The organism is Chryseobacterium jejuense (genome assembly GCF_017877355.1).
Classification (GTDB): domain Bacteria; phylum Bacteroidota; class Bacteroidia; order Flavobacteriales; family Weeksellaceae; genus Chryseobacterium; species Chryseobacterium jejuense_A.
On record NZ_JAGIPR010000013.1, the window covers coordinates 1 to 57,671 of the forward strand.

Below are 57,671 nucleotides of genomic sequence, written 5' to 3' on the forward strand. Positions count from 1 at the left end.
TCCACAACTCAAGAATACCCAAACAATGAGTAATGAGCAATCAGTAATGAGTAATCGGAAATGGTTCTCAAAGTAATATTCATTACAATCCTTTCCATGTGATACTCTTTACTTTATTCTTTAGCTGTTTAATTTTTCCATTCTATACTCTCCTTTAATCTTTTCCTTTTTCACGGATAAATTCTTAGTATCATTACTTCTGATAGTCTTACCGTTTGTGTTATTGACTACGTCGAAATAATATTTACCGACTGAAAGCAGATAATCATCGATGTCTGTATGGATCTTTAGCCGTTATAAGGCTATACGGTAAGCGATCCATGAGCAGCAGAATAAAATTACGAATCCCATTGTCTGGGTCCCTACGGGATGACAAAAAGGAGTGTTTATGTTTGGTCATAAACTTATATATAAATATTTTACACCTAAATGCTGTATTATTGTAAGTAAAGTACATTTTATCCTAGGATTTTAATGCAACAATCAGTTTGGTTGAACTTACAATAAATAGTATAATTTAGTGGGAGAGATGAAACCTAAAGTTTTAATAACTTTTTCGGAATAGTATAAATTAAGACGGCTATCTCAATAACTGAGATAGCCGTCTTAATTTATACGTTTATTAATCAGACCTGAATTACTCCTAAATTGAATTTCTCTGTAATAGGAGAGTGGTTAGCAGCTTCTATTCCCATAGAAATCCATTTTCTAGTATCTGTTGGATTGATGATGGCATCAGTCCATAATCTTGCAGCAGCGTAGGTAGTTTCGGTTTGTTTTTGATATTTCTTTGAAATAGTATCCAATATCTGGTTGTGCTCTTCTTCAGAAATTTCTTTACCTTGTTTTTTCAGTGTAGATTCCTGAATTTGTGCTAATACTTTAGCAGCTTGTGCTCCACCCATTACGGCAAGATCTGCCCAAGGCCATGCTACAATCAGTCTAGGATCATAAGCTTTTCCACACATAGCATAATTTCCAGCACCGTAAGAATTACCTGTAATGATCGTAAACTTAGGAACTACAGAATTGGAAACAGCATTTACCATTTTAGCTCCATCTTTAATAATTCCACCGTGTTCTGATTTTGAACCTACCATAAAGCCGGTAACATCCTGTAAGAAGATTAAAGGGATCTTTCTTTGATTACAGTTGGCTATGAATCGAGTTGCTTTATCCGCAGAATCAGAATAGATTACTCCTCCAAACTGCATTTCTCCTTTACCACTTTTAACTAATTTTCTCTGATTGGCTACAATTCCTACAGACCAGCCATCTACTCTTGCCGTAGCACAAATGATACTTTTGCCGTAGTCTGGCTTATACTCTTCATATTCGGAGTTATCTACAATACATTTGATGATTTCGTAAGTATCATACTGCTCTGCTCTGGAAACAGGCATAATTCCGAAGATATTATCAGGGCTTTCTTTGGGTGGAAAACTTTCTATTCTATCGAAACCTGCTTTTTCAGTACTTCCGATAGATTTCATTATGTTTTTGATTCTGTCTAGGGCATCTTTGTCATCCTTAGCTTTATAATCAGTAACCCCTGAAATTGAACAATGAGTAGTAGCTCCTCCCAATGTTTCGTTATCGATGCTTTCACCAATGGCAGCCTTTACAAGATAGCTTCCTGCAAGGAAAATAGAACCTGTTTTATCTACAATCATAGCTTCATCACTCATGATAGGTAGATAAGCTCCTCCAGCTACACAACTTCCCATAACAGCAGAAATTTGGATGATCCCCATAGAGCTCATTTTAGCATTATTTCTGAAAATTCTTCCAAAATGTTCTTTATCCGGGAAAATTTCATCCTGCATTGGAAGATAAACTCCTGCAGAGTCCACCAAATAGATGATTGGAAGTTTGTTTTCCATGGAGATTTCCTGTGCTCTCAGATTTTTCTTTCCTGTGATTGGAAACCAGGCTCCTGCTTTTACAGAGGCGTCATTGGCAACAACGATACATTGTCTTCCAGAAACATACCCCATCATTACTACTACACCTCCACTAGGACAGCCTCCATGTTCCTCATACATTTCATAGCCTGCAAATGCACCTATTTCTATGGAATCAGAATCTTTATCAAGAAGATAATCTATCCTTTCTCTTGCTGTCATTTTTCCTTCCTCACGAAGCTTTTGAAGCCTCTTTTCACCGCCTCCTTTTTTGATGTCGGTAAGCAAGCGATTTATCTCTGATAATTTTAATCTGTTCTGATCTTCTCGTTTGTTGAATTCGATGTCCATAGAATTTTCAATTTTTTACGCTTAAAGATACTATTTTTATGAGGAATATGAAGTAGAAGTAAAACAGATGTTTAATAGTTTGGTTATTAGTAAATTGTGAAATTTTTAACTAAAAAATATTTTTAAATAATTTATATTTTTTCTAACTTTACATAAGAGTAACAGAGGGTGAAATCCTCTGATAAATACTCTATTCCTAGTTTATTTTTTTAATAGTTTATTATTTGAAGGCCCTGAAAGTTTAAACAATTTTCAGGGTTTTTTCTGTATAATCAATGAGTGATGAATGATGAATATTTGAGATGATATTCATTATTGTCTATTTTTTGAAGTTAAAGAATTCTTTCATATTTACTGAACCATTATTTTTTCAGATTAATTTTATCTTTTTATCAATATTTGGGATGGGTATTTGTAAATTTGCCTGTTAAAATTTTAAAGAGGATAGGTTATGCATAAATTAGCACTTTTCAGATTGCATTTAATAATATTTTTATGGGGATTCACTGCAATTTTAGGAAAACTGATTCATGCCAATGCCCAGATCCTTGTATTTTACAGAATGCTCTTTGCTGCAATTTTTCTTTTTGTATTCATAAGGATATTTAAAAAAGAAAGTATAAAGGTTTCTAAAAAAATATTTTTTCAGCTGGCAGCAATAGGTTTGGCTATGGCACTTCATTGGTATTGTTTTTTTTATTCGATTAAAGTTTCCAATGTATCCATTGCGTTAAGCTGTTTATCGTTATCCACACTCTTTGCCTCAATTTTGGAGCCGCTTATCTTTAAAAGAAAAATCGATATTTCAGAAGTAGTAATGGGAGTAGTGATCGTAGCCTGTATTTTATTGATCTTCAAAACAGAATTTCAATATAAGGAAGGCATCATGTATGGTGTTCTTTGTGCTATTTTTGGGACAATATTTTCTGTTTTTAATGGTAAGATGTTTGGTAAAACGAGTTCCGGGAACATTATATTTTATGAAATATTCTGTGGTTGGTTTATTTTAATGTTATTTTATTTGTTTTCAGGTCAAATTTTTCAAATGAATGAAATAAACTACCGTGATATAGCGTTAATATGCTTGTTAGCCAGTGTTTTTACTGCCTTTCCGATGTTGGAATCAGTGAATTTAATGAAGTATATATCGCCTTTTACTCTAATTTTAACAGTTAATTTGGAACCTGTTTACGGAATTATACTAGCTTTTTTTATCTTTGGGGAATCAGAACACATGAGTCCTATATTTTATATTGCCTCCGGAGTTATGATACTGGCAATCATTGCGAATGGATTAATTAAGGCCAGGAAAACTAAAAACTTTAACTAGCATCAATTTTGTATGATGAAAAAATATTTTTTACTTGCATTTTCACTGCTCTATGGGCTGTCTCAATCTCAGATTATCAGGAAGTATTCCAACGAATTCTTAAATATAGGAGCAGGAGCCCGAGGATTAGCAATGGGAGGTGCTGTAATATCTAATCAGGATGATGTGTATTCTCCTATGTGGAATCCGGCAGGTTTAATGGCTATTGAAAAAGACTGGCAGGGAGCAGCAATGCACGCCGAATATTTTGAATCCATAGCAAAATATGATTATCTAGCCTATGCAAGAGTAATGGAAGAAGGGGTTTTTGGAGTTTCAGTAGTAAGACTTGGGGTAGATAATATTTTGAACACCACCCAGATGATTGATGCTGAAGGGAATATTGATTACGATAAAATCACAAAATTCTCTCAGTCTGATTATGCCGCTATCCTTTCATATGCATTCCGTCCGGGAGGAAACCCGAATCTTGATGTTGGGGTAAATGCTAAAATTGTCTATAGAAATGTAGGTAAATTTGCCAATGGTTATGGATTTGGTTTTGATGTGGGGGCCATTTATAAAGGTGAAAACGGATGGAAATTCGGGGGAATGGTTAGAGATATTACCACTACTGTTAACTTTTGGAGTATTAACCAGAAAGAGTTGTCAACAGTGGTAAACGGTGAAGAATTCAACCCGGCACCAAAAGATAAAATGGAGCTTACAATGCCTAAGCTGAATGTAGGGGCAAGTAAGTTATTTGAAATTAACAGCAGTGTTTATGTATTGCCAGAAGCAGGAATCAATGTGGATTTTGCAAAGACAGCATCTTTGATTTCTACTGATTTTGCAAGTATCAGCCCTTATGCAGGTGCTGAGTTAGGCTATCAGAAAATGATTTTTGTGAGATTAGGGATCAACAGATTCCAGTCTATTACAGATATAGAAGATTTAAAAAGAAAAGTTTCTTTCCAGCCAAGTGCAGGGATTGGGATCAGATATAGAGGACTTACGCTGGATTATGCTATTACGAATTCAGGTATTGGAGGTTCTAATTTCTATTCTAATTTCTTCTCGCTTAAACTGGATATGGGAGCATTCAGAAATGATTAAAATGAAGGATATGAAAAAATTATCAATATTAATGTTGGCAATTTGCTCAACAGCTATTTTTGGGCAAAAAGTTTCAGATTATAAGTATGTGTCAATTCCGGAGAAGTTTCAGAGCTTCAAAGGAAATAGTTATGGACTGGAAGAAGCCTTAGCAAAAGCATTAAAAGGTAAGAAGTATGTGGTTTTACCTGTAAATAAGGAACAGTGGTCTGGAGAGGCTAAGGAAAATCCTTGTAATATATTGAATGCTGAAGTTCTGAATGTAAAAAGTATGTTTACAAATAAACTAATGTTAGTGATAAAGGATTGTAGCAATAAGGTTATTCTTGAATCTAAAGGCCAATCAGATATAAAGGAATTTGAAGAAGGCCTTGCAGAAGCTCTGAATATGGCCTTGGTAAATGTAGGTGTATCTAATCCTGTTGCCCTACAACCTGCAAAGACTCAAGCTTCAACTACTTCTGCCAATACTGTTCAGAGTTCTGCTCCGGAAACAGCTGTGATTGCTCCTGCTACAGGATCCTCTACAGGGACTTATTCCAATGGGAAAGTGGTTGTACAGAAGATTCAGATTGATGCTAATCAGTTTATTCTGGCAAAATCAGGGAGTTCTGTACCGTTTGCGATCTTTAAAACAACTTCAAAAAATGATATATTTATTGTGAAGCTTGCTGATAATAATGTTACCATTGGCTATTTTGAAAATGGAAATATTATCATTGATATTCCACAGGCTGATGGAAGATACACCAAAGAGATCTTCACTGGAAAATAATGTAGTTTACTTCATATAAAACTAAAATAAGCTCTTTAAAAGAGCTTATTTTTTTGGAAGTATGCTGATGTGTTTTTTCTTTTTTAGGGTAACTAAGACTCTACCAAGCTATTATTTGTAAAAAATTATAAGGAAGGAAAAGGTAAAAATAAGGTAGAATCCTAATAGGAGTAAATGATAATGCATTATCATTTGCAGAATGAGTGTTTTTTCATGGTGTTATTGTTTTTGATTAATAGTGCTAATTTATGAAAAAAACATATATAATAATATTATTTGTGTAATATTTTAAATATATTTAATTTTTATTGAGTTTAATAGGTGTTTAGTGTGTGTTCTTGTAGTATTTGTCTCTTATTGAGAAAATGGATTTTAAATTGGAATTTTATAAAAAAAAGTTCATTTATTTGTGAAAAATAAATTGATATGCTAAGTGAGACTACCCATTGTTATTGAAAAACTCCCAAATCACTTTCGCTTTACTTTTCCCTAAGATCTCTTCCAGGGTTTCCCGATTGGCTTCTTTAATTCTTTTTACAGACTTAAGTTTAGACAGCAGTAATTCAATGGTTTTTTCTCCTACACCAGGAATTTCTTCCAATTCAGATTTTATAGTGGAATTTTTTCTTCTTGTTCTGTGATGTTTTACCCCAAATCGGTGAGCTTCGTCCCGTACTCTTTGCAGAATTTTTAAAGTTTCAGATTTTTTATCAAGATATAAAGGAATAGAATCTTCCGGGAAGAAAATTTCCTCCAGTCTTTTAGCAATCCCTACAATGGTAATTTTCCCATACAATCCCAATAATCTCAGACTTTTGACAGCAGAAGACAACTGTCCCTTTCCACCATCAATAAGAATCAGCTGTGGAAGACTTTCGCCTTCATCAACCATTCTTTTATACCGGCGATAAATCACTTCCTCCATTGTTGCAAAGTCGTTGGGACCTTCCACTGTTTTAGGATGAAAAATTCTATAGTCAGCCTTGCTGGGTTTTCCATCTTTAAAAACTACACAGGCAGAAACCGGATTGGTTCCCTGGATGTTTGAGTTATCAAATCCTTCAATATGTCGTGGCTCTACAGGCATTCTGAGAAGCTTCTGCATTTCAGCCATGATCCTGTTGGTATGTCTTTCCGGGTCAATAATCTGAACCTGCTTTAATTTTTCCAGACGATATTCTTTTGCATTTTTTTCCGAAAGTTCCACGATTCTTTTCTTATCCCCAACTTTAGGAACAATAAGCTTTACATTTGGAATTTCCACAGACAAATGGAAAGGAAGTAACACCTCTTTCGAATCAGAGCTAAATTTCTGTCTGATCTCAATTAAAGCCTCTTCCAGAATATCTTCATCACTTTCTTCAAGAATTTTTTTGATTTCTGTAGTGAAACTCTGGATAATATTTCCGTTTCTTATTTTAAAGAAATTGACATAAGCTGCCGTTTCATCACTAGTCATGCCGAAAACATCCACATCATCAATATTTGGATTTACTACGGTGTTTTTAGCCTGATAATCTTCCAGAATATCCAGTCTTTCCTTAATGATCTGTGCTTCTTCAAACTGAAGATTGGAGGCAAGCTTCATCATCTGATTCACCAGATATTCCTTTGCTTTTCGGAAATCTCCTTTAATGATTCCACGGATGGCATCTATCTTATCATCATAATCTTCTTTGCTTTCAAGGTCTTCACAAGGTCCCTCACAGTTTTTAATATGATATTCCAGACATACCTTATACTTTCCGTCTGCAATTTTAGAAGGCGAAAGATTCAGATTACAGGTTCTGAGCTTATAAATATGTTTGATCGTATCAAGCAAGATCTTTGCAGGACGTACCTTAGCATAAGGACCATAGTATTCCGAACCATCTTTAATAACATTTCTGGTCAGGAAAATTCTTGGAAAATCTTCATTTTTAATACAGATCCATGGATAGGTTTTGTCATCTTTCAGCATGACATTATAAAACGGCTGATGTTCTTTAATAAGATTGTTTTCCAGCAAAAGAGCATCATATTCGCTGTTTACGATGGTCGTTTCCAGACGCTGGATTTTACCGACCATAATCTTGATTCTGTATCCGGAAAGATTTTTATTGAAATAGGAGAGAACCCTTTTCTTTAAATTTTTAGCTTTTCCCACATACAAGAGTTGCTCGTTTTTATCATAATAACGATAAACACCAGGTTCGGAAGGTAAAGTTTTGAGCTGTAGTTCTAAAGAAGGATTCATATAACAAAATTAAGGATTCTTTCTCTTTAAAAGAAGAAAACCTGCAGAATGCTCTACAGGTTTTAAAATTTTATATTGAATACGCTTATCCGTTACTCATTTCGGTATAAGTGTTGACAAGAAAACTGAAGTAATCCCATTCAACAGAATTCTTAGGATAAAGTTTCATGAATTCCTGATTATCACCAAAAAGAAAATCATAATTATCTTCAAAATCATCTTTGTGAAGCCACATTACTTTATCACCTTTCTTTACATAATAGGATTTGATAACACCACCACCCAACTGTGGACCACCCATTACTGCAAATCCACCTGTTTCTTTGGCTCTTGGATCATGATACACGGAAATGATATCATCAAAACCGGGATTAATCACTTGCATCAAGAACTCTTTGTCGTCCTTTTTATTTTTTAGAGAAACAGTTTGGTTTACAAAATAGATCCTGTCATTGTTGGTTCTTTTCGTGAGCTTCTTGGTACTGTAATTTCGGATATTTCCCATGTATCTTGAAACTTTCATGAATTTTTCCGCATTACTTGGATATACATACATCTCACTGATCTGATCTGCATTGAAATTGGCTGACTTCTTAGTAATACTGTCTTTAATGGCTACTTCATAGATCTGTCCTTTTTTAGTTTCAATTTTATTACAGAATCCTTTGTAGGAAGTACCGTCTTTGAGAATAATGGTGGAAGTTTTTTTAGGAGAAGGCGTATTAAAACCCTCATTGAAAAGGTAAGCCTCCATTTTTTTGATGTCTTCTTTAGAATATTTTATTTTCTGGGCGAAGGAAGTGGTCCCTGCAACGCATAATGCAAGCAGTAAAGTTTTCAGTCTCATGTAGTATAGTTTTTAATTTCTGCGGTAAAAATAACAAATTAATTTACTTCCTCAGATAAAAAGATAGAACAGTGAAATTAAGTTTCTCTAATTATTGTTAAATGCGTAATTTTAAGAAAATTTTTTAGAAATGATATACGGAGTAGATGTTTTTACTTTCCATGATGTTCTGGAAATATGTAAAAAACCTAATAAAGCCAAGCTGAACAAAGCAGCCAAAGACCAAATTTTAAAATCTCAGAAAAACGTACAGCAAATTGTAGAATCCGACAGATGTGTATATGGGATCAATACAGGGTTCGGGCCACTGTGCGATACTAAAATATCAGCAGATGAAACCGCTCAGTTACAGTATAACCTGATTATTTCCCATGCAGTAGGGGTAGGAAAGCCAATTGAAAAAGAACTTTCTAAAATCATGATGATTGCTAAAGTTCACGCTTTATCAAAAGGATTTTCAGGAGTTTCTCTTGATGTGATTGAGAGAATGATCCTGATGCTTGAAAAAGATATTATTCCTGTAGTTCCTGAGCAAGGATCAGTGGGTGCATCCGGAGATTTAGCTCCTTTAGCACATCTGGTATTACCTTTATTAGGTCTTGGACAGGTTTGGGAAGGAGATAACGTTTCGGATACCATGGAAGTATTGGAAAAACATAATCTTGAACCATTAGTTCTTGGTCCAAAAGAAGGATTAGGGTTGATTAATGGGACACAGTTTATCTTGGCACATGCAATCAAAGGCTTAGAGAAATTTGAATATCTGTTGGATCTTGCTGATATAACTGCTGCAATGAGTATTGAAGCGTACAGAGGTTCTGCAAGTCCGTTCAAAAAAGAACTTCATGATATCAGACCATTTGAAGGAAGTAAAAAAGTAGCAGCAAGAATGCTTAAGTTCCTGAAAGGATCAGAAAATATGAAAGCTCATGAAGATTGTGAAAGAGTTCAGGATCCCTACTCAATGAGATGTGTGCCACAGGTTCACGGAGCCAGCAGAAATGCGTTTGAACATCTTAAACATATGGCAGAAACAGAATTGAATTCTGTAACAGATAACCCAATTGTATTAAGTGCAGAAGAATCTATCTCTGGAGGAAACTTCCACGGGCAGCTGATGGCTTTACCATTAGATTATGCAACCCTTGCAGCTGCTGAACTAGGAAATATTTCAGACAGAAGAAGTTATTTACTATTGGAAGGAAAATACGGACTTCCGAGATTATTAACAGAAAGCTCAGGATTGAATTCAGGATTTATGATCCCTCAGTATACATCTGCAGCATTGGTAACAGAGAATAAGACATTGTGTTTCCCGGCATCTGCAGATTCTATTCCTACAAGTTTAGGACAGGAAGATCACGTTTCCATGGGAAGTATCTCAGGAAGAAAATTCAATCAGGTTCTTGGAAATCTGGTTAATATTTTATCTGTTGAATTAATGTTTGCAGCTCAGGGATTGGAATTCAGAAGACCTTCGAAATGTTCTAAGATCATTGAAGAAAACTTCACGGTTCTTCGTTCTAAAGTTGCTAAGCTTGAAGATGACAGATTGATTGGTCAGGATATGCTTGCAATTGCGGAGCTCATCAGAGAAAGAAAGTTTATTGTAAACTGATCTAATAAAAATGAATAGCTTCCGAAAGGGAGCTTTTTTATTTTACTCTTGTAGATATTACTGATTTCGCAGATTGAATAATAAGATAGTATAATCAATATTATCTATGTAAAATACAAGATGTAGATTTTAAATTTTAATGAAAAAATAATGATAATACAAAGAACCGATTCCAATTCTTCAGATTTTAAAATTCTTGTGAAATCTCTTGATGCCAACCTTGCCGAACATAACGGAGATGATGATGCATTTTTTGCCCAATTTAATAAAATAGATAAGATTAAAAACTGTATTGTTGTTTACATTGATGAAGTTCCGGCAGCGTGTGGTGCTTTCAAGGAACTTTCAGAAGATACTGTTGAAATCAAAAGAATGTTCACCAATCCTGAGTTTAGAAAAAGAGGCTTAGGTTCTTCCATTGTAAAAGAATTGGAAAATTGGGCTAAGGAATTAGGCTATCAAAAAGCAGTTCTTGAGACTTCTAAGGAACTTACCAATGCCATTTCTGTTTATGAAAAAAGTGGATTTCAAAGGATTCCTAATTATGGGCAGTACATTGATGTGGATGGCAGTGTTTGTTTTGAAAAAGAATTGAAATAGGAAAAAAAATGAAATTAGAGGAGTGGTAAGTCGAAGTTTTGACGGGGATGTTCCGGCCTCCACTAAGATTCTTACCCATATTTATTAAAATGCACTCTTTTAAATATTTAGATTTAGCAGCCAATTAATATTCATATAATGCTAAATTCACTTTTTTAAAACTTTTAATTCTCATGAAAGTGTTATATTGTGACTCCAATCAAAATTATAACATATGAAAAAAAGTGTATTTTTCCTGGCATTATTTTTTGCCTTAAACTCCTGTACACAGGAAGAACTTCGCAATGAGAGTTCAAACACTGAAATGTCTCAAAAAAATCCGTTAACAGAAAAACAGATCAATGAAAGGATTAATGAGGCCATAAAAAAGGATGGAACTTTCAATTGGAAGAATGAATCCGATCATTTTCTTTGGAGTGCTATTTTCCGCGGTAACAGAATGGTGTCTATTGGATTTGGTTCGTCCAAAGATGATTTTGACAGAAGTAAATCTCCGGATAACAAGAATATGGAAGAAGAGATTTTAAATGTCATTGCAAAATCTGAAGGAAAAGGATCTGCAAGATTTCTTTTGAATTCCGACCAATATCTTAACCAGATGGATGTTACCATCGAAAAAGAGGAAACAATAACAGCTCTTCGCCAGATGAAAACCATCCGATATGTAGAACCTGCAGACTATCATTATTTCGAAAACGAAGCTAAATACAATACCACCTCAAAATCTTCAGGTAGCGGTTCTTCAGGCTGTGGGTTTTCTACAGCCACTTTAAGTGCAGTAGATTATACTTCCACCACACCAAGTGCAAAAATTCCATGGGCATTTGCCAAGCATAATATTCCTGATGCCTGGAGTTACAGTACCGGAGCTGGAGTAACTATCGGTCTTATTGATACTGGAGTTTCTCCGGATCAGTCTTTATTAGGATCTAGCTTTAATAATGGAGCCTCTTCAGGAAGAACGATCAGTAAATTTGGGGTGTATAATTCCGATGGTTCAGCGGATCAGTGTGGGCATGGAACTAAAATGGCTTCCGTAATGACTGCTCCTAGAAATAATGCAGGACTTCCGGTAGGAGTAGCTTATAATGCAAATCTTATTGCTTATCGTGCTGCTGAAAATGTTGTATTGGAAACTTCCAGTGAGCAAAACGGAGTGAAAACGGCATTTACAGAATTAGGAAACAATACCAATGTAAAAATCATCTCTATGTCTATGGGGCATATTTTTTCAGTAGGAAAAATTGAGGATGGAGTGAAATATGCTTATGCCAGAGGAAAACTGATTTTCTGTGCAGGAGGAACATCTACCAGCTTTACAACTTTTGTAGGCGTTATTTTCCCAGCTTCAATGTCTGAAACGCAAGCGATAACAGGGGTAAAAGAAGGTACTTCAAACCAAAAATGTGATGTTTGTCACTCTGGAAGCCAGATTGATTTTACCTTCCAGATGGAAAGATCGTCAGGAAATACAGTTCCGGTTTTAAGTTATTACAACGGGGAGGCTGATTATGTGGGTGGATCTTCTGTGGCAACGGCGGCCACTGCGGGAATTGCAGCGCTGGTTTGGGCTAAAAATCCATCATGGACCAGAGATCAGGTACTGAATAAAATGAGACAGTCGGCAACGTATTATCCCACTGTTAATTCAAGCTATGGCTATGGAAACATCAATGTTTTAAAGGCTGTACAATAATTTTTTAGAGAGGAAGCTGGAGGCTGAAAGAAAGGAAATATTGGAGTCTGATGTACTGATTGACTCATCTCAATCAAATCGTAGATAACAATTTATTTTTCTTTTTAATGACTTCCGGCTTCTTTTTTATACTAATCTTTAATCTCCCGGCTGATAATCCAAAGGAAGCATTTTTTCAATTTTATTTTTCGAAAATTCTCCCTGGGTAGTAAGCCGATCGGGTGTGGTAATATTTCCGTCTTTTGAAACTTCAAAAGATTCTCCTTCCTCCGAATATAGAAAAGTAGATAAGTTTCTACTGGATTTACCCCTGATAAACTGATTGTTCTTAATATTTTCATAAGGTACCTTGACATAATTAACCTGAAGAATATCTTTAAAACCAAAGAAAACCTGCCCGTTTGTTCTTTTCACATAATCATAATCGGGGATCAGTGTTTTGGTGATCGCAAGCGTATAAGGTTTTTGACTGCTCTTTTTTTGAGAAATAGCTTTGATGTTTTCAGGAATATTAATTACCTGTGAAGATCTTGTCATTAGCATGAAATCCTTTAAAGTATTCAGTTCCTCTTCAGTAGGGTAATTTGAGTTGGGAATTTTTACAACCTGATTTACAATAAATCCGTTTTCAGAGATTGTATTATTGTAAATGTTTCTGAAAAAATGAAGTGAACTTCCCTCATAGGCATTCATTCTGTTAATTCTAACCTTATCTGTATTTTTTGTTTCCTTAAAGAAACTTGTTCCGATATAATTGGTGATATTCGTATTAAAGTCTGTTGAATAATCAATCAGATTATACTCAATTTCATATCCTAGATTTTTATTTTCAATGATTAAAGTTTTAGGTGCTTTTACCTTAAGCAGCTTCTTCTTTTTGTTATAAGAGAATTTTAGTGTCTTTTGATTTTTTATTTTTACATTCTCGAGGTCATCTCCAATAAAATTACGGAGAAAGACATTGATATAATTGGTATAGGCTTCGGAAGTGTAGGGAATTAATACTATCTCTTCAATAACATTCGTTTTAGTTAAAACAACTTTTAGGTTTTTATTGACAACCTCCGAAATTTCTGTGCTGAATATTTCATAATTTTCCTTCTGGAAAACAATATTGCCGTTGGTTTGTGTAGAAAGGGGAAGGATAAAAGTTCCGTCCTCTTTTGAGAGTGTTCCCGTTTTTGTTCCGTCAAGATAGATGCTTACATTGTCCAGCCTATGCTCAGTATCATCTACCACAGTACCTTTGATAACTTGAGCAAAAGAAACGGAATAAGTGAATAAAAAAAATAGTAATATCGTTTTCATGGTCAACAATATTACTAAAGTTTTAGTGATAAAAAAAGAGCTGATTAAGAATTGTTTATCCGATCCTTACACTTGTCATACTCAGTGACCCTCCAATAAGTTCATCATTGAATAATACTAATTCTTCAGTCTGATCCTTCAATCCTAAGGTGTAAATCAAAGGCAAATAATGGTCTGGCGTAGGAACAGCGTACTGTAAAGAAGTTCCCTGTTTATGATAATCAATAATCTGCTGAAAATTGCCATCCAGAAGCCAATTGTTGGTTTTTTCACGGGCTTCTATCGCCCAGTCCCAACCAGCACCAACGGTATTGATGTTCTTCCAATCGATCATACGCAGGTTATGAACAATATTTCCACTTCCTATAATCAGAATTCCTTTCTCACGAAGCTTATTCAGCCTTTTGGCAAGGTCATAATGGTATTGTGGAGGTTTTGTATAATCAATACTGAGTTGGATCACCGGAATGTCGGCATTAGGGTATAAGTGTCTGATAACAGACCATGCCCCATGATCCAGTCCCCAATTGTGATCTTCCTCTACTTCTACAGGAAGCAAAAGTTCAGCTGTTTCCCTGGCCAGTTCCGGACTTCCGGGAGCGGGATATTGTACTTCAAATAATTCCTTCGGGAATCCATAAAAATCATGGATGGTTTTGGGCATTTCCATAGCAGTAACAAAGGTTCCCGACGTATACCAATGTGCCGAAATACATAGGATGGCATTCGGTTTTGGAATCTCAGTGGCTGTTTTGCGGAATCCCTGTACAAATTGGTTTTCTTCAATAGCATTCATAGGAGAGCCATGTCCAAGGAATAAAACCGGCATTCTCTGTGTGTTGTTGAAACTTTCACTTATATTTTGAAGATCGTTGAGGTTCATAAGGATTGAATATTAATAAAAAAAGGTCCAAGGTTTTTTTAGTAAAAATCCCTGAACCCTTTATAATGTATGTTATCAATTACGCTTGTTTTACAAACTGTAATTCACCAACGATTTTTACATCATCACTTACCATTACACCTCCTGCTTCAAGAGCTGCATTCCAGTTCAGTCCGAAATCTTTTCTGCTGATTTTTCCTTCAAAAGAGAAACCTGCTTTTGTGTTTCCCCATGGGTCTACATTAATTCCACCGAAGTCTACATCTAATGTTACAGGTTTTGTAATCCCGTTGATAGTAAGGTTTCCAACTACTTCATTGTTCAGGTTCTGAGAATCAAAAGTGATGGTTGGATGAGCTTCTGCATTGAAGAACTCAGCAGACTTTAAGTGATTATCTCTGTCAGTATTATTAGTGAATACAGAATCCGTTTGGATAGTAGCTGTAGTTTTAGCGTTTGCAAAGAATTCGTCTTCAGATTCAATTTCAGCTGTGAAAGTTCTGAAGCTTCCTTTTACATTAGAAATCATCATGTGTTTTACTTTGAAAGTAATTTCACTATGCGTTGGGTCTAAAATCCATTTTGTTGCCATTGTAATTTTGTATGTTTTTGTTATTATTAATGATGCAAATTTAGAACAGAAAGCATATACGAGTCATTGATATAGGATAAGAAATGAAATAGCCTCATTTGAATGATGAACTTTTCTTTTATTTAACCTTTCAGCTTTCCATTTTAATATTCTCAATCAATGTATCTCAGATAAAATCCTTTCAGCTTAAAAATATACCTTTTTAAACAAACTTTGCGTCTTCGTGTTTCCCCAACTAACACCACAAAATCCAACTATTAAGTTAAGAAATAATTTCTATTGATGGATGAATTCCATTTTATGAATGTTTTATTTTAACGTTTCTTAACGGATGGTTTTTATTTCTTATTTTTGACGGATTCAATTTTATACAATGAAATTACATAAATTTTCTTTATTGATGCTTGTTTTGGGTAGCTCAGCATTTGCCCAGACTCAGAAGTTTACAATGGCGGAGGCTGTAAATGGGATGAGAACGAACCTTGCCGTGAAAAATATTTCACAGTTTTCATGGTCTGCAGACGGGAAATCCTATATTCAGTCCGTAAAAGGCGGATATCTGGCTACAGATTTAAAAACAAACAAACAGGATACTCTGATATCCTTGACACAGCTGAACAGACAGTTTGCGGATAATAAGCTAAAATCTGTTCCACCTATTAAGTTTACAGGAGTATCTAACGGATATTTCAATACCAATGGTAAGATGTTCTGGATTGAAAAGTCAGGAAGCGATTGGAAAATAAAGAATTCAGCTACGGTAGATCAGGACGCAGCTAATGTAAAAATGTTTGGTGACGGGCAGACTTTTGCCTTTACCGCAAAGAATAATTTATTTGTTAATAAAAATGGGAAAACCATAGCGGTAACCAATGAAGCTAATGAGAATATCATCAGCGGTCAAACTGTTCACAGAAATGAATTCGGGATTGATACCGGAATTTTCCCGGCACCGAACTCTGAAAGTATAGCATTCTATAAAATGGATCAGACCATGGTGGCAGACTACCCAATCATTGACTGGTCTGTAACTCCTGCTGTAAACCATAACATCAAATACCCAATGGCTGGGCAAACCTCTCATCAGGTAACATTAGGGGTTTTCAATATCAAAACTCAGAATACAACGTTCCTGAAGATTGAGGGTGAAAAAGACCAATACCTGACAGCGGTTACCTGGAGTCCTGATTCAAAATATATTTTTGTAGCGGTACTAAACAGAGGGCAGAATCACATGAAGATGAACCAATATGATGCTGCTACAGGAACTTTAGTAAAGACTTTATTTGAAGAAACAGATAGCAAATATGTAGAGCCACAGCATCCACTTACTTTCTTCCCGAATTCAAATACGGATTTCATCTGGCAGAGCCAGAGAACAGGATATAATCATCTGTTTCATTACAATCTTGAAAAAGGATTGGTAGCTCAGATCACAAAAGGAGATTGGCTGGTAACTGAGGTTTTGGGATTTAATGAAAAGAAAAAAGAGATTTTCTTTACTTCTACCAAAGAAACTCCTCTGGAAAGACATTTATATAAGATCAACTGGGCAAACTTCAAGATGGAAAGATTGGACGCTGCTGAAGGAATGCATTTTGGAGTCCTAAGTAATGATGGAAACTATATCTATGATGCTTACAGTAATGGAAATACACCCAGAGTAGGAAATATTATTAATACTTCGAATTTAAAAACAACCAATATTCTTACGTCTGAAAATCCATTAAAGAATTATCAGAGACCGGAAATTAAAAATGTAGAATTAAAGGCTGATGACGGAACCCCTTTATATGGAAAGATCATCTTGCCAACAAATTTTGATCCGAACAAAAAATACCCTACCATTGTTTATCTATACAACGGACCGCACTTACAGCTGATTACAAATAGCTTCCCTGCTTCCGGAAATCTTTGGTATGAATATATGGCTCAAAACGGATATATTATCTTCACAATGGACGGAAGAGGTTCTGCCAACCGTGGAATGAAATTCGAACAGGCTGTTTTCAGAAACTTAGGAACAACAGAGATGAATGACCAGATGAAAGGGGTAGATTACCTGAAATCACTTCCTTATGTAGATGGTGATAAAATGGGTATCCACGGATGGAGCTTCGGTGGATTCATGACCACAAGTTTCATGCTCCGTAAACCGGATGTATTTAAAGTAGGAGTAGCTGGTGGACCGGTAATTGAGTGGAATATGTACGAAATCATGTATGGAGAAAGATATATGGATACACCACAGGAAAACCCACAAGGATATGCTTCGGCTAATCTTTTGGATAAAGTTCAGAACCTGAAAGGAAAACTATTGATGATTCACGGAGCACAAGATGATGTAGTGGTATGGCAGCATTCCATTAAATTCATCAAATCAGCAGTGGATAATGGTGTTCAATTAGATTACTTTGCTTATCCGGGACATCCACACAATGTGATCGGAAAAGACAGAGTTCACCTGATGCAGAAAATAACAGATTATTTTGATCAGTATCTGAAGAAATAATAACAAAATCCAGCCATTTGGTTGGGTTTTTTGTTGGAAATCGTAAGGACGCAAAGAATAATGATGCTGTTTTAAGGCCCCAGAATTTTATCTGCGATAAAATTGTATACAGCTTTATAATTGCCACTAATGCACGAATGATTTTTATTAATGCATAAAAAAGCTATGTGTCTATGTGGTTAAATATTTTTTTAAACCACATAGGCACATAGAATATTGTAGTACAAAATAACTTGTGTAGATCTTTCTTGCTGAAAATCTTATATTGAACGAAGTCGAAATGTTCTTGCGTCTTAAAAACAACATGATCTTTTACTTCTGCGCTTACCCGAAACACCTATTTCTGTTAAATAGGGACTATATTATTCGTAGAACTCTTTAATGACATAGTTTCTTTTGTTCAGTTTATTAAGTTCTTTTAAAAGATAATAACGATGCAGGAACCCTGTTAAAACAACAATTTTTTTATGAGGATACTTTTCAGCTATATGATAAATGTTTTTTGCCATAGTTTGATTTCTGAGATCCCAAAACCCGGACATTAATTTAAACCCATCCCTATAACTTATTTTTTCACCATTGGGCTTTGTCACATATCTGTTAGCAAATTCAGGCCTTTGGTCTGTGATCTTTATTAACCCTAAATATTGTGCATTTTGTCTTCTTTCAGAAATTTTATCCGTTGTTTTATTATTGAAATTTTCAGGAGATAATTCTGCGATCTTCATAAGCTCCTTGGTAGTATTGAGAAAATCTTCATATAATTTTGTTTCGGCAGATGACAGTTGTTTAGATTTGTATAAGCTGTCAATCAACTTTACAGACAGGTTGTCTGCAGGAACCATTCCTCTATCTTTCCGGTACTGATTTCTGCCTTCAAAATCAAAAGGAAATCTTAATGTTCCAGGATATTTTTTAAGGTACAAATTAGTTGCAGTGATCTCATTTTCTTTAGAGGTATTATTAGTTTCATATTCTTGCATTCCCTTACTGTCAACTTCATGGAGGGTGATATCCGGTTTTATCTTTTCAAGCATTGCAAATAATATGGCAGGGTGGTAATTCGGTACACTGTCATGTATATTTCCGATCACATATATTTCCGTTTTATTTTGTGAAAAATAAAAGTTAGTCATTAGAAAAAGGAAGAATACCAGTGAATGTCTCATTTTCATAAAGTTATTAGATCCAAATATAGATAAGTTTACATACTTAACAAAAGATATCTCTTTATTTAATCAGTTTGAATCGAATTCCGATCTTATCAAACATCAATGCATTTGCGCTTTCATAGCTGTAAATTTGCTTATATAAAATCAAAATCAACAATATGGAATTAGGAATAGGAATGTTCGGTGATTTGGCTTTTGACCAGTCAACCGGAAAATATAGAGATGCAGGAGTTAAGATTCATGAAATTCTGGAGCAGGTGAAGTTCATGGATGAGGTAGGAATAGATGTTTTTGCAATGGGAGAACATCACCGTCCGGATTATGCTGTTTCTTCACCGGAAATGGTATTGGCAGCAGCGGCAAGCATCACAAAAAATATAAAACTGGCGAGTGGAGTTACGGTTTTAAGCTCATCTGAACCGGTAAAAGTATATGAGGATTTTTCAACATTGGATCTGATCTCCAATGGGAGAGCAGAAATATTCGTAGGACGTGGAAGTTTTATTGAATCATTCCCGCTATATGGTTATTCTTTGAATGATTATGAAGAACTGTTTGATGAAAAGCTGGATTTGTTGTTAAAGATCAATTCTGAAGAAAATGTGACCTGGTCCGGAAAGCTTCGTGCTCCTATGAAAGACCAGACGGTGTATCCAAGAGCAAAAAATGATGGTAAACTTTCCATCTGGAGAGCGGTAGGAGGAACTCCACAGTCTGTTTTAAGTGCAGCTCAATTAGGAATGCCTTTAGTAGTAGCCATCATTGGAGGAATGCCGATTCAGTTTAAAAACCTGATCGAATTCTATAAACAGGAATATCAAAAAGCAGGGCATGATATGTCTAAAATGCAGATTGCTATTCATTCACATACTTTTGTAAGTGACGATCAGAATGTGGTAGACGGATATTTCCATAACTATAAATCTCAGATGGATAGGATAGGTTCCTCCAGAGGTTGGGCTCCTTACACGAAATTGCAGTATGATGGCGGAAGAAGTAAGGATGGAGCATTATTCATCGGAAGTCCGGCTGAAGTAGCGGATAAAATTGCTTATATGAAAGAGCTCTTTGGAATCACAAGATTCATTGGGCACATGGATATTGGTGATCCGGCTCACGACATCATGATGAAGTCTATTGAACTCTTCGGGAAAGAAGTAAAACCATTGGTACAAAACCTGTAATGACAGGTTTTATTTAACCACAAAAGTCGCAAAAGTTTTATTAAAATAAAGCTTTTGTGGTTTTTGTGGTTTAAAAATTAGATAATTTCAATCAGACTTCCTCTTTCCTCATCCTTAATAATATTGAGTGCTGTAGGAATCTTTTCCTTAAGTTCTTCTACGTGAGAAATAATTCCCACAATTCTATTCTCCTTCATCAGGTTAGTAAGCGTTTCAAATACAATATTTACAGATTCCGTATCCTGAGTTCCGAAACCTTCATCAATAAAGAAGAAGTTTTTATCGGCCTGAGCATTAGACTGAACACTTTCTGCCAAGGCTAAAGCAAGACTTAAAGATACCTGAAATGCCTGTCCACCCGAAAGCGTTTTCACACTTCTGCTTCTGCCTTCGTTGAGGTAATCGATGATTTCAAAATCATTATTTTCATTAAGCTGTAGGCTTAATTGATTTCTTGTCATTCTATGGAAGCGGGTATTGGCATGATCACATAGCTGTCTCAGATAGATAGAAGAAACATATTGTACAAAGCCGGCACCTTTAAACAGATTCATCATCAGTTTCAGGTTTTCAGAACGTTTTTGAAGCTTTGTTAATTCCTTTAGAAGCTCTTCTTTTTTCTTGTATTCCTTTTCTAACCTTTCTTTTTCAGCAATCAGGGTCACAACAGAGTCGTTGATCTGCTTCAATTCAGCTTGGGCTTCTGCAAACTGTTTTTCAGTCAATGAAAACTGTTCATCATCAAAGGAAAGGTTTTTCAGTTTCAGCTCCAGTCCTTCAATCACTTTCTTCAGGGTTTCAAAATCAATTTTGAATTGCTGGATTTTGGCTCTTGTCTCCTGAATATTGATTTCCAGTTGCAAAATATTTTCCACCTCATGAAATGCTGTGAAATGATATTCATTTAAAGCCTTATCAATAGTTTGCTGGTTCTCTGAAATTTCTTTTCCAAGTTCTGCAATCTGTTTTTCAGACTGGTTGACAATCGCTTTCTGCTCCGCAAGTTTAGGAGCGAGATCCTTTTCTTGTTGAGTCGCTTTTTGATAGCTTTGTTCTGTTTCCGTATTGGATTGTACTAATTTCTGATGAACTTCTTCAACTTCTGCTACCGTTTGTTGTGCATAATGCTCCCACTCCAGAATTTTAATGTTGTAACGGCTGATATTGATTTCTTTCTGCTTTGTAGCCTCTTCCAGTTTGAACGTTTCCAGAGCATTTTTATATTTTTCCAGAACTTTACTTTCTTTTTCAAGGGTTTCTCGCTCCAGGTTGATCATTTTGTCCGTTTCTTCAATCTTCTTTTCCACAGCGAAAGAATCAGATCTTTTTTTCTCAAAATCATCCTCCTGATCAGGACTGAATTGCTTCCAAGTAAACTGTTGAAAATGGCCTTCCATATCCTTTTGGATCTGCTGAAGAACTTTCTGTTCAGAGATCAGCTGCTCCTCAAAGATTTTCTTTCTGTCCAGAATTTTTTCAACGGCAGTTTCCTGTTGCTGAAGTTGATGGGTTTCCTGTTCAAGCGTCTTAATTTTTCCCTGAATATCCTGTAATTCGGTATTCACATCATGAAATTCCACAATATGAGGATGTTCCTGAGAACCACAAAGCGGGCAAGCTTCTCCATCATGAAGTTCATTCGCAAAACGGGAAAGTTCCTTTTGAATTTTCAGATGATCAAGCTTTTGAGAAAGTTCCTTTTTCTGAGCTTCCAGAGCTTCTTTTTTAGTATTGAAATCAGCTTTAAAGTTTTCCTGAAGAGCAAAAGGTTTTAATTCCTCAGCAATCAGTTCAATTTGCTTCTGATGCTTTTGAGTTTTTTCAATTTGCTCTTGTTGTGATTTTTTGAAGTTTTTCTGTTGAATAAACCAGTTACTTACATTGGAAAGTAAAGAGGTATCAAGCTTCTGCTCCTTTAAAATATCAATGTTTTTAGAGAGTTCAGTAATCTTTTTCTGAATAACATCCCTTTGAGCTTCTACTTCTGCTACCTTTTCTGAGCCTTTTTGAGTTCTTTCATTAAGTGTTTTGATCTCATCATAAAATTTCAGGATCTGTACAATAAGTCTCAAATCATTTTCCTGTATTCTGGACTGTTCCAAAGCCTTGAACTTCGGTTCCAAAACAGTGAGCTGTTCCTTTACAAGATTAAAAGCAATTTCTGTTTCCTGTACAGCTTTGATCTGACTTTCTTTCTCATTCCTTTTTTCAGCAACAGTTTTGGAAAGCCTGTTTTTTTCAGTAATTAATGGATTGAAAGCTCTGAATGTACGATCATAAAGCTCTGTTTGAGCCTCAAGCACATCCATCTGAGGTTTCTGCTCAGAAAGTTTGTTGAAGTTCACCCGGTTTTGTTGTAAGCTTTCAAAATCGGTTTTTAAATTTTTCAGTTGTTGATAAGTCTGGGAAACCTTTTCAAAATTTTCATTGGCCTGGATCAGTTTTTTCTGTTCCTCTCCCAAAAGATCTTTCTGAAGCTGAATTTTTTCTTCACTAATCTCTTCAAAACCCTTGAGCTGGCCTTCAAGCTGATCCAGTTCTGATCGGTTTCTGGTATTCAAAGCAGAAACGTTATTCTGCAGATCATAACGCTGAAGACTGAAAATCTCCTTCATCATATTTGTTCTGTCTGCAGCACCCAATTCAAGAAATTCTTTAAACTGTCCTTGAGGAATAATGATGGTACGTTTAAAATTGGAATAGCTTAAACCAATGATCTCTTCCGCATTGGAATGATCCAAAGGAACCCATTTCCCTTTAATGTTCTCATAGAACGTTACAGAATAAGGTTTTACATCCTCAAACTTTTTAGAATTTCGTCTGAAATCTCTGGTGGCGCGGAAAAGCTTATTTTCATAATTAATAAAATCAAACTCAATATAGGACGATTTTGATTTTAAATTCATCATATTATACGCTCTTTTGTCACGCATATTCAGACGTTCCGTTTCACCATATAAAGCAAACGAAATAGCCTCGAGGACCGAAGATTTTCCGGAACCTACAGCTCCAAAAATACCGAATAATCCAGCTTCCGTAAGATTTTTGAAATCAATGGTCTGACGTTCCTGATAAGAATACAAACCTTCAATCGTTAATTGAACAGGAATCATAGCTTAAGCATTTAAAATTTCGTTAAACAATTTCATCAATTCTTCATTGGCTTCCTGGCCTGCATTTTTTGATTTAAAATAATCCTTGAACAATGTTTCTATATTCTGATTTAAATTAATTTCATGGTTTATTTCTTCACTGGATTCACGGTTTTTAACTTTAGGGATAAGATGAACAATTCCAGTATGAGACTGATAGATCAATCTACGTTCATCAGCGGTTAAAAAAGTTTCACTTTCTAATGTCAGTTCAATAAATGTATTGGGGTTTTCCTCTAGCCATTGAACTGTTTCATCAACGGATGTAAACGTTTTTCTCACTAAAGTTCTTCCGCTTTTCAATATCTTTTTTTCATACGAAACAGGTTTCCCCGGTTCAGCATCGATGATAGAAACATATTTTGTCTGTCCCGCTTCACTAAAGCTATAGCATAGGGGAGAAGAGGAATAAATTACCGGTTTTTCCTTTGTCCCGATATTCTGAAAACCATGTAAGTGGCCTAAAGCCGTATATTGAATCTGTTCAGGAATACTATCGGAATAAATAAGATCTGCATTCCCGATTTTGATCGGTTTTTCTCCTTCAGGCTCTTCTAAAATATCACCGCCTCTTTTATTCATATATAAATGCGCAGTCAGAAGGTTGATCCCATTTTCATCACAGAACTGGTTTGCAAGATCTTTCCAGGTTCTGGAAAGTACATTATTGATCTCCTCCTCTTTATTTTCTCCTAAATATTCTTTCAGACGGATCTCGTTGGCATAAGGAGTATGCAATAGTCTTACAGGAAAATCAATAGTATTGATCTTCATTTCTATAAACCCTTCTTTTGAATGGGTAATTTTAAAATGTTCTGTTCCAAACGGGATAATTTCCGCTTTGGGATGACCTATGAGAATAACTCCGCATTCTCTGGCCAATGGATCCGGAGCATCGATGAGGTTGGGAGAATCGTGATTTCCTGAAATAGCAATTACAGGACGTTTTCCGTTTTGTGATAAACGTTTCAGGGTTTTATAAAAAAGCTCAACGGCTTCTACAGCGGGGTTGAAATTATCAAACAGATCGCCGGCAATAAGGATCATATCAACATGCTCATCATCAGCAATCGTGATGATTTCTTCCATCACTGAAACTTGCTCCTCCAGTCGGGAAAAGCGGTCCAGTCGTTTTCCTAAATGCCAGTCGGCTGTGTGTAGAATTTTCATAAAAAGTTAATCATTATTTAAAGGAAATATAGGCTTCTAAAGGTCATTAGGTTTAATAATAAACGATTTTCATGGTTTGTCATCAGTTTCTTTTGCTTTGAAATCCTGATGAATTTGTTTTAAACGTGCTTTCCTTTCTGTTTCTGCATTTTGTGCTTTCCTTTTTTTCTGGTCAATTTTATTTTTATTTTTTTTCCTGTTTGCTTCGTTGTTTTTGCTCATATTTTGGGTAACGAAAGTTTTATGGGTAAGAAATAGCTTCATCAAAAATACTAAAGATTAAGAGTTGAAACAATTTTAGTCGCTAAGTCTGATAAAATGTTTTAATTTTACTGCGTTATGGAAGAAAAATCAAAAGATCCTTTACACGGAAAGAGGCTTGATGCTATTCTTGAAGAACTGGTAGAATATTATCAGGGGTTTGAGGAATTGGGAAAACAAATCAATATCAAATGTTTTACAGATAACCCGAGTATCAATTCATCATTGAAGTTTTTACGAAAAACAGATTGGGCAAGGGCGAAAGTTGAAAGTTTGTATTTGTATGTTTTAAGACAGAAAAAAAGAGACGAGTCTAGGAATAAGAAGTAACAAGGTGCTGGGAGCTGGAAGTTTCTGCTGGTCTTATAACTTCTGCTAGTTCATGAAAATATTTTTGGGATGAATAAAGAGTAGTAGTTGTTCTTTATGCCTTTCATAGCTTCCTTCTTTCTATCTGTAGGCTTTCAACCTAATGAAATCATTTCAAAAACATTATATTTGTAGTGTTAATCGTGAAGAAAAATCACGACAAAAAAAGAAAATATGACAATTGAAAACAATCACGTTGTAGCTGTAAAGTATATACTTCACACAATCGAAGCAGATGGAGCTAAAGTTCTGGTAGAAGAAACAACAGCAGAAAATCCCCTTACATTTTTGTACGGTGTAGGAATGATGATTCCAAAATTTGAAGAAAATATCCTAGGTTTGAAAGCTGGTGATAAAGCTGCTTTTGTAATTCAGCCTGAAGAAGCTTACGGAGAAAGACAGCCTGATGCTATTGCACAATTACCACTTGAAATGTTCCAAGAATCAGGAACACCTCCAATTGGAGCAATTTTACCTTTATCAGACAACCAAGGAAATAACTTCCAGGCTTTTGTAGTAGAAGTAACTCCGGAAGCTGTAGTAGCAGACCTTAATCACCCAATGGCTGGTAAAGTGTTAGATTTCCAGGTAGAAGTTTTAAACACTCGTCCTGCAACAGAAGAGGAATTATCACACGGTCACGCTCACGGAATTGACGGAACTGAGGCTCACTAAAAAATAATATAATGTCCGATTTTGTCGGACATATTTTTGTTGATTGGGTTTTCGCAAAGATCCAAAGCTTAAATAAAATGAAAATACCCCGCAGAATGTTCTGTGGGGTATTTCTTATAAGTAATAATAGTCAAATAGTGCTTGGCATTCCCCTCCGGCGGAGGGTGTCAAATCGAAGATTTGACGGGGTGGTTTATCCCACATTCTTACTCCGCATCATACTCCGTTACATCAATAAAGGTAAGAAACCACTTCCCTTCAATCTTTGTCATGACAAATCTGAATCCGTTAATAGGCGCATTTTCCTTAGTATTCTCAGCGAGTGTTACAAAAACTACATTTTTAGAATTGAAATTGACTTTAAAAATTTCCTGATCTTTTACAGAATACTGTGATAAGAATTTATTCGCATAAGCATTCACAGCATTAGAATTAAACTGTACTGATAATCCTTCTTTTTTCCACTTTTTGTGGTTTAAATCATATTCAAAAGCAGTATCAAACTGCATCGGAAACTGATTTCTGATATTCCAAGCCTTTTGAATGTAGCCTAATGGCATATTGAAATCAACTTCCTCGTTTAAAACAAATCCAAGATCTCCACCACTTTTAAAAAGGACACCAACACCATAGGTTGGGTTCACATATTTGTTCATAATATCACCATCTTTGGTTTGGAAACCTTTTAAAATATAGGTTACAGCAGTGGAAATCTCCTTTTTATCCTCTGCAGTTTGTGCTTTGAAAATACTAAAGCTGCAAAGCATAAACAGCAAGGTGTACATAAAATTCTTTTTCATATTATTAGTCTAAAAAATCACCTGAAACATAATACCAACGCTCATGCATTTTCTGAAAAACAGAAAGCTCATGATGCACTTGCGGATGGTCATCCTGGTCTGTATAATAAGCCTTAAACTCTACTTGGTTTAAAGCAGGCGTTTGAATGATTTCCAGTTTTGTCCATTCATTGATCTCTCCCCACTCCTGTAAATCCCGTTTGTTATGATACTTTCGTTTTCCCGGAAGGGTAGTTTCCATTAAATATTCCCCATTTGGGATAGCAAATGCGGAAAAGCGAGAACGCATTAATGCTTCTGCGGTAGGAGCATGCTTCTCTCCGGTGTGGTAAGGCTTGCAGCATTCTTCGTAAAGTTTTCCTGAACAGCAGGGACAATTCATCTTTTTTATTTAAAAATTTATGCTGCAAAAATAGAATAAATATCAATAGGAACGGGCTTTAGCCTGTTCTATAATAATGTATTCACTCCATCGGCTTTAGCCGAAACTTATTCTAAAGATTTGGAGATCATCTTTCGGATATATACTTCAGAGCCTTTGTCATTTTGTGGGAATCCAAACTATAATTTTTGAATACCTATGTTGAGATTCTTCCTTCGTCAGAATGACAAATCGGATGTTTAGTTTCTTATTTTAAATTGAATATTTAGACAAATATATTCAATAGAAAAATGTTTATCCCGTTTTAAAATAATGTAATCAGTCCATTGGCTTTAGCCAAAACTTATCATCCAAATTATCTGGTAATTTTCGGTTTTAATCAAAAAAAGAAGCACTCTTAAAAGAATGCTTCCTGTTATATTATTTAATAAACCCTCTGTTTCTTAATAAAGGTTTGATGTCCGGATCATGTCCTGTGAAATCTCTGAATGCCTGGTTAAGGTCTACAGAATTTCCTACAGAAAGAATATATCTTCTGAAACGGTCACCATTTTCTCTTGTTAATCCACCATTGTTACTGATCCATTCCCATGCATCATTATCCAATGTTTCAGACCATAGATAAGCATAATATCCTGCTGAATATCCTCCACCCCAGATGTGTGCAAAATAAGGCGTATGGTATCTTGGCGGAACCGTTGCTAAAGTAAACCCGTGGTTTGTTAAAGATTGTTTTTCGAAATCTAAAACAGGGATCAACTGGCTGTCATTCGTTACAGAATGCCAGTCCATGTCTAAAGCAGCTGCAGAAATCAATTCTGTAGTCATATAACCTTGGTTGAAGGTAGCTGCTTTTTTAATTTTATCTACCAGAGCTTGAGGAATAGGCTGTTTTGTTTCATAATGAACTGCGTAGTTCTTGATGACCATCGGATCCAGTGCCCAGTGCTCGTTGATCTGAGAAGGGAATTCTACAAAGTCTCTTGGTACATTTGTTCCTGAAAGAGATGGATATTTCTGGCTTGCAAACATTCCGTGGATAGAGTGTCCAAACTCATGGAAAATAGTTGAAACATCATCAAAACTAATTAATGAAGGTTTTCCCGGAGCTGGTTTCTGATAATTGTAGCAGTTTACGATTACCGGTTTTGTTCCCATAAGATAAGACTGCTCTACAAAGTTACTCATCCATGCACCACCATTTTTAGAATCTCTTGTGTAGAAATCCAGATAATAGATCGCGATAGATTTTCCATCATGATCGAAAACTTCATAAGTTACTACATCCGGGTGATAAACAGGAAGGTCGGTTCTCTTCTTGAAAGTCAGTCCATAGAACTTTTCAGCAGCAAAGAAAACTCCTTTTTCTAAAACTGTTGTGATTTCGAAGTAAGGTTTAATTTCACTCTCATCAAGATCAAATTTAGCTTTTCTTACCTGCTCAGCATAGAAATTCCAGTCCCAAGGCTCTACTTTAAAACCACCTTTTTGCTGATCGATAAGATCCTGGATATCTTTCGCTTCACGTCTAGCCGTTTCAACAGCTGGTGTAGCCACCTGATTCATTAGTTTAGTAGCCGCTTCTGGGTTTTTCGCCATCTGATCCTGAAGTTTCCATTCTGCGAAATTCTTTTTACCAAGAATCTGAGCTTTCTTCAGTCTGATCTTAGCCAGCTTTTCGATAGTTTCTCTCGTATCGTTAGCATCACCTTTCTCAGCTCTTGTCCATGAAGCCTTGAATAATTTTTCTCTGCTTGTTCTGTTTTTCAGGTTTTGTAAAAGAGGCTGTTGAGTTGTATTTTGTAAGGCAAGAAGATACTTACCCGGTTGTCCTGCTGTTTTAGCATCAGCTGCAGCCGCTGCAATTTCATCAGCAGAAAGCCCATCCAGTTCCTTGGCATCAGAAAAGAATACACCTCCTTGCTTTCTAGCTTCCAATAATTTATTAGCATATTGAGTAGAAAGAGAAGCTAATTCCTGATTGATCTGCTTCAATTTTTCTTTATCTGCAGCAGAAAGATTAGCACCTGCAATTTCAAAGTTTTGTTTATAGTATTGTACCAATCTTTTGCTTTCAGGATCAAGTCCGTCTTCTTTGATAGATTTGATTCTTTTATAAAGATTTTCATTCAGGTACATTTTGTCAGAATGCCCTGCAAAAATAGGAGCATATTCTTCATCCAAAGCCTGTAGAGTAGGGTTCGTATTTGCACTGGTAAGGTTTGAAAAAATAATTTGTGCTCTTTTCAGTACTTCACCGCTTTTTTCTAATGCAACGATAGTATTTTCAAAAGTAGGAGAAGCCGGATTATTGGCAATTTTTTCAATTTCGGCAGCATGTTGCTTTAACCCGAATTCAAAAGCCGGTTTAAAATGTTCATTTTTAATTTTGTCAAACTCCGGAGCTTCATACTGAAGCTTACTCTTCTTCATGAAAGGATTTGAAGATAATGATGGATCAGGGGCAGGAAGTTCCTGTTGAGTATCGGTCTGTTTCATTGTAGTACAAGATTGATTGAACGCCAAGGCAGAAATTAATAATACCGATGAAATATTCTTCATAAATATAGTTGTTATTAAAGCATAAAGATATTAAAAACTTGCCTTACAGTGGATATTTTGAGCTATGTATTTAATAAAACGGTTGTTTTGAACATTTTTATGTAAACAGGAATAAAACCTTCGCTTTCATAAATCTTTTCCAGCTGTTAAATTGTATAGACTAAAAGGATAATGAGAAGAAGATGTAATATTTTTTATATTTTAGTTGTTATTAAATTATAATCAAAAAAATAATCTATAAAAAAAATAAACATGAAAAAAAGAACTCTTTTTATTTTTTCAGCCTTAGTGGTATTAGCCTCATGTAATGAAAGACATGAGAAAAAAAATAAGGAAAATAATGGCTGGGTAGAGAAAGTAATTAATAAAGAATCAGGACCTATTCAGCAGAGAGAATTCAATGGAGATTTTGATGAAATTCAGGTTTCTCAGGCAATAGATGCAGAAATTATAAAATCTGACACAGAAAAAATAGTGATTTCAGCACCTCAAAATATCATTGATGAAATTTTGGTAGAAAATGAAGGGGGAAAAGTACATATTCACTATAAGAAAGGGATCAGAGTGATGAATATTAATAAAGTTACCGCAAAAATTTATACCAGAGACTTTACAAAACTTACAGCAGAATCTGCAGCAAGCATTAATGTAAAAGATAAATTTACCCAGGAAAAAACCAGTATTGAGGCATCAAGTGCGGGAAGTATCTCTGGAAATCTTGAAGCTAATGATTTCAATATTAATACAGGCAGCAGCAGTAATTTCAGTGGAAAAATATGGGCTGTAAATCTTGATATAGAATCCTCATCAGGATCAAGCATCGATATTTCCGGAAAAGCTAAACATGCGGAAATCAGCTCTTCTTCTGGGAGTAGCATTTCAGCTAAAGACGTTATTGCAGATAATGTAGTAGCTGATGCATCCAGTGGAGCCAGTATTCAGATCAGTGCCGTATCTTCAGTTAAGGCAGAAGCCTCTTCAGGGGGAAATGTAGATATTGCTAAAAAAGGAGATCTTAAAAACATCACTAAAGATGAAAGCAGTGGGGGAAGCGTAAACATCCAATAAATCAATCCTGGGACTCTTCCTCATCTTCTTCCTCAGTGGATGAGGACTCTTCCCAGTTTTTAGTATCAAAATTAAGATTATCATAAGCCAATAATTCCTCCTCACGCTGGAGGATTTCTTTTGTACTGAATAAAGCAACATCTTGGTCTTCTGTCATCTTTGCAAGCTTTCTGACGGAAGCCTTATCAATAGCCATGAATCTCTGCCCGAGACGCCTTGCTGCATATTTTCTCATTCCGGTTTCATGAAGTACATCTACAGCCATATCTACGGCTGTTCCCAATGTTTCCCGATAAATATGATTGATTCCATTATTAAGATATTCATAGGCGTCAATTCTGTTTTTTGCTCTTACATAGATTTTTACTTCCGGATAATGTTCACGAACAAGCTCTGCAATAAACATATTGTCATCCGGATCATCAAGACATAATACCAGAATTTCAGCATCCTCAATTCCAGCAGCTCTTAGAATAGGAATCCTTTTAGCATCACCATAATAAACTTTAAAACCATAGCTTCTTAAAAGTTTCACACGGTCAGAATCTCTGTCCAAAACCGTTGCTGATACTTTATTCGCTTTTAAAAGACGTCCTACAGTACTTCCAAAGTGTCCAAAACCTACAATAATAATCTTCTTCTGGCTCACATCACTGTCCAGAATATTGTAATCATGCTCCTCTTCAGGAATTTCACGTATAAATTTCGGAGTAATAAATTTATCATTAATAATAAGTAGAATAGGAGTGATGCACATGGTAATTGCAGTAACAGCCATCAGTTGGGCATTCAGTTCCAGACTTAAGAGATAAAGATCCGAAGCATAATTAATCAGTACAAAGGCAAATTCTCCTACCTGCGAAAGAGCGAAGGCATAAAAAAGACTTTGTGGAGTATCTATTTTATAGAATTTACCAATGGTATACAACACCAAAAACTTTACAGCCAATACTGCGAATACAGTACTGAAAATAAATAAAGGGTCCTTTTGAATGATATTAAAATTGATTGTTGATCCCACGCTGACAAAAAATACGGCCAGCAATAGCCCTTTAAAAGGATTTATTTGCGCTTCAAGCTCATGTCTGAACTCACTGTTGGCCAGCATTACCCCGGCAAGGAAAGCTCCTAATGCAGGAGAAAGCCCAATAACAATCATCAGTTCAGATACCCCAATGACGAGGAATAGGGAAGAAGCTGTTAACAGTTCTGCCATTCCGGATTTGGAAACATAGCGTAAAAAAGGGACAAACACATATCTGCCCAATAAAATCAATAAAGCAACTCCAAGAATTACTGTTCCTGCCTGAAGCCATTGAGGAAGTTTTTGGATGAGGATTTGAATTTCATTATCATGATGCTTGGCCTTATAGTTGGCAATAATCGGAAGAATAGCCAAAATAGGGATGACCGAAATATCCTGAAATAATAAGGTGGAAAATGAAGCCTCTCCGGCTGTTGTTTTAAAATTATTTTTTTCCTGCAGTGTCTGCAATACAATAGCTGTAGAAGACAGTGCAAAACACATGGCGACCGCAATAGCCTTATCTATTCTCCAGCCTACACTAATGAACACAACAATCAATAATGAAATGGTCAGAAGCATTTGGGTGAGCCCCAGCCCCATGATTTTCTTTCGCATTTCCCAGAACTTCCGTGGTTCCAGTTCCAGCCCAACAATGAACAGAAGCATGATAACTCCGAATTCACTGGCATGCATAATATCATTAACATTATTTCCCGTAAGCCGGAGGACATATGGACCAATGATAATTCCTCCTAAAATATAACCGATTACTGAACTCAATCCCAATTTTCTGGCCAGTGGAACCATGATAATGGCTACACCCAGAAAAATTAATGTGTTCATCGCTAAGCTGGACTCCATATATTATTGATTGAGAAGTTCTGTAAACTCTTTTTTATGCAGAATAATTTCTTTTTTTGACAATTTATTGGCTTCATAAACGATCTTGATAAGTTTGATATCCGCCTTGAAAACCTTTAATGAAACAATCAATCCGCTAATCAGTTCATCTACGGTGTATTGATAGGTTCCGGTTTTGCTGAAAGACCTTTCTTTTCCTCCGGTAGTGACTAGAATATAAACTTCTTTATTTTCAAGTGGATTATGTTTTCCGGGCTGAAGCCAGTCACGATCAAAAACTTCATCAATCCATAATCTTAACAAGGGCGGCATGCCAAACCAGATCAACGGAAACTGAAACACAAAGCGATCATAATTGGCTAAACGTTTTCTTTCCCTGAAGGCAGCAATATGGAAATCAGGATATTCTTCATAAAGATCTCTTAAGGTATAATGCTGGTGACGAACGTAGAAATTGATGAGCTCTACATTCGAATTGGAGTGCTCCAGATAAGGGTGTGCAAATACTACCAGCGTCTTCTTCATAATCCTGTTTTTAGTAAAAATACTAAAAAAATATTGAATAAAAGGTAGGTTTTGTGTTGATTTGTTAATTTTTTAATATGAGAATATGGATTTAATGTTAATTAAAATCAAAGAAATGTAGTTATTTTAAGTTTTTAAATAAAAAAATCAGGCCATTAAGACCTGATCTGTTTATAAATAAATATAATTTTTTAAGATTACCATCCTCCGGATGCACCACCGCCACCGAAACTTCCGCCACCGCCGAAACCACCAAAGCCGCCGCCTCCACCTCCGGAACTGCCACCACCGAAGCCTCCGCCTCCAAAACCTCCTGGGAATGGGAAGAACCCACCAGGATAATTTCTGCGTCCTCTTCGGGTGATGATAACATCATCATCATCGTCATAATTACCACGACCACCGCCGCCACCGCCACGGTTTCCGAAGAGAATAGCAATGATGATAAAAATGACAAAGGCAATAATAAGAACTTTAAGGGCACTGCCATCACCGGATGGCGCTGTGGTAGGAGCAGGTTTGAATTTGCCCTGAACAGCTTCCATAATGGCTGAGGTACCCCGATTGATGCCTTCATACCAAAGTCCCTTTTTGAAGTTAGGAGTAACGATGTAATCCAGAATCTGCCCAGCAACGGATGCTGTAAGATATTGTTCTACAGCTCGTCCTTGTTGGATAGACATGGTTCTGTCTTCAGTAGCAATCAGGAAAACCACTCCGTTATCTACTCCTTTTTTTCCGATCTTCCATTGTTCACCAAACATGGTTGCCAGAAAGTTGACATCTTCGCCTTTGGTAGACTTAATGATGACAACTTCAATTTCTGTGGAAGTGGAATCTGCAAATTTGATAAGCTTATTGTTAAGTTCATCTTTCTCCTGTTGGGAAAGAATTCCCGCTTCATCAAAAACAGGGTATAAAACCGCTGGTTTTTGAGGAATGGTATATTGTGCTGATACAAAAGAGTAAAAGCAGATCAGTAAAAATGAAAATACTATTTTAAGAGAATGTAATTTCATTCGGAAGTTGGTTTGGATTTTCTCCTTCAACAGGAAAATATTTTTTAAGTTCAATGCCTGTTTCCAGAATAGCACTTTTCAATGCCTGATAATAATTTCCTTTGGCAAATTCAGAAGTGATATAGTCATGCAGATGATCCCAATAGGATTGCTGTACCTTTTCATGAATTCCTATATCCCCAATAATAGTGAGGTATTTTTGTTCAAAATTAACATGAAAAAGCACAGCGTTCCTGTCGGTAGTTTTATCCATAGACAGCTCTTTGAAAACTTTAAATGCTGTTTTAGCATCACGGTTTTCCGTATTAGAATCAATATGTACCCTAATCTCACCTGTAGAATGGTCTTCTGCTGACTGAATCGCTTCCACCAGGGAAGCGATCTGTTGATTTGTAAGGAAATTACCCATTATTATTTGAATACTTCAGGGGCTTTCTGAGCGCCTGCATCAGCTTTGAAATAAGGTTTTTCTTTAAAGTTGGTGAAATTCGCCAAAATATTATTGGGGAAAGTCTTGATAGAGGTGTTGTAATCCTTTGCAGCATCGTTATAATAAACAGTTTCTGTTCTGATACTGTTTTCAATAGCCGTATACTCTCTCTGGAAGTTGATATACTGCTGATCTGCTTTTAAATTAGGATAAGATTCTACCACAGCCATTAATCTGCTTAACGCACCGGATAATTCTCCTTGTGCAGCCTGGAATTTAGCAATATCTGCTTCTGTCATATTAGTAGGATCAATGTTGATAGAAGTTGCTTTAGAACGTGCTTCTACAACTTGTGTTAATGTTTCCTGCTCAAATTTTGAATACGATTTTACTGTTCTTTCCAGATTAGGAATAAGGTTAGCTCTTTTCTGATATACAGTCTCTACATTAGACCATTTAGCGTTAACAGTCTGTTCTTTGCCTACAAAGCTGTTATATCCGCTTTTTCCCCAAAAGAATAGGACTGCAACAATAATAAGGAGGGCAATACCAATGGTTCCGGCGCCCAAACATCCTTTATTTTTCATAGTTTATTTTTTTTTAATTTTTTGTGCTAATCAAATATACAAATTATGTGCTAATTTTGTAGAAAATTATATTTGAATGACAACAATAGTGGTGGCAATGGGAGAGAAGAACGAGATTGGTTTTGAAAACCAGTTGCTTTGGCATCTTCCGAAAGATTTAAAACATTTTAAAGACCTTACTTCCGGGCATCCGATCATTATGGGAAGAAAAACGTATGAGAGTATTGGGAAACCACTTCCTAACCGTACTAATATTGTTGTTTCAAGAAAGAAAAACTGGTTTGAAGAAGGAATTCTTATCGTGGGAAGCCTTAAAGAAGCGATGAAATTTGCTAAAAAGATTGATGAGGAAGTTTTCATCATCGGAGGTGGAAACATCTATGAACAAACAATGGATATTGTGGATAAACTTGAGGTTACTCTGGTAAAGGCTGACCTTGAAGCGGATACATTCTTCCCGAAAATCGATGAGAAGATCTGGAAAAAGACCCATGAAATCTGCCATGAAAAAGACGAAAAGAATGGCTATGATTTTTGTTTCCAGACGTTTGAAAGAATCAAAAAAGAAGCTTAAGAATCAATCGTCAAGTTTTGCTCTGCAAAATGAATCGTGAATAGCTGCCAGATATAAAAATGGATACGCGCAGCGAATTGACCATTCACCATTGACTTTTTGAACTTTAACCTTTAAATTTATTATCTTTGCACTTCTAAAATTTAATAATGAATAAGAACATTAAAATTGCAGTAGCAGCACTTCTTATCCTTCTAGGACTTTATATGATGATTTTCACAAGAAATCTAGGATGGGGAATTGTTGTTTTTCTTCTTGCCGCATTCCCAATCGTACTTTACTTTAAAAACGAGTATATTCTTTTGGCGTTCTGGCAATTGAGAAAACAAAATATGGAGAAAGCTGCAGAATGGTTAACAAAAATTACTGACTATAAAGGACAACTTCATAAAACTCAATACGGATATTTCCACTATTTATTAGGATTAACACAAGCTCAGGATCACCCGACAAAAGTAGAGCCTTTAATGAAAAAGGCTTTGGAATACGGCTTGAATATGAAGCACGACAGAGCAATGGCTACTTTAAATCTTGCTGCGGCAGCTATTTCTAAAGGAAGAAAGCAGGAAGGTCAAAAGCTATTGGATGAAGCTAAAAGATTAGACAGCGCTGGAATGATGACGGATCAGATTAAAATGATGAAGGATCAGTTGAAAATGCCAACCATGCAAAAGCATATGCATAATCCTAATATGAGAAATAGAGGGAAATTCTTCTAATAAGACATACAGATAAAACAAAAAAGCACCTGATTCAGGTGCTTTTTTTATGCTTACTAATCTATGTAATTACATTTCCGAAGTCTGGTCATAACCATAGAATTTAGGGATCTGCCATTGGTATTTCACGGCAAGTGTTCTGATGGCTACAATCAGTAAAATCGTAAAGATCTGTACAAAAGTATAGGATAACGGAGTGTACTTTGTCATCAATAAAAATGCAGCTCCACCTACAATACATGCCGTAGCATAGATTTCCTTTCTGAAAATCAATGGAATTCTGTTCAGTAATATATCCCGGATAATTCCTCCGAAACAACCTGTAATTGTCCCTAAACCAATACAAATCAGAGGATGGATACCAACATTAAGCCCTTTCTGAATTCCGATAATGGTAAACAGACCTAGCCCAAAGCTATCAAAGATGAATAAGGTGACCTTAAAGTTTTTTTCAAGGGATTTGAATACCATGGAAACAACACTGGTAATAATGATCAGGGCACACATCAAGAGATCATGCATCCAGAATACGGGAATATCCAGCAAGAGGTCTCTTACAGTTCCTCCACCTACAGAAGTTACAAAGGCAATAATAAGAACGCCAAAAGGATCCAGCCGTTTCTGCATAGCTGCAAAACTTCCTGACATGGAAAACGCAATGGTTCCAAGTACTTCTATGGCAAAATTGAACTGTTCGTGCATATATATTATAAATGATCGTTGATAAATGATAATTGATGAGTGATTTTCTGCTTAAGCAAATTCTTGGCCATTGTATCAATTATCATCTATCGCTTATCAATTATAATTCTTTTTATCTTTCAACCCTTACAGAGTCCGGAACCATCAGTTCGTATTCGCCACCGTGGGTAATGATTTCCCTTACGATGCTGCTGCTGATGAATGATTTCCCGGATGAGGTTAATAAGAAAACGGTTTCCAGTTTTTTGTGAGCTAATGTTCTGTTGGTATGAGCGATTGCCTTTTCGAATTCAAAATCAGCAGGATTTCTCAGGCCTCTGAGGATGTATTGAGCATTCTTTTCAAAGCAGTAATCTACTGTTAAGCCTTCAAATGAGTCTACTTCTACATTGGGGAATTCTGCTACAGAATTTTGAATGAACTCCTTTCTTTTTTCAAGAGGAAACATGTATTTCTTCTGAGAATTCTGTCCGATGGCAATAATTAATTTATCAAATAGCGGTGCCGCTCTTTCTATAATATCATAATGTCCTAAAGTGATGGGATCAAATGATCCCGGGAAAACAGCAATTTTCATGTTGTCTGGTTTTATAATTGTGCGTCAAAAATTATGAAGTTAAATGGTAATATTCTTATCTAACTTTTAATTTTCAACATCTATTATCTATTTTTTTTATTTAAAGCTTTTTCAACTTCATTTCCACAAAGATCCATAATGGAAATTCCATAATGTTTGGCTTGTTGAGGAAGAATACTTGCAGGAGAGAATCCCGGGTTGGTATTCATTTCAAGCATATAAGGAATACCATCCATTAAGATATATTCGCTTCGTGAAAAACCACTCATACCAAGGGAATTGTATGCTCTTTTAGCAATTTCTTCCACTCTTTGAGTCGTTTCTTTGTCAATTCTTGCAGGGGTAATTTCTTCAGAAGCTCCTTCGTATTTTGCTTCATAATCGAAGAACTCATTGGTTGGAACAATTTCTGTAATTCCTAAAACAATGGTTTCTCCTTTAAAATCGATAACCCCTACAGAAACTTCCATTCCATTTAGGAAGCTTTCAATAAGGATTTCATGATCTTCTTTGAACGCAATTTCTGTAGCAGCAATAAGTTCAGATTTTTCTTTTACTTTAGAAATCCCCAGTGAAGATCCGGATTGATTTGGTTTTACAAAAACCGGAAGATTCAATTCTTCTACAATTTTATCCACATCAATTTTTTCTCCTTTTCTTAAATAAATGCTCTTAGCAGAAGGTATTCCATATTTTGACAATACGGCAAGCGTATCTTTTTTATTGAAAGTAAGGGCGCTCTGGTAAAAATCACAACCTGTATATTTTTGACCTATGGCATCCCAGTAAGCCTGTAGAATACCATTTTCACCAGGTGTTCCGTGAATGATATTGAAGCATGCATCAAACTTCAATGTATCTCCATTATCTAAGGTGACAGAAAAATCTCCTCTGTTTATTGGGTATTTTTTATCGTTTTCTCCTAAAAAGTACCATTCATCTTTAAGGACTACTACTTTATATACGTCATAGAGATTTCTGTCTAAGGAATCATAGATCAATTGTCCGCTTTTTAAGGATACAACATATTCTTCAGAATAGCCTCCCATTACTACGGCAACACTTTTTTTATTCATAACCATATAGTATCAATTAAGGCAAATTTAAACATTTTATGCAATGCAATACGGGAAATCGGGAAATTTTAAAATCAAAAATGAATTGTGTTAAATAAAAAGTCCATTCTAAAATTATTAGCTATATTTGCGGTTATAATTAAAGTATTTTTAAGTATGCTTAAATCACTTTTCAATTGGAAAGTTTTAGTGAATTTAGTAGTGGCAATCGGTGTTTTCGTGGGTCTTGTATGGCTTACGTTTCGCTGGTTAGAGTACCATACTAATCACGGTCAGGAAATTCCTGTTCCCAATGTAGTTAATAAATCTGTACATGACGCTGTTAAAATATTAGATGATACAGGTTTGGAATATGAAGTAGACAGTGCTAATTATGACCCTAAATACAGACCATTTCAGGTTTTACAAATTTATCCTGCACCGGGTTCCCGTGTAAAGGATGGAAGAACTGTACGTCTTAAAGTTAACCCTAGAACATGGGCTCAGATTGCTGTTCCGGATGTAATTAATAAATATTCAGGGCTGGCATTCCAGAGATTGGATCAGGTAGGTCTTAAAATTGGAGATACCATTTATGAACCGAGTATCCAAAAAGATGCCCTTTTAAGAATTTTATATAAAGGAAATGCTGTAAATCCGGGAGCACGTCTTCCTAGGTTCTCAGTCATTGATGTTGTGGTAGGATCAGGACCGATGAGGAATATTTCTATTCCTAATGTAGTAGGACTTTCCGTAAAAGAAGCAAGAGCGGTAATTGCGAAGAGTATGTTCGAAGTAGGATTAGTAGAGTATGAAGATGGAGGTAAGGATGAATCTGATATTATTTACTATCAGGATCCTGCTTCAGGAGATGTTCGTGACCAGGGAATGCAGATTGACCTTTGGGCAAGTAAGAAAACTCCGGCAGAGCTGAGAGCAAAAGTGGAACAGCTGAATTCGATTTACAGAATGAAGGTTGATACTTCTCTGCCACCGGTACGATATGAGGAAGTGCATAATGAACCAAGCTATGATGCTCCGGTAGTACCTGCACCAGCGCCTAGAAGAGAAACTCCAAAGACAGAAGCTCCGAAAACAGAGACTCCAAAGCCTCAGTCAACAACTCCTAAACCTGCAAGTACAACAACAGATAAACCTAAAGCTTCTACCGGTACTCCAGCTACAGGAAACGCTGCAAAACCAGCAGCATCAACTTCTACACAGCAGCCTGCTCAAAAGCCAAAGGCTAAGAAAGTAGTCGTAGAATAAATAGAGATTAATTGTAAAAATATAGGCTTCAACTGCAAAATGTTGAAGCCTTTTCTGTAAAAAAATAAATACAATGTCAGAAGATAACGAAGATTTTTTAGACGAAGAATTATTGGATTCTAATAGTATTGATAATATCGATATTGATGAGGAAAACAAAGGTTTATATGAGCATCTTAATATCACTGTTGATCCCGGACAGGAGACAATAAGAATTGATAAGTTTCTTTTAATACACCGCCAGAATTCTTCAAGGAATAAAATTTCTCAGACCTGCAGAGCCGGAAACGTTATAGTGAATGGTACTGCAGTAAAGCAGAATTATCGAGTGAAACCCGGAGATCAGATCTCCATATTACTAACCCGCCCTCCAAGGGAAAATGTGATTGTTCCACAGAATATTCCTGTGAATATCGTTTATGAAGATGATGATCTGGTAGTGGTAGATAAAGAACCTGGAATGGTAGTTCATCCGGGACATGGAAATTGGGATGGTACATTAGTGAATGCCCTGGCTTATCATTTTGAAAATAATGGTGAGAAGTCTGATCTTGACAGAGTAGGGCTTGTTCACAGAATTGATAAGGATACTTCCGGATTATTGGTGATTGCTAAGAATGAATATGCTTTGAGTTTTCTGGCAAAGCAATTCTTCAACAGGACTACAAAGAGGTTATATTGGGCGTTTGTATGGGGAAATCCTCAGGAAGATGAGGGTACTATTAAAGGACATATTGGTAGACACCCTAAAAACAGAATGCAGATGTCTGTTTATGAGGATGGAAGTCATGGGAAACATGCCGTTACCCACTATAAGGTTTTAGAGAGGTTCAAATACATGACATGGGTAGAATGTAAGCTTGAAACAGGAAGAACGCACCAGATCAGGGCACACTTCAAGCATATCGGGCATACCTTATTCAATGATGAGCGCTATGAAGGACATACGCCTTTAAGAGGAGTGAACCTTCCGAAGTATAAACAATTTATTAAAAATGTTTTTGAAATTCTTCCAAGACATGCATTGCATGCACACACCCTCGGATTTATACACCCAACAACAAAAAAGGAATTATATTTTGAAAGCCCAATGCCCAAAGATATGGCGGATGCCGTAAAAAAATGGAGAAATTATTTAGAAAACTAAAAATATATTGAGATTTTTTTTATATTTGTTGAATTGAAATCAAGATTTGTTATGAGAAAACTATATGCTATCGTATGTTTAGCTCTTTTGTCAAATGCATACAAAGCACAAGAATCACTACCATATTATCAACAGTATCTTTTGGATGGTGATTTTCTGTTCAACCCAGCTCAGTACGGTAAAACAGACTACGTACAGCTCAATGCCATTTATCAGAAGCAATTTTCAAAATTCAGCGAATCCCCAAATGTACAATCGGTGGGAATCAATGCAAACATTTTCGATAGAGTAGGTGCCGGTCTTACCGTATTCAGAGACAGCAATGGAGCTGAATCTGCAGGAGGTGTTACAGCGGGTGCTTCATATTTTATTCCTCTAAGTAGTGAAGGAGACAGAAAAGATCAGTTCTCATTCGGTACAAGTGTTAGTTTGTACAACAGAAATTTTGACTATACAAAAATCAACGTTGAAGAGCAGGGAGATCCTTTAGTACAAGGTAATGAGCAGAATATTTTTATGGCTTATGCCAATTTCGGTTTGGCTGCTACCTATAGAAACCTTTTCGGGGGTGTTTCCGTAAATGATATTGCATTAGGTAACGATAAACCTATTGTAAATGGATGGGAGCCTTCTCCAATCAAGTTTTTCTTAAACTTAGGATATAACTGGAATATTGCTGATAATATCAAGTTAACTCCTGCAATGATGATCAACCTGAACACGAACTCAACAAGAGTAATGGATTATAACCTTATGGCTACATTCTCTAACGAAGTTAATGCATTCTCTGTGGGGGTAAGTTATAGAGCTGCTCAGAACAGATTCGACAGCCAGCAGTTGGAAATTGCTCCAATTGTTAAAGTAAGATTCAACAAATTTATGATTGGAGCTACTTATAACCTTGGTTTGTCTGATATTCAAACCTATGGAGGAAACAGCTTCATGATCGGACTAGGTTATAATTTCGATAACTTTATTAATGTTCGAGGATATAGATATTAATCAATTTAATTTAAATAAATTTGAGCTCTGAATTTTTTCAGAGCTTTTTTTATGATATATATTCACATTCCGTTCTGTAAGCAAAAATGCAGTTATTGTAATTTTCATTTTTCAACATCTCTTAATTTTAAGGATGAAATGCTTCGCGCCATGAAATCTGAAATACAGCTTAGAAAAGGTGAGTTACAGAACCGAAGCTTAAAATCTCTATATTTTGGGGGCGGAACTCCTTCTATTCTTTCGGTAGATGAAATTAATTCTTTAATTGATGAGGTTTTACATCACTTCAGTTTTGAAAAAGATATTGAAATTACGCTGGAAGCCAACCCCGATGATCTTGATAAGAATTTCTTAAAGCAACTGGCAGGAACACCTGTTAACCGATTGTCAATTGGAACACAAAGCTTTTTTGAAGAAGATCTTAAACTAATGAATCGTGCCCATACAGCTTCAGAAGCAGAAGGATCTATCAAACGTGCTCAGGATTTTGGGTTTGAAAATCTAAGTATAGATTTAATCTATGGTTCACCAACCTCTAATCTAGAGATATGGAAAGAGAATTTACATAAAACCATTGCTCTGGAAGTTCCTCATATTTCCTCCTATGCTTTAACTGTTGAGCCTAAGACTGCTCTTGATAACTGGATTTCAAAAGGGAAAGTTAAAAGTCCGAAAGAAGAAGAACAGAACAGAGAGTTCTATTATTTGTCAGACTTTTTAAAAGATCACGGTTTTGAACATTATGAGGTGTCCAATTTTGCAAAACCAGGTTTTTATTCCAGGCATAATTCATCCTATTGGAAATATCAGGAATATTTAGGAATAGGCCCTTCGGCACATTCTTATAACGGGTTTGATGTAAGAAGCTGGAATGTAGCCAATAATCAGCAATATATTAAAAAACTAAGTACAAAACTTTTAGCCAAAGAAGAAGAAATTCTTTCTAAGGAAGATCAGTTTAATGAAATGATTATGATTGGTTTGAGAACCATTTGGGGAGTAGATCTGAACAGTTTAAGAGAAAAATTCGACAATCGACTTCTGGAGCACTTCCAAAACGAAATCAAAGAGAAAATAGAAGAGGGTATTTTGATCATTGAAGATGAACATTTGAAAATTCCGGAAAAACATTGGTTTATGGCCGATGGAATTGCTTCGGATTTATTTATGGTATAAATGAGAAAGAGATGCTTCGACTTCGCTCAGCATGACATCTCTGTTGATAAAACTAAATATTGTATCTGACATCGATGCTTCTTAAAACTTAGTACAATATACTATATAAATTCACTATTTTTGTATAAAATTTCAGTTCATTTGAAAACTAAGAAACAAGATTATTCGCATCTTTCCCCTAACCAGCCTATCGGTATTTTTGATAGCGGAGTAGGAGGTCTTACTGTAGCCAAAGAAATCAAAAGGCTTTTGCCTAATGAAGATCTTATCTATTTTGGAGATACCAAACACCTTCCTTATGGCGAAAAGTCAAAAGAAGCGATTATAGAATATTCTACAAAGATTACTAACTTTCTGCTGGAGCAGAATTGTAAAGCCATTGTAATTGCCTGTAATACGGCTACAGCAAATGCTTTAAATGAAGTAATGCAACTGGTTGCCGGAAAGGTCCCTGTTATAGATGTTATTAATCCTGTGGCGGAAAAAGTAGCTTATGAGATTCATAATAATGTGGGAGTTATTGCTACTAAAGCTACGGTAAATTCGGGATTGTATAAAAAGAGTATCAGGAAACAGAACAAATGGATAAAAGTTGATGAACTAGCTACACCTTTATTGGTCCCGGCGATTGAAGAAGGGTTCAAAAACCACCCAATTACCCATGCTATTATTTACAATTATCTGAGCAATAGCAAACTGAAGAATATTGAAACATTAATTCTGGGTTGTACCCATTATCCATTGCTAATTGATGAGATTAAGCAGTATTACGGAAATAGGGTTCGTGTTATTGATTCTCCTAATATTGTAGCCAATCATCTGAAGATCATTCTTGATAAATACAATCTTCTGAATGAAAATAATCCTAAACCGAATTATCATTTCTATCTTTCGGATATTACCAAGAATTTTGAAAAGATCTCTAAGAAATTCTTCGGTAAAACCATAGATTTAGAACTTAAAGTATTATAAATAAAAAGTCTGCCTCATGAGAAGCAGACTTTTTTCTATCTCGTCATTGCAAGCGTAGCGAAGCAATCTCAATATTGCATTATGTTGGAAAACGTTAAGGCGCAAAAATTCTAAATATTTTTCTCTCAGATTTTTAAAATTACGCAGATTATTTTGTTGTCTCATCTACTCAATTACTCAATCTGCATAATCAGAGCATTTTTATTTCTCACAGATTTGCACAGGTGGTTGCGTTTATTTGCGTGAAAATCTGCATTATCAGCTTAATCAGCGAGAGCAAAATTAATACCTTGTTACTGTTTCTTGTGAAAGAAATTTGGGGAATTTGTGATTAAAATTAAGCTTCCAGGATTACTTTTTCAGCTTTCAATCTTGATTTTGGATTGAATTTAGGCTGATTAGCATCTGTGTCCAGCTTTTCTCCAATTGCAACTGCGAAAAGTGTTTCATATTTATCATTTTTCAGAATCTCATCATAGAGTTCCGGTTCTATTCCTTCCATAGGTGTGGAGTCAATTTCCATGTCTGCACAAGCGGAAAGGAACACTCCTAATGATAAATAAACCTGATGTCCCAACCAGGATTTAACAAAAGCATCTCCTTTAGGTTTTACTCTGGTTCTATAATAGTTCACAGAACCTTCAGGCAGATTTTCTTCAATTTGTTTTTCAAAATCTTCAGGGTTTTTAATCACCTGGAAAATAATCAGATGGCTACAGTCGATTACTTTTTCCTTATTGATGAAAGAAACTTCTGCCAATTGTGATTTCATTTCACCACGATTGATAAAGATAAAATTCCATGGCTGGCTGTTGATGGAGGAAGGGCTCAGGTTTAGAATATCTTTCAGCTGAGAAATCTGTTCTTCGCTAATATTGCCTTGTGGGTTATACTTTTTTACAGTATACCTTGTTTTCATTTTGTTTAAAAAGTTCATAATTTTATACTATCATTTTTATAGTTACAAAATTAATTTAAGTTTATTAACTTTGCAATAACGGTTAAAAAGGATAGTATAAAAATGTATATAATAGATAACAAATCTTACCCTTGCTGTACAAGTGTAACGATGAGATTTATAGGGGGAAAATGGAAAGCTGTAATTTTACATCACCTTATAGGCGGAGCGAAACGATACAATGAGTTAAGGAAAGTAATACCTACCATTACAGAAAGAACATTAAGTCTTCAGCTCAAACAGTTGGAGGAAGATAATATCATTGACAGAAAAGTATATACAGAAAAACCACCTTTGATGGTAGAATATACTTTAACAGATTTCGGAAAGACATTGCTGCCTGTTCTGGAAGCCATTACCCAGTGGGGAATTGCTGCTCCTGATAATTCAAAAAAAATAACCAAGAACTAAAGTTCCTGATTATCTTCTTTATTCGGATCAAAAAAACTGAAACTCACGTTTCCGTATTTTCTGGTGTCTACTAAATTAGGGTGTTCCAGCTTCATACGGCTTTGATGCTCTACGATAAGAACTCCGTTTTCTTTCAGGAACTTATTATTCAAAACTAAAGAAATTAATTCGTAATATTTTTTCTCTTCCATTTCAAAAGGAGCATCAGAAAAAACAATTTCGAAAGACTTTTTGTTTCTGAATTTTTTCAGCCAGTCGAATACATCTCCTCTCTGTACATTGATCTGAAGAGCCATATCAAGTTCAGAGGCTGTAGTATTGATGAATGCCGTGTGCTTTGGATTCATCTCTACAGAAGTTACATCCTGGCATCCTCTGGAAGCAAACTCAAATGAAATAGAACCAATTCCTGCGAAAAGATCCAATACAGAAATCGACTGCATATCGTATTTATTTTCCAAAATACTGAATAAGGCTTCTTTCGCAAAATCTGTGGTTGGTCTTACATCAAAGTTTTTGGGAGCGGCAATTTTTTTGGCTTTCCACTTGCCTGATATTATTCTGAACATGTTGTATTAGGGTTTATGTAATAGATTATAGATGGCAGGTGATGATATTTGGGTTTTGCTCCCTTTTACCTGCGGACTGTAACCTAATTAAGTATAAAATTCTTATTAGGAATATTGTCAAAAACGATCTTCAGGTTTTTTACAAACTTCTGAAGCTCGGAAATAAACGTTTCATTCTCTGTCGTTTCACCATAAGCATAAAAGGTGGTTTCATTGATTCCAAAACCTATTTTGCTTAACGTGAACATGACGAAATAAAGGAAATCAACTTCAGAATTTACATCCAGGTTGTTATAAAGGATGATCTTCTTATTATCAATGGCAAAAAATTCACACTGATTGTGATAAAGGTTGATATGAATCTCTTTATTATTTTTATTGTGGATAGAGCTTAAAAACTTTTCCCCTGAAAAATTAAAATGTACCGGTATGGCCAGTTCTTTTATTTTCTTGTAGTAATTCTTTGGAAAAGTATAATAAAACTGAATGTTGAATTTTTTATTGATGGATAGCATCAACTCTTCTTTCTCTCTATCAGCAGGCGCATTGAATGAGATTAGGTCAAATCCCGAATCGTGGTCAGAAAAACCTTCCGGCATCAATGTAAAATGATTCAGAGCGGAAATTACCTGGATTTCATCAAAACGCTGTTTGATAAGAACCTCATCCAGCTTTTCCTCAATGAGGTTAGCGGGTGTTTCTTCAGTAACAAAATAAGACTTTTCCTCCAGAATGTTTTTGTTTTTCACAATCTGGTAGATCAATCCGTCTTTGGTAAAAAGTAAATTAAGTACGTTCATATTTCAATTCCTGCAAATTTAGTGAAATTCTACCATTACCGCACCCGATTGATGGTGAAGTATTTCCTTATTATAAAAATCGATACCAACCTGGCTTTCCAAAACATCCCGAACCATGCACTGTAAGGTTCCATCACCAATTCCGTGGACAATCTCCAGCCTTTTTAAATTGTTCTTTCTGCAAAACTCAATAACTTCAATCAGTTTTTCCTTTTGGATAAACAGTCTTTCAAAGCTATCATAGTCATTGGGATTCTTTACCAAATTATGAAAATGCAGGTCTAAAACCAAATGATTTTTCTGATGCTTTTTAGAAATGACCTTTTTAGGCTCTGCTTTTTTTACTACACGGATATTTTCATAAAGATCAGCATTCTTAGGAACCAGTTTTTCTTTAGGATATTGATGGGTAAAGCCATATTCATCTTTAAAAACCACAATATTCCCCTTTACGGAAGTGACGACTCCGCTTAAATCTTCATCCACTACAGAAACTGTATCTCCAATTTTCATTTTCTTATTGTATTTAACCTTGACAGGTTTTTAAAACCTGTCAAGGTTTCTTCCTTATACTCTTGAACCCAATTCAATCACCTCCAGATCCTTTATCTCTTCACCATCCACTACAAAACGCATCATTGTTCTCACTTTGTGCCAGCCTTGTTTTCCACAAGCACCCGGATTCAGGTGTAAAAGACTATTCTTTTCGTCGTACATGGCTTTTAAAATGTGAGAGTGCCCTGAAATAAATAATTTAGGTGCTTTTTCAGTGATCTCTTTTTTGGTTAATGGAGTATATTTTCCGGGATATCCACCGATATGAATCATTAAAACTTCAAGCTTTTCACAGAAAAAACGATTGACTTCCGGAAATTCAGACTGTATTTTTGAGTTATCTATATTTCCGTAAACGCCTTTTAATGGCTTTATTTTTTCGAGTTGTTCAATAACGTCCATGCTTCCAAAATCTCCACAATGCCAGATTTCATCTGCCTGAGCTGCATATTCCAGTATTCTGTCATCTATATAAGAATGAGAATCGGAGAGAAGTAGTATTTTTGTCATTATCTAAGGGTTCTTTGGGTAATATTCTCATCGTATTTTTCTTTAAATATGGCTACCCGTTCAGAATTTAATTCACCATCCTGATTGATAACTCTTTCTTTAAGCAGCCATCTTACCAGCTTTTCCATTCCTTTTTTAGAATTCATAAAATTGGCAATTTTTGCGAGGTCAGTAGACTCTACCTTGGTCTTTTCTGTTAAAAAGTTCAGGATAAAGTAATCGTCACTTACATATCTTGGCGTTTCATTATCCATGTATTTGTACATCAATACTTCTTCGTCATCTTTCATCGAGAAGAATGAATATTGCGTTACATTAATCTTTTCTGTTTTTAGAATTTGTTTTCCATTCAGAAGAACCTTATCATCCTTAATGCTTACATCTTGTGAAAAATATAAATTACAGCTCACCATCAGTATAAAGAAAGCGAATAATCTGTTTATTGCCATTTTTAATGTTTTAGATTGCAAATATAAAGAAGCTTTGATAAACATGACTTCGGTCGAATTTTATCATTTCTGTAAAGCCCATTGTGAGTTAATAAGAAATATTCTTGGTCTTTCGTATAGAATCAAGCTTCTTTTCAATGTCAGCACTGAAGACTTTTCTTAATTTCAGCCCACTTTCAGTAAGCCTTGATATCACAAAGGTCCCGTCCATACTGTTATTTGAAGAAAATACAATGGCAATAGTAGTATCTGAAACCTTTTTCCAGTTTCCAATATATCGTTCCAACTTTGAAGCTTTTCCAGGAAAATCTTCCTTAGCATCATAACCATTGGCTGATTTACTTAAATTTCCAATGATTTTTCCGTTTTTACTGAACTTTAAACCAGGAGTTTTGGCATTAAAAATATTCTGTTTTTCGTAAGTGTAGACATAATTATCCAGCTTAGTCAGTTTCCATGTCTGTAAAAGAAAAGGGTCTGAGGTTTTGTCCTGGCTTTTTATAAAACCGTTTGCGAAGAATAACAACAAAAGAAAGGGGATCAACTTTTTCATACTTTTAAAATGATTACACTTAAATATCGGCAAAATTAAGCTTTTCAATATAAGACTGAAAGTTTTCCACTTAATATAAAATTGGCCATAGCAGCTTACAATTTCTATAAAATATCGGATTGAGAGATTTTCTGTTTTCTGACTGATTTTTTGTTTAATTCTTAAAAGTTTTTTTCTGAAACGTTGAAAATTGATTCTTGTTACTAAAAATGGGGATAGGGAAAATGTGTGTATTCACTTTTTGGTGGATTAATTAGCTTGTGTTTTTAATTTTAATGTGTTGTAAATCAGTATTTTAAATTGTTCATTTTCGGTATTTTAAATAATTATTTTGTTTGGATGGAAATATGTATATATTTGTCTTAATTTTATTTAATCTAAACAAAAATAATAATGAGTGTCGGTTTATACTTATTGGAGAGCAAAAACTGGTATTATTTTGACCTTATACCAAAGTTTGATGAAGAGTTGTCAACGTTCATGAACAGTTGTTCTGAAAGTAAATTCATCCGAATTAATATTACAGGTAAAGAATCTTATTTAATTGTTCCTGTAAAGCATTTTTCTACTACCGGAGTTCATCATATAGGCGAAGAGGTAGGGTATAGAGAAAAGAAAATGGGCGAAGTCGTGAAGATTAGTGCTGAAGAAGCGTATCGATTTATTACTTCTCTTGTTTATGGTGGAAATACAACCGTAGAAAATCCGGAAGAGGCCTATATCAAATATTTTTCTGAAGAATTTGATGAGTATTTTGACAAAGGGCATAAAATGGTAGAAAGTATCAATTCTTTTAAAGCGGGAACGATTTTTAAGTTTTTCGGATACGAAAATGAAAATCTATTGGAATTTATTTCGAAGAATATTGCATTAGAGTCAAATTATGATAAGAAGGCTGCTATTATCCAATGGTTTTCGGAATATACCCATTCATTGTTGAAAACAGCAGTAGGAAAGTATATTGAAGAAGGAGTCATCTATAACAGCAATATTGAGCATACATTTATCAATCAAAGTGCAGATAAAGTAAATGTTAGTTTTGATGAATATATTTCTGACGCATCTGCTATCAGAACTGAAAAGGCTGAAAGTTTTATAAGAACCCATGTGGTTTATTACAACCTTTATCCGGTGCTAAGGCATTTGGCATATTTAGGTTCTGTTGAGGAGGAGCTTCTTTATCAGATTGTAGATACTGAAATTGATTCTTTGAGAGAAGTTTATGGTGATACCATGAATTTTATTTATGAAACTATAGAGGCAAGGCTTTTCCTGAAACAGACTTACAGTGTGAATGAAGATATCTGGAAAGAGTATATCAGACAACATAATTTCCTGATTAATCCTAAACATTATTCCAAAAAACTGATAAAACCTGATTATGGGGAAATCCTGCATAAAAGATATTTCAATAATGGGACTTTGGAAATCACCCTGAGAGCTTTTAATCCTGAAACGGATATGGAATTCCTGCATGAGTGGTCTAATATGGAGTACGCTAAAAAGTATTGGGAAATGGATGTGGACCAGCAGGAATTTGAAGAAGCCTATATCAAACACATGGGGGTAGATTATTCTCATCCTTATATCGGCCTTCTGAATGGCAATCCTATTTTTACCCTGGAACTATACTGGGCCGTAAAAGATGAAGTGGGTAAATATTATCGATTTAATCCGGGAGATTACGGCTTTCACATGCTGATCGCTCCTGCAAAGGAAAAAATTCCAAACTTTTCAATGAACGCATTGGCCATGTGTATGGAGTACTTTTTCTCTTTCCCACAACTGACAAGAATGATAGGTGAGGCCTCTGCATCTCATAAAGGAACTCATAATCTGATTACCAAAGTAGGATGTGAATTCAACAGATCGCTGGCTCTTCCTTATAAAACATCCAATCTGACTTTCCTTGACCGTGAGAAGTTCTATGAAACGACTGAAGACATCTTCAAAAACTCGGTTCTGAAAATAAACATTACAACATAATACTTGAATACTGAAAAAGATAATTTATGAAATATGATATCATTGGTATAGGAATAGGACCATTCAATCTAAGTCTTGCTGCTCTGTTGGAAGAGCATAATCTGAAAACCATTTTTTTTGATAAAGCACCAAGATTTGAATGGCACAGCGGTTTAATGATAGATAGGACAACGCTTCAGGTTCCTTTTCTTGCAGATCTTGTAACGATTGTAAATCCTAAAAGTCCTTTTACGTATATCAACTATTTAAGAGAGAAAGGTAAAATTTTCCGTTTCTGTTTTAAGGAAAGCTTTTATGTTACCAGAATGGAGTATAACCTTTACTGTAAATGGGTAGCCTCACAAATTGAAAATCTCAATTTCAGTCATACCGTTACAGAAATAGATTATAGTGAAATTCATGAATGCTACGAAGTTTCTGTTATAGATCTTATTAATTGTGAAAAGAAAGTGTATCTCACTGATAAAATTGTTTTAGGAGTAGGCTCTATTCCTAATGTTCCGAAAATAACAGAGCGTTTTTCTAAAGAACATGTTTTCCATTCTTCCGAATATTTACACAGAAAACAATACTTAAAGAAAGGCAGTACCATTACTGTATTGGGTTCCGGGCAAAGTGGAGGTGAAGTATTTTTTGATCTTCTTTCATCCAGACCGGATTTAGACTTAAAACTGAATTGGGTAACAGCTGCTGACCGATTCTTCCCAATGGAAAATTCAAAATTCACGTATGAATTTACTTCCATGGATTATATTTCCTACTTCAACAGACTTCCATTATCAAAAAGAAGAGAAGTGATCAACAAGCAGGATATTTTGTATAAGGGGATTAATGATGAACTGATAAGCACCATTTATGATGAGCTTTATCATCAGCAGATGAAAGAAGAACAGCCACTTCCTGTAAAAATACTGACCAATAGTTTGCTGGAAGATATGGAGTATGATGAAAATTATACACTAAAGATGAGACATCTTGAAGAAGAAAAACCTTTTTCATTAAACACGGATTATCTTATTTTGGCAACGGGCTACAGATATGAAGTTCCTCATTTTTTACAACCTATTGAGGGCCGCCTGAACAAGAGTCAAAATGATGGAACACTACTATCTTCAGAAAACTATACCGTTGATGTGAATGATAATGAAATATTTATGCAGAACGGCTGTGTAGACTCACAGGGGATTGTCACCGCAGATTTAGGAATGGGACCTTACCGAAATGCAACCATTATCAATAAAATATTAGGTTACGAATATTACCCATTGGAAAAAAATATTGTTTTCCAACATTTCGGAGCATTAGAAACTATATAGACTATGAAGCGTATATTTTTTCTGATTTCTGTATTTTCTTCCTTAGCATTGGCTGCCTGTCCAATTACTTTAGTTGTTAAAAACATCAAAAACTATAACCACGATGATGTGTATGTGGTGATAAACGGCGAAAAGAAAAAAATCTCAAAACAAGGAACTGTTGATTTTGCAGAGGTATCGAATGGTCCTGTAAAAGTATCTTTATTGTATCGGAATAAAGTTATTTATATTGATACACTGGATATCAATTGTCAGTCAAGCCAGAAGTATGAAATAGCAATTTCAGATGCGAACCGGATTGATGAGGTATATATCAGAGGCAAAAGGAAACTGGAGAAACTTAAAGAAACTCCTTTAAGTGTTAAGATTGTTGATATGCAGGCGGTAAAAAGCCAGGCCAACAATATTGGTGAAATACTGAATATGGCCACAGGAGTTAAGCTTCGTACAGAAGGAGGCGTTGGTTCCGGATTTCAGGTTAATCTTGGAGGTCTTCAGGGGAAAGCAGTCAGAATTTTCAGGGATGGAGTCCCGATTGAATTTTACGGACATAGCTTTAATCCGAATGTTTTATCTCCCAATATGCTGGACAGGGTAGATGTATACAAAGGAGTAATGCCTATTTCACTGGCATCGGATGCTTTAGGAGGAGGGATTAATTTTATTTCAAAACCTATACAAAAAGACAACCTGGAAATATCCAATGAGATGGCATCATTCAGTACTTATAAATCTCATCTTAATGCAGTATTTACAGGGAAAAAAGACAGTTTATTTTATATAGGAACTCAGGCAAGCTACGTGTTTTCCAAAAACAATTATAAAATTCTGGGCGATGTTATAGATCCGGAAACAGCCAATCTTAAAAAAGTGGAAGCTAAAAGGTTTCATGATGATACCGAAGCTTCTTATATGGAAGTTTATACTGGTGTAAGAAATAAAAGTTGGGCCAACGACTTTAGAGTTGGATTTATCTATTCTCATTTCTATAAGGAGATTCAAAATGATCTTGAAATGAGAAAACCTTACGGAGAAGCTTTTGCCAAGGAAAATAATGTGACAGGTTATCTTCAGTATAAAAAAATGTTCTTTGATAACCGTCTTAAATTAGACCTGATGACAGCCTTTGCCAGATATAACAATTCTTTTGTGGATATCAGCAGACGAAGATACAATTGGTTGGGAGAATCAACTTTTAGTAATGAAAACAGTGTTGGTGAGATTAATAAAGGGAATGATATGAAGATGAATTACAATATGTTTCATACAAGGCTTAATGCTGCATTCCGAATCAATAATAATCATAGTCTGGAATTTGGAAATGTGTATTTCTATCAGCGAAGAAAAGGGAGTGATCCTTATGGAGCTATTAACGTAGACGGAGAAGATGTCCTTAAAATTCCGGCCATTTACAATAAAAATATTGCAGCTTTAGGATTGGTGTCTCATTGGCTTGACCGCAAAATGGAAACGGTGCTTGGGGTAAAGAATTATTTTCTCAGTTCCAAAGGATATACTACGGATAAATATAATTTCACATGGGAGTCCGACCGGAATAAAAATGCATTAGGATATATGGCAGGAATCAGCTATAAACCTAAAAATTTTATCCTGAAATTATCCTATGAGAAAGCAGTTCGTCTTCCTGATGAAACCGAAATTTTCGGAGACGGAATTTTAATCAAAGAAAATCTTGACCTTGAGCCGGAAAAAAGTGATAACGTCAATGTTGTTCTGGATTATACTTCATCAAATTATAAGCTGAATACAAGTTTAAATCTCTTTTACAGGAATGTGAAAAACACAATATTCATGATTCCGGACAATCCTTATGGAAGGTATCAGAATTATTATGACAATCGCATCCTTGGATTGGAATATGAAATTAATTACCAGCCTATAAAAAATATTCAGACAGGGTTCAATGTTACCTACCAGGATATAAGGCTTAAAAATCTTTCCGGTTCTGAAAGTATCTGGGAAGATGCCAGACAGCCGAATATCCCTTACTTATTTGGAAACCATTATCTAAGACTGAATTTTTCAGATATTCTCAATATGAAGGATAAAGTGGAGCTGTATTATAACATCAATTATGTACATCGTTTCTTGCTCTATCCTGTACCGAAAAACCTTGAGCCGGGATTGTTTTCCAAAGCTACTATTGCTTCCAGTGATCTTTTGATCCCGAATGATGGAAGGCTGGGCATGGTGGATGTAGGTGTAGGAGTTACCTATTTCCTGGCAGACCCTAAGCTGGCCATTAATTTTAGCGTTAATAATCTTACGAACGAAAGACTCTACGATAATTATAACGCACAGAAACCCACAAGATCTTATCATCTGAAATTAACGTATACAATTTTTTAATATTATAATCATGAGAAAATCAAAACCGATTTCAATACTTTTATCTGCATTAAGCCTCTTGCTTTTTACCCATTGCAGCAGCGATGACAATATTGAAGAGCAAAAACAACCAACAACAGAAACTAAAGACAGCTGGGTCATCTATAACAGTACAGCCGGATGGGGCGGAAATATTTATTCATTCTCAGAACTTCCTCAGGGAGAACTTTCATTAGCTGATAAAAAACCTTTCTATCAGATTGCTTATTCTGCAGGTGGAAAAGCTTTCGGAGAAAATATTTACCGACTTGGCGGTGCAGCATCTTCGGAAGAAGGTTTTTCTAAACTTACAGCCGATAATGCCGGAAATATTTCTTCAAAAGGTTTCATTGCTACCCAAAATAATGGCTTTGAACCTAACTATCTTGTAGTAAGTGATACTGAAGGATATTATTGGGATGGCTCAAGAGGAATGCTTAAGATCCAGACTTTTAATCCGGGAACGATGCAGCGTACAGGAGAAATTGATCTTTCTTCATTAGCTCAAACTATTGATCCTGCCGTTCTTGAACCGGGAGAAACTGCATATCAGGCTGCCGGACAGTTAATTTTAATCAAGAGAGATGATAAACTATATCTTGACTTACAAATTGGTAAAAAAGGATCAAACTGGCAGATAAAACCTGTTATAAAAGAAGTCGCAGTTGCAATCTATAACCTAACTTCGAAAAAAGTGGAAAATGTTACCAAATATCCTAATGCTACAAACCTTGGGCTTTTCACAGACCATGTTCTATGGAGTATTGATGAGGTAACCAAAGATATCTATATGGTAGCTGCGTCAGATATGAAAGCTCAGGAATCAGCCTATTCATCTAAAATTCTTAGAATAAAGAACGGGCAAAATACCTTTGATACGAGTTTTGAAATCGATATCAAGAACTATGTACATCCAGCAGAATTTAATAGAATTTTTGCCCACAATAATAAAATCTATACTACTATACCTTCATCTGCAGCATCTTATTATAGTGGCGGGCATGGAGTAGGCTATAGAAATGATATCTGGTTCTGGAATGAGATTGATGTTCAGACGAAGAAAGCTGTAAAACTTGATATTCCTGTGGATAATTTCTATAACTATCAAAATCCATTCTTATATAAAAACAGAATCTATTTTATGTCTAATAATAAGGCTGATAACTTTTCAGGTTTAAGTTCTTATGACCCTGTTTCTAAAAATACAAAAGTTGAGTTTAAACTTAAAGGAAGTGGACGATTGATGGGAGTCAATGTCATTTCTAAAAAATAATTTCTTTTTTTTGTTAGTACAATAAGATCATTTGATTTAACGACAGCCGGAAGAGTTTTCTTCCGGTTTTTTTGTGGACTAAAGTTAGGAAGAGGGAAGCTGGAAGCTGGAAGTTATCGTAAACAAAATAATTACACTTTAGTCTAAAAAACACATTAAGTTTAAAGTAACTTCCCTTTATTATAAGCCTAATAGCACTTCTAACCTCCCTCTTCCAGCTTCCCTCCACATAAATCATAATTTTCCTCTTCCGGACGCATGTTATTTACTAAATTTGGAAAAATTAAAAAATAATGAAACAGAAATTTTCTTTTTTCATTTTTCTTTTAACCGTAGGATTGGCAAATGCACAGGTTGAAGAGAAAAAACTGGATGACCTGATCCAAAATACTTTGAAAACCTTTGACGTTCCCGGAATGTCGGTAGGAATTGTAAAAGATGGAAAAGTTACCTATTCCAAAGGGTTTGGAGTACGTTCTCTTACTACCAAACAACCCATGGATGACAATACCCTGGTAGGAATTGCTTCCAATTCCAAAGGATTCACATGTGTTGCATTAGCTATCCTTGCAGATGAAGGAAAACTGAACTGGGATGATAAAGTTTCAAAATACATCCCTGAATTTCAGATGTATGATCCGTATGTTTCTCAAAATGTGACCATCAAAGATTTGATTACACACAGAGCCGGATTAGGGCTGGGACAGGGTGATCTGATGTTTTTTCCGGAAGGAGGAAGCTTAACGGTTAATGACATTGTTCACAACGTAAGATATCTGAAGCCTGAAAATCCTTTCAGAACTACTTTAGATTATAACAATATTATGTTCATTGTTGCAGGTGAAGTCATCCACAGAATTTCCGGAGTAAGCTGGGCAGAATTTATCGAGCAAAGAATCATGAAGCCGATAGGAATGACTTCCAGTTTTGGAAGCTACAACAGAGCAAAAGCTACAACAAACAAAATTGACGCCCATGCCCCTGTAGACGGAAAAGCCATTGCTGTTCCACACGATTGGAATGAAACCGGAAATGCTGCTGGAGGAATTATGAGTAATATTAAAGACATGACGACTTGGGCAGAATGTCTATTAAATAATTTTACGACGAAAGACGGTAAGAAATTGGTTTCAGACAAAAATGTGCAACAACTTTGGAGCTTACAGATTCCGGATAAAGTAGCGGCTAAAAATCCTTATGACACAAGTTTCTACGGATACGGTTTAGGTTGGTTCTTAAGCGATGTAAAAGGGCACAAGCAAGTACAGCATACAGGAGGATTAATAGGGACTGTAACACAGTTTACCCTAATTCCGGATCTTAAACTAGGAATTGTTGTATTAACGAATCAACAATCAGGAGCAGCGTTCAACACTATTACCAATACAGTTAAAGATTCTTATCTTGGAGTAGCAGACAGAAACTGGCTGAAAACGTATGGAGACAGAATGGTAAAAGTGAATGCAGATTTCGATAAACAAAAGAAAGAGGCTTTCGCTAAATCTGATGCATTTAAAAAAGAAAAAGCACTGCAGCCAAAAGCGGAACAGTTTACAGGAATATACAGTGACGTTTGGTTTGGTGATGTAGAAATTGCTCAGCAGGGAAGTACTTACAGAATTTCATGTAAAAATTCACCAAGATTAAAAGGGGAGCTACTTCCATATTCCAATAACTCATTCATCATTAAATGGGATGATAGAAGCTATGATGCCGATG

Annotated in this window: 52 protein-coding genes (1 of these 52 running past the window's edge); 24 read left to right on the top strand and 28 right to left on the bottom strand. The window is 35.5% G+C overall.

From position 1 onward, the window contains the following. Positions 1-626 precede the first annotated feature (626 nt). Positions 627-2,255: an acyl-CoA carboxylase subunit beta gene (locus J2772_RS20415; RefSeq protein WP_209919968.1), complete on the bottom strand. Its 1,629-nt coding sequence runs from the start codon at positions 2,253-2,255 to the stop codon at positions 627-629. A 451-nt stretch (positions 2,256-2,706) separates the two neighbouring features. On the opposite strand from J2772_RS20415, the gene J2772_RS20420 reads away from it, so the two are divergent. Genes J2772_RS20420 through J2772_RS20430 form a run of 3 tightly spaced genes read left to right on the top strand, consistent with a single transcriptional unit; the run spans position 2,707 to position 5,455 of the window. Next, a complete protein-coding gene (locus J2772_RS20420) occupies positions 2,707-3,585 on the top strand; it encodes a DMT family transporter (RefSeq protein ID WP_209919970.1) in 879 nt (292 codons plus the stop codon). Positions 3,586-3,597: 12 nt separating this feature from the next. After that, a complete protein-coding gene (locus tag J2772_RS20425; RefSeq protein WP_089739509.1) occupies positions 3,598-4,680 on the top strand; it encodes a PorV/PorQ family protein in 1,083 nt (360 codons plus the stop codon). Between the two features lie 10 nt (positions 4,681-4,690). Further along, positions 4,691-5,455, top strand: coding sequence for a hypothetical protein (locus J2772_RS20430; RefSeq protein ID WP_245365285.1), 765 nt, complete (start codon positions 4,691-4,693; stop codon positions 5,453-5,455). A gap of 439 nt (positions 5,456-5,894) precedes the next feature. On the opposite strand, the gene uvrC is transcribed toward J2772_RS20430, so the two are convergent. Continuing rightward, positions 5,895-7,691, bottom strand: coding sequence for an excinuclease ABC subunit UvrC (gene uvrC, locus J2772_RS20435; RefSeq protein ID WP_209919974.1), 1,797 nt, complete (start codon positions 7,689-7,691; stop codon positions 5,895-5,897). 85 nt (positions 7,692-7,776) lie between these two features. Further along, positions 7,777-8,538: a hypothetical protein gene (locus tag J2772_RS20440; RefSeq protein ID WP_209919976.1), complete on the bottom strand. Its 762-nt coding sequence runs from the start codon at positions 8,536-8,538 to the stop codon at positions 7,777-7,779. A 130-nt stretch (positions 8,539-8,668) separates the two neighbouring features. Between J2772_RS20440 and hutH the strand changes: the two genes are divergently transcribed. The 3 genes from hutH to J2772_RS20455 all read left to right on the top strand — a co-directional run bounded on the left by hutH (position 8,669) and on the right by J2772_RS20455 (position 12,452). Then, positions 8,669-10,156, top strand: a complete 1,488-nt coding sequence (gene hutH, locus J2772_RS20445; protein ID WP_209919978.1) for a histidine ammonia-lyase — start codon at positions 8,669-8,671, stop codon at positions 10,154-10,156. 150 nt (positions 10,157-10,306) lie between these two features. Further along, positions 10,307-10,756, top strand: a complete 450-nt coding sequence (locus J2772_RS20450; protein ID WP_209919979.1) for a GNAT family N-acetyltransferase — start codon at positions 10,307-10,309, stop codon at positions 10,754-10,756. A gap of 214 nt (positions 10,757-10,970) precedes the next feature. Then, positions 10,971-12,452, top strand: a complete 1,482-nt coding sequence (locus J2772_RS20455; protein ID WP_209919982.1) for a S8 family peptidase — start codon at positions 10,971-10,973, stop codon at positions 12,450-12,452. 138 nt (positions 12,453-12,590) lie between these two features. On the opposite strand, the gene J2772_RS20460 is transcribed toward J2772_RS20455, so the two are convergent. The 3 genes from J2772_RS20460 to J2772_RS20470 all read right to left on the bottom strand — a co-directional run bounded on the left by J2772_RS20460 (position 12,591) and on the right by J2772_RS20470 (position 15,235). Next, complete coding sequence (locus tag J2772_RS20460; RefSeq protein ID WP_209919983.1) at positions 12,591-13,760, bottom strand: carboxypeptidase-like regulatory domain-containing protein; 1,170 nt, start codon at positions 13,758-13,760, stop codon at positions 12,591-12,593. Between the two features lie 55 nt (positions 13,761-13,815). Next, the gene (gene ygiD, locus J2772_RS20465) at positions 13,816-14,643 is read right to left on the bottom strand and encodes a 4,5-DOPA dioxygenase extradiol (protein WP_209919985.1); all 828 of its coding nucleotides are present in this window, start codon (positions 14,641-14,643) and stop codon (positions 13,816-13,818) included. A 79-nt stretch (positions 14,644-14,722) separates the two neighbouring features. Continuing rightward, positions 14,723-15,235, bottom strand: a complete 513-nt coding sequence (locus tag J2772_RS20470; RefSeq protein ID WP_209919987.1) for a YceI family protein — start codon at positions 15,233-15,235, stop codon at positions 14,723-14,725. 373 nt (positions 15,236-15,608) lie between these two features. Here J2772_RS20470 and J2772_RS20475 point away from each other — a divergent pair, with 373 nt between their 5' ends. Further along, a complete protein-coding gene (locus tag J2772_RS20475; RefSeq protein WP_209919989.1) occupies positions 15,609-17,747 on the top strand; it encodes a S9 family peptidase in 2,139 nt (712 codons plus the stop codon). 362 nt (positions 17,748-18,109) lie between these two features. On the opposite strand, the gene J2772_RS20480 is transcribed toward J2772_RS20475, so the two are convergent. Next, positions 18,110-18,916, bottom strand: coding sequence for a hypothetical protein (locus tag J2772_RS20480; RefSeq protein ID WP_209919991.1), 807 nt, complete (start codon positions 18,914-18,916; stop codon positions 18,110-18,112). Between the two features lie 161 nt (positions 18,917-19,077). Between J2772_RS20480 and J2772_RS20485 the strand changes: the two genes are divergently transcribed. Next, positions 19,078-20,103 (top strand): LLM class flavin-dependent oxidoreductase, encoded by a 1,026-nt coding sequence (locus J2772_RS20485; protein ID WP_209919992.1) that lies wholly within the window; start codon positions 19,078-19,080, stop codon positions 20,101-20,103. Positions 20,104-20,180: 77 nt separating this feature from the next. Here the strand turns inward: J2772_RS20485 and J2772_RS20490 are convergent, their stop codons facing one another. The 3 genes from J2772_RS20490 to J2772_RS20500 form a co-directional block, all read right to left on the bottom strand. Continuing rightward, positions 20,181-23,216, bottom strand: coding sequence for an AAA family ATPase (locus tag J2772_RS20490; protein WP_209919993.1), 3,036 nt, complete (start codon positions 23,214-23,216; stop codon positions 20,181-20,183). Between the two features lie 3 nt (positions 23,217-23,219). Further along, entirely contained in the window at positions 23,220-24,425 is a 1,206-nt protein-coding gene (locus J2772_RS20495) for an exonuclease SbcCD subunit D (RefSeq protein ID WP_209919994.1), read from the bottom strand. Between the two features lie 69 nt (positions 24,426-24,494). Continuing rightward, positions 24,495-24,647, bottom strand: coding sequence for a hypothetical protein (locus J2772_RS20500; protein WP_209919995.1), 153 nt, complete (start codon positions 24,645-24,647; stop codon positions 24,495-24,497). A gap of 117 nt (positions 24,648-24,764) precedes the next feature. Here J2772_RS20500 and J2772_RS20505 point away from each other — a divergent pair, with 117 nt between their 5' ends. Then, entirely contained in the window at positions 24,765-25,016 is a 252-nt protein-coding gene (locus tag J2772_RS20505; protein ID WP_209919996.1) for a VF530 family DNA-binding protein, read from the top strand. A 213-nt stretch (positions 25,017-25,229) separates the two neighbouring features. Then, positions 25,230-25,730 (top strand): peptidylprolyl isomerase, encoded by a 501-nt coding sequence (locus J2772_RS20510; RefSeq protein WP_209919997.1) that lies wholly within the window; start codon positions 25,230-25,232, stop codon positions 25,728-25,730. Between the two features lie 206 nt (positions 25,731-25,936). Here the strand turns inward: J2772_RS20510 and J2772_RS20515 are convergent, their stop codons facing one another. The 3 genes from J2772_RS20515 to J2772_RS20525 form a co-directional block, all read right to left on the bottom strand. After that, positions 25,937-26,530, bottom strand: a complete 594-nt coding sequence (locus J2772_RS20515; RefSeq protein ID WP_209919998.1) for a hypothetical protein — start codon at positions 26,528-26,530, stop codon at positions 25,937-25,939. A gap of 4 nt (positions 26,531-26,534) precedes the next feature. Further along, on the bottom strand, positions 26,535-26,912 hold the full coding sequence (locus J2772_RS20520) for a YchJ family protein (protein ID WP_209920000.1): 378 nt from the start codon (positions 26,910-26,912) through the stop codon (positions 26,535-26,537). A gap of 420 nt (positions 26,913-27,332) precedes the next feature. Then, a complete protein-coding gene (locus J2772_RS20525) occupies positions 27,333-29,474 on the bottom strand; it encodes a M3 family metallopeptidase (RefSeq protein ID WP_209920002.1) in 2,142 nt (713 codons plus the stop codon). A 252-nt stretch (positions 29,475-29,726) separates the two neighbouring features. Here J2772_RS20525 and J2772_RS20530 point away from each other — a divergent pair, with 252 nt between their 5' ends. Next, complete coding sequence (locus tag J2772_RS20530; RefSeq protein WP_209920004.1) at positions 29,727-30,542, top strand: GIN domain-containing protein; 816 nt, start codon at positions 29,727-29,729, stop codon at positions 30,540-30,542. 1 nt (position 30,543) lies between these two features. Here the strand turns inward: J2772_RS20530 and J2772_RS20535 are convergent, their stop codons facing one another. The 5 genes from J2772_RS20535 to J2772_RS20555 all read right to left on the bottom strand — a co-directional run bounded on the left by J2772_RS20535 (position 30,544) and on the right by J2772_RS20555 (position 34,991). Then, the gene (locus tag J2772_RS20535) at positions 30,544-32,430 is read right to left on the bottom strand and encodes a monovalent cation:proton antiporter-2 (CPA2) family protein (protein WP_209920006.1); all 1,887 of its coding nucleotides are present in this window, start codon (positions 32,428-32,430) and stop codon (positions 30,544-30,546) included. 3 nt (positions 32,431-32,433) lie between these two features. Next, entirely contained in the window at positions 32,434-32,955 is a 522-nt protein-coding gene (locus tag J2772_RS20540) for an NAD(P)H-dependent oxidoreductase (RefSeq protein WP_068940045.1), read from the bottom strand. Between the two features lie 197 nt (positions 32,956-33,152). Beyond that, positions 33,153-33,974, bottom strand: coding sequence for a TPM domain-containing protein (locus J2772_RS20545; RefSeq protein ID WP_209920009.1), 822 nt, complete (start codon positions 33,972-33,974; stop codon positions 33,153-33,155). Continuing rightward, the gene (locus J2772_RS20550) at positions 33,955-34,383 is read right to left on the bottom strand and encodes a TPM domain-containing protein (protein WP_245365286.1); all 429 of its coding nucleotides are present in this window, start codon (positions 34,381-34,383) and stop codon (positions 33,955-33,957) included. Before J2772_RS20550 ends, J2772_RS20545 begins: the two co-directional genes overlap by 20 nt. Positions 34,384-34,385: 2 nt before the next feature. Continuing rightward, positions 34,386-34,991: a LemA family protein gene (locus J2772_RS20555; RefSeq protein WP_045492756.1), complete on the bottom strand. Its 606-nt coding sequence runs from the start codon at positions 34,989-34,991 to the stop codon at positions 34,386-34,388. 76 nt (positions 34,992-35,067) lie between these two features. On the opposite strand from J2772_RS20555, the gene J2772_RS20560 reads away from it, so the two are divergent. Continuing rightward, positions 35,068-35,565, top strand: a complete 498-nt coding sequence (locus tag J2772_RS20560) for a dihydrofolate reductase (protein WP_209920010.1) — start codon at positions 35,068-35,070, stop codon at positions 35,563-35,565. A 149-nt stretch (positions 35,566-35,714) separates the two neighbouring features. Beyond that, a complete protein-coding gene (locus J2772_RS20565) occupies positions 35,715-36,284 on the top strand; it encodes a membrane protein (RefSeq protein ID WP_045492762.1) in 570 nt (189 codons plus the stop codon). Between the two features lie 69 nt (positions 36,285-36,353). On the opposite strand, the gene J2772_RS20570 is transcribed toward J2772_RS20565, so the two are convergent. From J2772_RS20570 to J2772_RS20580, 3 genes are all read right to left on the bottom strand, one after another. Continuing rightward, entirely contained in the window at positions 36,354-36,986 is a 633-nt protein-coding gene (locus J2772_RS20570) for a trimeric intracellular cation channel family protein (RefSeq protein ID WP_045492765.1), read from the bottom strand. A 112-nt stretch (positions 36,987-37,098) separates the two neighbouring features. Next, positions 37,099-37,563 (bottom strand): pantetheine-phosphate adenylyltransferase, encoded by a 465-nt coding sequence (coaD, locus tag J2772_RS20575; RefSeq protein ID WP_209920012.1) that lies wholly within the window; start codon positions 37,561-37,563, stop codon positions 37,099-37,101. Between the two features lie 83 nt (positions 37,564-37,646). Next, positions 37,647-38,639, bottom strand: coding sequence for a D-alanine--D-alanine ligase (locus J2772_RS20580; RefSeq protein WP_209920014.1), 993 nt, complete (start codon positions 38,637-38,639; stop codon positions 37,647-37,649). Positions 38,640-38,795: 156 nt separating this feature from the next. Between J2772_RS20580 and J2772_RS20585 the strand changes: the two genes are divergently transcribed. The 5 genes from J2772_RS20585 to murI all read left to right on the top strand — a co-directional run bounded on the left by J2772_RS20585 (position 38,796) and on the right by murI (position 44,184). Next, on the top strand, positions 38,796-39,887 hold the full coding sequence (locus J2772_RS20585; protein WP_209920015.1) for a PASTA domain-containing protein: 1,092 nt from the start codon (positions 38,796-38,798) through the stop codon (positions 39,885-39,887). A 73-nt stretch (positions 39,888-39,960) separates the two neighbouring features. Continuing rightward, on the top strand, positions 39,961-41,034 hold the full coding sequence (locus J2772_RS20590) for an RluA family pseudouridine synthase (RefSeq protein WP_209920016.1): 1,074 nt from the start codon (positions 39,961-39,963) through the stop codon (positions 41,032-41,034). Positions 41,035-41,085: 51 nt separating this feature from the next. Beyond that, positions 41,086-42,036 carry a type IX secretion system membrane protein PorP/SprF gene (locus J2772_RS20595; protein WP_209920017.1) on the top strand — a complete coding sequence of 317 codons (951 nt, stop codon included), beginning with the start codon at positions 41,086-41,088 and terminating at the stop codon, positions 42,034-42,036. A 51-nt stretch (positions 42,037-42,087) separates the two neighbouring features. Continuing rightward, positions 42,088-43,212, top strand: coding sequence for a radical SAM family heme chaperone HemW (gene hemW / locus J2772_RS20600; protein ID WP_209920018.1), 1,125 nt, complete (start codon positions 42,088-42,090; stop codon positions 43,210-43,212). Between the two features lie 141 nt (positions 43,213-43,353). After that, positions 43,354-44,184: a glutamate racemase gene (murI, locus tag J2772_RS20605; protein ID WP_209920019.1), complete on the top strand. Its 831-nt coding sequence runs from the start codon at positions 43,354-43,356 to the stop codon at positions 44,182-44,184. 337 nt (positions 44,185-44,521) lie between these two features. Here murI and J2772_RS20610 read toward each other — a convergent pair whose 3' ends face one another. Then, on the bottom strand, positions 44,522-45,103 hold the full coding sequence (locus J2772_RS20610) for a nitroreductase family protein (protein WP_317194522.1): 582 nt from the start codon (positions 45,101-45,103) through the stop codon (positions 44,522-44,524). A 102-nt stretch (positions 45,104-45,205) separates the two neighbouring features. Here J2772_RS20610 and J2772_RS20615 point away from each other — a divergent pair, with 102 nt between their 5' ends. Next, complete coding sequence (locus tag J2772_RS20615) at positions 45,206-45,553, top strand: winged helix-turn-helix transcriptional regulator (RefSeq protein WP_209920021.1); 348 nt, start codon at positions 45,206-45,208, stop codon at positions 45,551-45,553. Here J2772_RS20615 and J2772_RS20620 read toward each other — a convergent pair. The 6 genes from J2772_RS20620 to J2772_RS20645 form a co-directional block, all read right to left on the bottom strand. Continuing rightward, positions 45,550-46,122, bottom strand: a complete 573-nt coding sequence (locus J2772_RS20620; RefSeq protein WP_209920022.1) for an RsmD family RNA methyltransferase — start codon at positions 46,120-46,122, stop codon at positions 45,550-45,552. The two genes, J2772_RS20615 and J2772_RS20620, sit on opposite strands and share 4 nt — an antisense overlap. An 83-nt stretch (positions 46,123-46,205) precedes the next feature. Beyond that, positions 46,206-46,922, bottom strand: coding sequence for a DUF3822 family protein (locus tag J2772_RS20625; RefSeq protein WP_209920023.1), 717 nt, complete (start codon positions 46,920-46,922; stop codon positions 46,206-46,208). Positions 46,923-46,940: 18 nt separating this feature from the next. Next, complete coding sequence (locus J2772_RS20630; RefSeq protein WP_209920024.1) at positions 46,941-47,435, bottom strand: Smr/MutS family protein; 495 nt, start codon at positions 47,433-47,435, stop codon at positions 46,941-46,943. A 54-nt stretch (positions 47,436-47,489) separates the two neighbouring features. Beyond that, positions 47,490-47,987 (bottom strand): metallophosphoesterase family protein, encoded by a 498-nt coding sequence (locus tag J2772_RS20635; RefSeq protein WP_209920026.1) that lies wholly within the window; start codon positions 47,985-47,987, stop codon positions 47,490-47,492. Continuing rightward, a complete protein-coding gene (locus J2772_RS20640) occupies positions 47,987-48,436 on the bottom strand; it encodes a hypothetical protein (protein ID WP_209920028.1) in 450 nt (149 codons plus the stop codon). The genes J2772_RS20635 and J2772_RS20640 overlap by 1 nt, the downstream gene beginning before the upstream one ends. Before the next feature lie 88 nt (positions 48,437-48,524). Beyond that, positions 48,525-48,989: a hypothetical protein gene (locus J2772_RS20645; protein WP_209920029.1), complete on the bottom strand. Its 465-nt coding sequence runs from the start codon at positions 48,987-48,989 to the stop codon at positions 48,525-48,527. A 393-nt stretch (positions 48,990-49,382) separates the two neighbouring features. Between J2772_RS20645 and J2772_RS20650 the strand changes: the two genes are divergently transcribed. The 5 genes from J2772_RS20650 to J2772_RS20670 all read left to right on the top strand — a co-directional run. Continuing rightward, the gene (locus tag J2772_RS20650) at positions 49,383-50,975 is read left to right on the top strand and encodes a GNAT family N-acetyltransferase (RefSeq protein ID WP_209920031.1); all 1,593 of its coding nucleotides are present in this window, start codon (positions 49,383-49,385) and stop codon (positions 50,973-50,975) included. 26 nt (positions 50,976-51,001) lie between these two features. Beyond that, positions 51,002-52,291, top strand: coding sequence for a lysine N(6)-hydroxylase/L-ornithine N(5)-oxygenase family protein (locus tag J2772_RS20655; RefSeq protein ID WP_209920033.1), 1,290 nt, complete (start codon positions 51,002-51,004; stop codon positions 52,289-52,291). A 3-nt stretch (positions 52,292-52,294) separates the two neighbouring features. Beyond that, positions 52,295-54,661: a TonB-dependent receptor gene (locus J2772_RS20660; protein ID WP_209920034.1), complete on the top strand. Its 2,367-nt coding sequence runs from the start codon at positions 52,295-52,297 to the stop codon at positions 54,659-54,661. Between the two features lie 10 nt (positions 54,662-54,671). Beyond that, positions 54,672-55,952, top strand: coding sequence for a hypothetical protein (locus J2772_RS20665; protein WP_209920036.1), 1,281 nt, complete (start codon positions 54,672-54,674; stop codon positions 55,950-55,952). 293 nt (positions 55,953-56,245) lie between these two features. Further along, positions 56,246-57,671, top strand: the 5' portion of a protein-coding gene (locus tag J2772_RS20670; RefSeq protein ID WP_209920038.1) for a serine hydrolase. The gene runs 119 nt beyond the window's last position; the window shows 1,426 of its 1,545 coding nt (coding positions 1-1,426); its start codon is at positions 56,246-56,248; its stop codon lies off the right edge, out of view.

Excerpts from the sequence above, each read along its gene's own strand:
- J2772_RS20525 (WP_209920002.1), bottom strand. The coding sequence starts at position 29,474 with ATGAAGAATATTTCATCGGTATTATTAATTTCTGCCTTGGCGTTCAAT.
- J2772_RS20620 (WP_209920022.1), bottom strand. The coding sequence starts at position 46,122 with ATGTTCAGAATAATATCAGGCAAGTGGAAAGCCAAAAAAATTGCCGCT.
- J2772_RS20545 (WP_209920009.1), bottom strand. The coding sequence starts at position 33,974 with ATGAAATTACATTCTCTTAAAATAGTATTTTCATTTTTACTGATCTGC.
- J2772_RS20415 (WP_209919968.1), bottom strand. The coding sequence starts at position 2,255 with ATGGACATCGAATTCAACAAACGAGAAGATCAGAACAGATTAAAATTA.
- J2772_RS20640 (WP_209920028.1), bottom strand. The coding sequence starts at position 48,436 with ATGGCAATAAACAGATTATTCGCTTTCTTTATACTGATGGTGAGCTGT.
- J2772_RS20630 (WP_209920024.1), bottom strand. The coding sequence starts at position 47,435 with ATGAAAATTGGAGATACAGTTTCTGTAGTGGATGAAGATTTAAGCGGA.
- coaD (WP_209920012.1), bottom strand. The coding sequence starts at position 37,563 with ATGAAAATTGCTGTTTTCCCGGGATCATTTGATCCCATCACTTTAGGA.
- J2772_RS20555 (WP_045492756.1), bottom strand. The coding sequence starts at position 34,991 with ATGAAAAATAAAGGATGTTTGGGCGCCGGAACCATTGGTATTGCCCTC.
- J2772_RS20500 (WP_209919995.1), bottom strand. The coding sequence starts at position 24,647 with ATGAGCAAAAACAACGAAGCAAACAGGAAAAAAAATAAAAATAAAATT.
- J2772_RS20560 (WP_209920010.1), top strand. The coding sequence starts at position 35,068 with ATGACAACAATAGTGGTGGCAATGGGAGAGAAGAACGAGATTGGTTTT.
- J2772_RS20450 (WP_209919979.1), top strand. The coding sequence starts at position 10,307 with ATGATAATACAAAGAACCGATTCCAATTCTTCAGATTTTAAAATTCTT.
- J2772_RS20665 (WP_209920036.1), top strand. The coding sequence starts at position 54,672 with ATGAGAAAATCAAAACCGATTTCAATACTTTTATCTGCATTAAGCCTC.
- hemW (WP_209920018.1), top strand. The coding sequence starts at position 42,088 with ATGATATATATTCACATTCCGTTCTGTAAGCAAAAATGCAGTTATTGT.
- J2772_RS20570 (WP_045492765.1), bottom strand. The coding sequence starts at position 36,986 with ATGCACGAACAGTTCAATTTTGCCATAGAAGTACTTGGAACCATTGCG.
- J2772_RS20475 (WP_209919989.1), top strand. The coding sequence starts at position 15,609 with ATGAAATTACATAAATTTTCTTTATTGATGCTTGTTTTGGGTAGCTCA.
- J2772_RS20585 (WP_209920015.1), top strand. The coding sequence starts at position 38,796 with ATGCTTAAATCACTTTTCAATTGGAAAGTTTTAGTGAATTTAGTAGTG.
- J2772_RS20535 (WP_209920006.1), bottom strand. The coding sequence starts at position 32,430 with ATGGAGTCCAGCTTAGCGATGAACACATTAATTTTTCTGGGTGTAGCC.
- J2772_RS20660 (WP_209920034.1), top strand. The coding sequence starts at position 52,295 with ATGAAGCGTATATTTTTTCTGATTTCTGTATTTTCTTCCTTAGCATTG.
- J2772_RS20495 (WP_209919994.1), bottom strand. The coding sequence starts at position 24,425 with ATGAAAATTCTACACACAGCCGACTGGCATTTAGGAAAACGACTGGAC.
- J2772_RS20420 (WP_209919970.1), top strand. The coding sequence starts at position 2,707 with ATGCATAAATTAGCACTTTTCAGATTGCATTTAATAATATTTTTATGG.
- ygiD (WP_209919985.1), bottom strand. The coding sequence starts at position 14,643 with ATGAACCTCAACGATCTTCAAAATATAAGTGAAAGTTTCAACAACACA.
- J2772_RS20565 (WP_045492762.1), top strand. The coding sequence starts at position 35,715 with ATGAATAAGAACATTAAAATTGCAGTAGCAGCACTTCTTATCCTTCTA.
- J2772_RS20610 (WP_317194522.1), bottom strand. The coding sequence starts at position 45,103 with ATGAAAACAAGGTATACTGTAAAAAAGTATAACCCACAAGGCAATATT.
- J2772_RS20485 (WP_209919992.1), top strand. The coding sequence starts at position 19,078 with ATGGAATTAGGAATAGGAATGTTCGGTGATTTGGCTTTTGACCAGTCA.
- J2772_RS20635 (WP_209920026.1), bottom strand. The coding sequence starts at position 47,987 with ATGACAAAAATACTACTTCTCTCCGATTCTCATTCTTATATAGATGAC.
- J2772_RS20625 (WP_209920023.1), bottom strand. The coding sequence starts at position 46,922 with ATGAACGTACTTAATTTACTTTTTACCAAAGACGGATTGATCTACCAG.
- J2772_RS20440 (WP_209919976.1), bottom strand. The coding sequence starts at position 8,538 with ATGAGACTGAAAACTTTACTGCTTGCATTATGCGTTGCAGGGACCACT.
- J2772_RS20505 (WP_209919996.1), top strand. The coding sequence starts at position 24,765 with ATGGAAGAAAAATCAAAAGATCCTTTACACGGAAAGAGGCTTGATGCT.
- uvrC (WP_209919974.1), bottom strand. The coding sequence starts at position 7,691 with ATGAATCCTTCTTTAGAACTACAGCTCAAAACTTTACCTTCCGAACCT.
- J2772_RS20430 (WP_245365285.1), top strand. The coding sequence starts at position 4,691 with ATGAAAAAATTATCAATATTAATGTTGGCAATTTGCTCAACAGCTATT.
- J2772_RS20460 (WP_209919983.1), bottom strand. The coding sequence starts at position 13,760 with ATGAAAACGATATTACTATTTTTTTTATTCACTTATTCCGTTTCTTTT.
- J2772_RS20615 (WP_209920021.1), top strand. The coding sequence starts at position 45,206 with ATGTATATAATAGATAACAAATCTTACCCTTGCTGTACAAGTGTAACG.
- J2772_RS20490 (WP_209919993.1), bottom strand. The coding sequence starts at position 23,216 with ATGATTCCTGTTCAATTAACGATTGAAGGTTTGTATTCTTATCAGGAA.
- J2772_RS20530 (WP_209920004.1), top strand. The coding sequence starts at position 29,727 with ATGAAAAAAAGAACTCTTTTTATTTTTTCAGCCTTAGTGGTATTAGCC.
- J2772_RS20425 (WP_089739509.1), top strand. The coding sequence starts at position 3,598 with ATGATGAAAAAATATTTTTTACTTGCATTTTCACTGCTCTATGGGCTG.
- J2772_RS20520 (WP_209920000.1), bottom strand. The coding sequence starts at position 26,912 with ATGAATTGTCCCTGCTGTTCAGGAAAACTTTACGAAGAATGCTGCAAG.
- J2772_RS20655 (WP_209920033.1), top strand. The coding sequence starts at position 51,002 with ATGAAATATGATATCATTGGTATAGGAATAGGACCATTCAATCTAAGT.
- J2772_RS20455 (WP_209919982.1), top strand. The coding sequence starts at position 10,971 with ATGAAAAAAAGTGTATTTTTCCTGGCATTATTTTTTGCCTTAAACTCC.
- J2772_RS20590 (WP_209920016.1), top strand. The coding sequence starts at position 39,961 with ATGTCAGAAGATAACGAAGATTTTTTAGACGAAGAATTATTGGATTCT.
- hutH (WP_209919978.1), top strand. The coding sequence starts at position 8,669 with ATGATATACGGAGTAGATGTTTTTACTTTCCATGATGTTCTGGAAATA.
- J2772_RS20510 (WP_209919997.1), top strand. The coding sequence starts at position 25,230 with ATGACAATTGAAAACAATCACGTTGTAGCTGTAAAGTATATACTTCAC.
- J2772_RS20550 (WP_245365286.1), bottom strand. The coding sequence starts at position 34,383 with ATGGGTAATTTCCTTACAAATCAACAGATCGCTTCCCTGGTGGAAGCG.
- J2772_RS20595 (WP_209920017.1), top strand. The coding sequence starts at position 41,086 with ATGAGAAAACTATATGCTATCGTATGTTTAGCTCTTTTGTCAAATGCA.
- J2772_RS20470 (WP_209919987.1), bottom strand. The coding sequence starts at position 15,235 with ATGGCAACAAAATGGATTTTAGACCCAACGCATAGTGAAATTACTTTC.
- J2772_RS20480 (WP_209919991.1), bottom strand. The coding sequence starts at position 18,916 with ATGAGACATTCACTGGTATTCTTCCTTTTTCTAATGACTAACTTTTAT.
- J2772_RS20645 (WP_209920029.1), bottom strand. The coding sequence starts at position 48,989 with ATGAAAAAGTTGATCCCCTTTCTTTTGTTGTTATTCTTCGCAAACGGT.
- J2772_RS20540 (WP_068940045.1), bottom strand. The coding sequence starts at position 32,955 with ATGAAGAAGACGCTGGTAGTATTTGCACACCCTTATCTGGAGCACTCC.
- J2772_RS20515 (WP_209919998.1), bottom strand. The coding sequence starts at position 26,530 with ATGAAAAAGAATTTTATGTACACCTTGCTGTTTATGCTTTGCAGCTTT.
- J2772_RS20650 (WP_209920031.1), top strand. The coding sequence starts at position 49,383 with ATGAGTGTCGGTTTATACTTATTGGAGAGCAAAAACTGGTATTATTTT.
- J2772_RS20580 (WP_209920014.1), bottom strand. The coding sequence starts at position 38,639 with ATGAATAAAAAAAGTGTTGCCGTAGTAATGGGAGGCTATTCTGAAGAA.